The 57,671-nt window shown below is 62.5% G+C and carries 45 protein-coding genes, 1 tRNA gene and 1 rRNA gene (1 of these 47 running past the window's edge); 14 read left to right on the top strand and 33 right to left on the bottom strand.

Going from position 1 to position 57,671, the window contains the following annotated elements; translation table 11 throughout:
- The 6 genes from J7G73_RS04735 to J7G73_RS04760 form a co-directional block, all read right to left on the bottom strand.
- A partial coding sequence (locus J7G73_RS04735; protein WP_291245434.1) for a phosphoribosyltransferase occupies positions 1 to 339 on the bottom strand: 339 nt, incomplete at its 3' end.
- Positions 340 to 345: 6 nt separating this feature from the next.
- Positions 346 to 1,731 carry a tRNA lysidine(34) synthetase TilS gene (gene tilS / locus J7G73_RS04740; protein ID WP_291245435.1) on the bottom strand — a complete coding sequence of 462 codons (1,386 nt, stop codon included), beginning with the start codon at positions 1,729 to 1,731 and terminating at the stop codon, positions 346 to 348.
- The gene (dnaB, locus tag J7G73_RS04745) at positions 1,721 to 3,118 is read right to left on the bottom strand and encodes a replicative DNA helicase (RefSeq protein WP_087181990.1); all 1,398 of its coding nucleotides are present in this window, start codon (positions 3,116 to 3,118) and stop codon (positions 1,721 to 1,723) included. Before dnaB ends, tilS begins: the two co-directional genes overlap by 11 nt.
- Before the next feature lie 153 nt (positions 3,119 to 3,271).
- Complete coding sequence (gene rplI / locus J7G73_RS04750; protein WP_087295048.1) at positions 3,272 to 3,715, bottom strand: 50S ribosomal protein L9; 444 nt, start codon at positions 3,713 to 3,715, stop codon at positions 3,272 to 3,274.
- Positions 3,716 to 3,790: 75 nt separating this feature from the next.
- Complete coding sequence (locus J7G73_RS04755; RefSeq protein WP_291245436.1) at positions 3,791 to 5,776, bottom strand: DHH family phosphoesterase; 1,986 nt, start codon at positions 5,774 to 5,776, stop codon at positions 3,791 to 3,793.
- A gap of 28 nt (positions 5,777 to 5,804) precedes the next feature.
- Entirely contained in the window at positions 5,805 to 7,637 is a 1,833-nt protein-coding gene (locus tag J7G73_RS04760; RefSeq protein WP_291245437.1) for a ribonuclease J, read from the bottom strand.
- Positions 7,638 to 8,089: 452 nt separating this feature from the next.
- Here J7G73_RS04760 and rnhA point away from each other — a divergent pair, with 452 nt between their 5' ends.
- Positions 8,090 to 8,539 carry a ribonuclease HI gene (gene rnhA / locus J7G73_RS04765; RefSeq protein ID WP_087181994.1) on the top strand — a complete coding sequence of 150 codons (450 nt, stop codon included), beginning with the start codon at positions 8,090 to 8,092 and terminating at the stop codon, positions 8,537 to 8,539.
- Between the two features lie 33 nt (positions 8,540 to 8,572).
- Positions 8,573 to 9,643, top strand: a complete 1,071-nt coding sequence (gene mnmA, locus J7G73_RS04770; RefSeq protein WP_291245438.1) for a tRNA 2-thiouridine(34) synthase MnmA — start codon at positions 8,573 to 8,575, stop codon at positions 9,641 to 9,643.
- A 64-nt stretch (positions 9,644 to 9,707) separates the two neighbouring features.
- Here the strand turns inward: mnmA and coaD are convergent, their stop codons facing one another.
- From coaD to J7G73_RS04830, 12 genes are all read right to left on the bottom strand, one after another.
- Entirely contained in the window at positions 9,708 to 10,214 is a 507-nt protein-coding gene (coaD, locus tag J7G73_RS04775) for a pantetheine-phosphate adenylyltransferase (RefSeq protein ID WP_291245439.1), read from the bottom strand.
- A gap of 120 nt (positions 10,215 to 10,334) precedes the next feature.
- Positions 10,335 to 11,618, bottom strand: a complete 1,284-nt coding sequence (locus J7G73_RS04780; protein ID WP_087295059.1) for a diaminopimelate decarboxylase — start codon at positions 11,616 to 11,618, stop codon at positions 10,335 to 10,337.
- Positions 11,619 to 11,998: 380 nt separating this feature from the next.
- Positions 11,999 to 13,951: a DUF4910 domain-containing protein gene (locus tag J7G73_RS04785; RefSeq protein WP_291245440.1), complete on the bottom strand. Its 1,953-nt coding sequence runs from the start codon at positions 13,949 to 13,951 to the stop codon at positions 11,999 to 12,001.
- A gap of 112 nt (positions 13,952 to 14,063) precedes the next feature.
- On the bottom strand, positions 14,064 to 15,080 hold the full coding sequence (locus J7G73_RS04790) for a glycosyltransferase family 2 protein (protein WP_291245441.1): 1,017 nt from the start codon (positions 15,078 to 15,080) through the stop codon (positions 14,064 to 14,066).
- Between the two features lie 258 nt (positions 15,081 to 15,338).
- Entirely contained in the window at positions 15,339 to 17,921 is a 2,583-nt protein-coding gene (locus tag J7G73_RS04795; protein ID WP_291245442.1) for an FAD-dependent oxidoreductase, read from the bottom strand.
- Positions 17,922 to 17,957: 36 nt separating this feature from the next.
- A complete protein-coding gene (locus J7G73_RS04800) occupies positions 17,958 to 18,365 on the bottom strand; it encodes a NifB/NifX family molybdenum-iron cluster-binding protein (RefSeq protein ID WP_291245443.1) in 408 nt (135 codons plus the stop codon).
- Between the two features lie 153 nt (positions 18,366 to 18,518).
- Positions 18,519 to 19,277 carry an ABC transporter ATP-binding protein gene (locus tag J7G73_RS04805; RefSeq protein WP_087295069.1) on the bottom strand — a complete coding sequence of 253 codons (759 nt, stop codon included), beginning with the start codon at positions 19,275 to 19,277 and terminating at the stop codon, positions 18,519 to 18,521.
- The gene (locus J7G73_RS04810) at positions 19,270 to 20,277 is read right to left on the bottom strand and encodes an iron ABC transporter permease (protein WP_291245444.1); all 1,008 of its coding nucleotides are present in this window, start codon (positions 20,275 to 20,277) and stop codon (positions 19,270 to 19,272) included. Before J7G73_RS04810 ends, J7G73_RS04805 begins: the two co-directional genes overlap by 8 nt.
- A complete protein-coding gene (locus tag J7G73_RS04815) occupies positions 20,258 to 21,274 on the bottom strand; it encodes an ABC transporter substrate-binding protein (RefSeq protein WP_291245445.1) in 1,017 nt (338 codons plus the stop codon). Before J7G73_RS04815 ends, J7G73_RS04810 begins: the two co-directional genes overlap by 20 nt.
- A 209-nt stretch (positions 21,275 to 21,483) precedes the next feature.
- Positions 21,484 to 23,853 (bottom strand): homocysteine S-methyltransferase family protein, encoded by a 2,370-nt coding sequence (locus J7G73_RS04820; RefSeq protein WP_291245446.1) that lies wholly within the window; start codon positions 23,851 to 23,853, stop codon positions 21,484 to 21,486.
- Positions 23,843 to 24,502 carry a methionine synthase gene (locus J7G73_RS04825; RefSeq protein WP_291245447.1) on the bottom strand — a complete coding sequence of 220 codons (660 nt, stop codon included), beginning with the start codon at positions 24,500 to 24,502 and terminating at the stop codon, positions 23,843 to 23,845. The genes J7G73_RS04820 and J7G73_RS04825 overlap by 11 nt, the downstream gene beginning before the upstream one ends.
- On the bottom strand, positions 24,499 to 25,377 hold the full coding sequence (locus J7G73_RS04830) for a methylenetetrahydrofolate reductase (RefSeq protein WP_291245448.1): 879 nt from the start codon (positions 25,375 to 25,377) through the stop codon (positions 24,499 to 24,501). Before J7G73_RS04830 ends, J7G73_RS04825 begins: the two co-directional genes overlap by 4 nt.
- Positions 25,378 to 25,790: 413 nt before the next feature.
- Between J7G73_RS04830 and J7G73_RS04835 the strand changes: the two genes are divergently transcribed.
- The 10 genes from J7G73_RS04835 to J7G73_RS04875 all read left to right on the top strand — a co-directional run bounded on the left by J7G73_RS04835 (position 25,791) and on the right by J7G73_RS04875 (position 34,306).
- Positions 25,791 to 26,486: a hypothetical protein gene (locus tag J7G73_RS04835; protein WP_087295079.1), complete on the top strand. Its 696-nt coding sequence runs from the start codon at positions 25,791 to 25,793 to the stop codon at positions 26,484 to 26,486.
- Entirely contained in the window at positions 26,476 to 27,399 is a 924-nt protein-coding gene (locus tag J7G73_RS04840) for a DHHW family protein (protein WP_291245449.1), read from the top strand. Before J7G73_RS04835 ends, J7G73_RS04840 begins: the two co-directional genes overlap by 11 nt.
- Before the next feature lie 134 nt (positions 27,400 to 27,533).
- The gene (locus J7G73_RS04845; protein ID WP_087295082.1) at positions 27,534 to 27,911 is read left to right on the top strand and encodes a metal-dependent transcriptional regulator; all 378 of its coding nucleotides are present in this window, start codon (positions 27,534 to 27,536) and stop codon (positions 27,909 to 27,911) included.
- 89 nt (positions 27,912 to 28,000) lie between these two features.
- A complete protein-coding gene (locus J7G73_RS04850) occupies positions 28,001 to 28,546 on the top strand; it encodes a TIGR01440 family protein (RefSeq protein ID WP_291245450.1) in 546 nt (181 codons plus the stop codon).
- Between the two features lie 14 nt (positions 28,547 to 28,560).
- A complete protein-coding gene (locus tag J7G73_RS04855) occupies positions 28,561 to 29,286 on the top strand; it encodes a YggS family pyridoxal phosphate-dependent enzyme (protein ID WP_291245451.1) in 726 nt (241 codons plus the stop codon).
- 336 nt (positions 29,287 to 29,622) lie between these two features.
- The gene (locus tag J7G73_RS04860) at positions 29,623 to 30,492 is read left to right on the top strand and encodes a YitT family protein (protein ID WP_087295088.1); all 870 of its coding nucleotides are present in this window, start codon (positions 29,623 to 29,625) and stop codon (positions 30,490 to 30,492) included.
- 232 nt (positions 30,493 to 30,724) lie between these two features.
- Complete coding sequence (locus J7G73_RS04865) at positions 30,725 to 32,467, top strand: ABC transporter ATP-binding protein/permease (protein ID WP_291245464.1); 1,743 nt, start codon at positions 30,725 to 30,727, stop codon at positions 32,465 to 32,467.
- Positions 32,464 to 33,765, top strand: coding sequence for an amino acid ABC transporter ATP-binding/permease protein (locus J7G73_RS04870; protein ID WP_367113951.1), 1,302 nt, complete (start codon positions 32,464 to 32,466; stop codon positions 33,763 to 33,765). The genes J7G73_RS04865 and J7G73_RS04870 overlap by 4 nt, the downstream gene beginning before the upstream one ends.
- A complete protein-coding gene (locus J7G73_RS13680; RefSeq protein WP_367113952.1) occupies positions 33,708 to 33,896 on the top strand; it encodes a hypothetical protein in 189 nt (62 codons plus the stop codon). The genes J7G73_RS04870 and J7G73_RS13680 overlap by 58 nt, the downstream gene beginning before the upstream one ends.
- A 41-nt stretch (positions 33,897 to 33,937) precedes the next feature.
- Positions 33,938 to 34,306, top strand: coding sequence for a YbaN family protein (locus J7G73_RS04875; RefSeq protein WP_087184461.1), 369 nt, complete (start codon positions 33,938 to 33,940; stop codon positions 34,304 to 34,306).
- A gap of 60 nt (positions 34,307 to 34,366) precedes the next feature.
- Here the strand turns inward: J7G73_RS04875 and glmM are convergent, their stop codons facing one another.
- From glmM to J7G73_RS04935, 12 genes are all read right to left on the bottom strand, one after another.
- The gene (glmM, locus tag J7G73_RS04880; protein WP_087295094.1) at positions 34,367 to 35,710 is read right to left on the bottom strand and encodes a phosphoglucosamine mutase; all 1,344 of its coding nucleotides are present in this window, start codon (positions 35,708 to 35,710) and stop codon (positions 34,367 to 34,369) included.
- Between the two features lie 24 nt (positions 35,711 to 35,734).
- Positions 35,735 to 36,400, bottom strand: coding sequence for a UDP-N-acetylglucosamine pyrophosphorylase (locus tag J7G73_RS04885; RefSeq protein WP_291245452.1), 666 nt, complete (start codon positions 36,398 to 36,400; stop codon positions 35,735 to 35,737).
- A gap of 255 nt (positions 36,401 to 36,655) precedes the next feature.
- A complete protein-coding gene (locus J7G73_RS04890; RefSeq protein WP_291245453.1) occupies positions 36,656 to 38,035 on the bottom strand; it encodes an MATE family efflux transporter in 1,380 nt (459 codons plus the stop codon).
- Between the two features lie 141 nt (positions 38,036 to 38,176).
- Complete coding sequence (leuB, locus tag J7G73_RS04895) at positions 38,177 to 39,247, bottom strand: 3-isopropylmalate dehydrogenase (protein ID WP_291245454.1); 1,071 nt, start codon at positions 39,245 to 39,247, stop codon at positions 38,177 to 38,179.
- A gap of 25 nt (positions 39,248 to 39,272) precedes the next feature.
- Positions 39,273 to 39,755, bottom strand: a complete 483-nt coding sequence (gene leuD, locus J7G73_RS04900) for a 3-isopropylmalate dehydratase small subunit (RefSeq protein WP_291245455.1) — start codon at positions 39,753 to 39,755, stop codon at positions 39,273 to 39,275.
- A gap of 17 nt (positions 39,756 to 39,772) precedes the next feature.
- Positions 39,773 to 41,038, bottom strand: coding sequence for a 3-isopropylmalate dehydratase large subunit (gene leuC / locus J7G73_RS04905; protein ID WP_291245456.1), 1,266 nt, complete (start codon positions 41,036 to 41,038; stop codon positions 39,773 to 39,775).
- 16 nt (positions 41,039 to 41,054) lie between these two features.
- A complete protein-coding gene (locus J7G73_RS04910) occupies positions 41,055 to 42,710 on the bottom strand; it encodes a 2-isopropylmalate synthase (protein WP_291245457.1) in 1,656 nt (551 codons plus the stop codon).
- A gap of 394 nt (positions 42,711 to 43,104) precedes the next feature.
- Positions 43,105 to 45,723: a cation-translocating P-type ATPase gene (locus J7G73_RS04915; RefSeq protein WP_291245458.1), complete on the bottom strand. Its 2,619-nt coding sequence runs from the start codon at positions 45,721 to 45,723 to the stop codon at positions 43,105 to 43,107.
- A gap of 176 nt (positions 45,724 to 45,899) precedes the next feature.
- The gene (locus tag J7G73_RS04920) at positions 45,900 to 47,264 is read right to left on the bottom strand and encodes a sodium-dependent transporter (protein ID WP_291245459.1); all 1,365 of its coding nucleotides are present in this window, start codon (positions 47,262 to 47,264) and stop codon (positions 45,900 to 45,902) included.
- 200 nt (positions 47,265 to 47,464) lie between these two features.
- Positions 47,465 to 49,276: an ABC transporter ATP-binding protein gene (locus J7G73_RS04925; RefSeq protein ID WP_087295112.1), complete on the bottom strand. Its 1,812-nt coding sequence runs from the start codon at positions 49,274 to 49,276 to the stop codon at positions 47,465 to 47,467.
- Positions 49,273 to 51,006, bottom strand: a complete 1,734-nt coding sequence (locus J7G73_RS04930) for an ABC transporter ATP-binding protein (protein WP_291245460.1) — start codon at positions 51,004 to 51,006, stop codon at positions 49,273 to 49,275. The genes J7G73_RS04925 and J7G73_RS04930 overlap by 4 nt, the downstream gene beginning before the upstream one ends.
- A 100-nt stretch (positions 51,007 to 51,106) precedes the next feature.
- Positions 51,107 to 53,119, bottom strand: a complete 2,013-nt coding sequence (locus J7G73_RS04935; RefSeq protein ID WP_291245461.1) for a GH25 family lysozyme — start codon at positions 53,117 to 53,119, stop codon at positions 51,107 to 51,109.
- A 347-nt stretch (positions 53,120 to 53,466) separates the two neighbouring features.
- Here J7G73_RS04935 and glgB point away from each other — a divergent pair, with 347 nt between their 5' ends.
- Positions 53,467 to 55,284, top strand: a complete 1,818-nt coding sequence (gene glgB / locus J7G73_RS04940; protein WP_291245462.1) for a 1,4-alpha-glucan branching protein GlgB — start codon at positions 53,467 to 53,469, stop codon at positions 55,282 to 55,284.
- Between the two features lie 108 nt (positions 55,285 to 55,392).
- Positions 55,393 to 56,244, top strand: coding sequence for a DegV family protein (locus J7G73_RS04945; protein WP_087295120.1), 852 nt, complete (start codon positions 55,393 to 55,395; stop codon positions 56,242 to 56,244).
- A 69-nt stretch (positions 56,245 to 56,313) separates the two neighbouring features.
- On the opposite strand, the gene J7G73_RS04950 is transcribed toward J7G73_RS04945, so the two are convergent.
- The 3 genes from J7G73_RS04950 to rrf form a co-directional block, all read right to left on the bottom strand.
- Positions 56,314 to 57,168 (bottom strand): metallophosphoesterase, encoded by an 855-nt coding sequence (locus J7G73_RS04950; protein WP_291245463.1) that lies wholly within the window; start codon positions 57,166 to 57,168, stop codon positions 56,314 to 56,316.
- A 367-nt stretch (positions 57,169 to 57,535) separates the two neighbouring features.
- Positions 57,536 to 57,610 (bottom strand) — tRNA-Glu (locus J7G73_RS04955).
- 24 nt (positions 57,611 to 57,634) lie between these two features.
- Positions 57,635 to 57,671: ribosomal RNA gene (gene rrf / locus J7G73_RS04960) — 5S ribosomal RNA — on the bottom strand; it runs 80 nt beyond the window's last position.

Consider the following 57,671-nt stretch of genomic DNA (forward strand, 5'->3'; position numbering starts at 1 on the left):
CTTCAGATAGCTCAGGGTCATGCCGGAGTCCAGAATGTCCTCCACGATCAGGATGTCCTTGCCGGACAGGTCCTGATCCAGGTCCTTCACGATCTTCACCACGCCGCTGGTCTTCACGCCGCTGCCGTAGGAGGAAACGACCATGAAGTCGATGGCGCAGGGCAGATCGATGCAGCGCATCAGGTCGGCCAGGTAGACCACGGCGCCCTTCAGCACGGTGACCAGCAGCAGGTTCTTGCCCTGGTAGTCCTTGGTGATCTGGGCGCCCATCTCGGCGCACTTGGCCTTCAGCTGCTCTTCGGTGAGTAATACCTGCAGGATATCGTTGCTCTGACTCATTGTTATTCACTGCTCCTTGTTGGTTGGTTCCAGCGGGCGGATCACCAGGATACGGCTGGTGGCGCTTGTGGGGGCAAACCCCTGGGCCACTCCGCCGCCCCACAGCCAGATCACCTGACTGCCCTGGGCCAGAAGGGGCACCAGCGCACGCTGTGCACCGGGAATTCCCGCCTCGTTGAAGTATTTTTTCAAACTTTTGCTCCCGCTGCGCCCCTCCGGCCGGAACCAGTCGCCCGGCTGGCGGGTACGCAGAGACAAACTACTCCTTATTCTATCATAATCCACACAATTGGTTAAGCCTTTTTTCCGGCCCCCGGCAAATTTTTTGATTTGTTCACAATCTTCGCCTTCCACCAGCTCCAGCCGCAGCCGGTAGCCGCCGGGCAGCCGGTATTCCCCCGGCTCGGCGGGCTGCGGAGCAGCAGGCTCTTCTTCGCAGCTCTGCGCCCAGCGCAGCACCCCGGCGCACCGCTCAACGCGCACGCCGCCCGCCAGCTGGGCCGCACGGCTTTCCCCCGCGATCAATGCCTCCAGCTTGGGCAGATCCGCCTGGCGCAGGGTCGTTTTCTCCTCCACCAGACAGCGCAGCGCCTCAGCCCGGAGCACCGGGTCCGCCTTTTGCAGCACCGAAACGCTCCAGCCGTCGCCGCAGCGGGCCGTTTGCAGCAAGTGTTCCCCCTCGCGGCGAAAATATTGCAGCCAGCCCTGGGCCCGGCGGCAATATTCCCCCAAAGCCCGCTGGGCCTCCGGGTTGATCTGCTCCAGCTGGGGCAGCACCTGATTGCGCAGCCGGTTGCGGGCGTATTCGTCGCTTTCGTTGGTCTCATCCAGCACGAAGGGGGTGCCGGTGGCCCGGCAATAGGCCTCGGTGGCCTTACGGGGCAGTTCCAGAAGCGGCCGGATGAAGGGCCCCCGCACCGGCGGGATGCCCGCCGCGCCCGCCAGCCCGGTACCCCGTGCCAGCCGGAACAGCAGCGTTTCCGCCTGATCGGTGAGGGTGTGGGCGGTGGCGATCTTCACCGCCGGGTCTTTTTTCCGCAGCTGCTCAAAGAAGTCGTAGCGCAGCTGCCTTGCCCATTCCTCGCTGCGCCGCTCGGTCTGCCGCCCGGCACGGTGGCAGTGCAGCTTCACGCCTTCTTTTGCACAGAATTCCGCCACAAAGGCCTCGTCCGCATCCGCCGCCTCCCGCAGGCCGTGGTTCACATGGGCTGCTTCCAGCGTGATGCCCAGCTCCCGGCCCCGGCGCAGGAAAAAGCGCAGCAGGGCCATGGAATCCGCCCCGCCGGATACCGCCGCAATCACCCGATCGCCGGGCTGCAGCAGGTTCTGGCTTCGGATGCTCTCCAGCGCCTGCTCCTCAAAGGCCGCGGCGCTCATCGGCTCATCCCGCATGGTTGTAGTCCACGTTCACGAAGCGGGTGTGCGCGCCGTCCCAGCCCAGGTCCACCTTGCCGGTCTCACCGTGACGGTTCTTGGCGATGATGCACTCGGCGGTGCTGGAATCGCTCTCCTCCAGACTCTCACCGCTCATGGAGGTGTAGTAGCCCTCGCGGTACAAAAAGAGCACGATGTCGGCGTCCTGCTCGATGGAGCCGGAGTCACGCAGGTCGGACAGCTGGGGCCGGTGGTCGGACCGGCCGCTGCTCTTTTCCGCCGCACGGGACAGCTGGGACAGGGCGATGACCGGCACGTTCAGCTCCTTCGCCATGATCTTCAGGTTTCGGGTGATATCGCTGATCTCCTGCACCCGGTTCTCGGTGCGCTTGCCGCTGGTCATCAGCTGTAAGTAGTCGATGACCACCAGGCCGATGGGGGTCTTCTCCGGGTCCTGGTTGATCTTGCGGATCTTGGCCTTCACCTCGGGTATGGTGATGCCGGAGGTGTCGTCCATGAAGATGGGCACATCGTGCAGCACATCCATGGCGTGGGCCAGGTCATCCCAGTCGTTGCCGCTCAGCGCGCCGGAGCGGAAGGAGTGGCTGTCCACACCGGCCTCGGCGGAGAGGATACGGTTGGTCAGCTGCTCCTTGCTCATCTCCAGACTGAAGATGGCCACCGGGATGTGGCTCTTTTTAGCCACGTTGGTGGCGATGTTCAGCGCGAAGCTGGTCTTGCCCATACCGGGGCGGGCGGCCAGAATGATCAGGTCGGACCGGCCCAGACCGGTGAGGATGGAATCCAGATAGGTAAAGCCGGTGGGAATACCGGCGTATTTGTCCTTGTTGGGGCCCGCGATCTTCTGCAGGGTGGCCATGGTCTCCAGGAACGCGTCGGACAGCTTGGTCAGCTCCTCCCGCTTCTGGTTGGAGCGGATGTCGGTCAGGCGCTGCTCCACGCTCTCCAGCAGCATATCCGCGTCCGGCTGGGCGCTGGACTGCTTGAGGATGTTCTGGGCCAGCTGCATCACCTGGCGGGTGAGGTATTTCTCCTCCACGATGCGGGCGTAGGCGGAGAAGTTGCTGATGGAGGGCACCACCTCGCCCAGGCGGGCAATGTAGACCTTGGCGGCCTCCATGCTCTCGAACACGCCGGTGGAGGCCACCGCGTCGATCAGGGTCACCGCGTCCAGCTGCTCGGTGCCGGAATACAGCTCCACCATCTGGCTGAAGATCTCGGCGTTCTGGCGGGAGTAGAACATCTCCGGCTTGAGGGTATTGATCAGCGCGGGCATCACCCGCTCGCTGTCCAGCAGGGCGGCGCCCAGCACCGACTGCTCCGCCTCCATATTATACGGCTCGGCCAGGTTCATGCTGTCCAGCTCAAAATTTGTATCCTGCATCAGGCATCGTTCCCTTTCGCTACGGTTGGTTTTTGGACAGGCTTTCGCGGGTTTGGGCCGCGGCCTGCCTTTCAGCAAGCAGCGCCCAGCGGGCGCAGCCTTCGGGGCCATTCTTCCCCATGGCCGCCCCACTGGGCGCAGCAGTTCCGTTTTTTACTGCTCCTCGACCTTCACCTTAAAGGTGCTGGTCACGCCGGGGTGCAGCTTCACGGTGGCGTTGGTGGTGCCGAACTCCTTGATGTCCCGCTCCAGCTCCACCTTGCGCTTGTCGATCTCGGTGCCCACCATCTGGCTCAGGTGCTGGGCCACCTCCTTGGAGGTGATCTTACCGAACAGACGGCCGCCGTTGCCCTTGCTCTTGATCACAACGGTCTTGTCCTTGATGGTGGCGGCCAGCTGCTGGGCAGCGGCCAGAGCCTCGGCAGCGTGATGCTCCTTGGCCTCGTTCTTGGTGCGCACCAGGTTCAGCGCGCTGGCGTCCGCCTCGGCGGCCAGGCCCCGGGGGAACAGGAAGTTGCGGGCGTAGCCGTCCGACACTTCGTGGATCTCGTCCTTTTTGCCGATGTTCTTCACATCCTGCTTCAGAATGACCTTCATTGGTATCTCTCTCCTTATGTGCGCGGTCACCTGCATGCAAGCGCCGCGTATTTTGGCCGGCCGCTGGGGCCGGGTTTATCGTTTTTTGCCGGAGCGGGCCTCTTCCTCGGCCTGCTCCTGCCGGTAGCGGGCAATGGCCTGACAGATGCGCTTTTCCGCTTCGTCGATGGTGGTATCCTTCAGCTGCGCGCCCGCCATGGTCAGATGACCGCCGCCGCCCAGCTGCTCCATGATGACCTGCACGTTCACGGCGCCCATACTTCGGGCCGAGATGTTCACCCCGCTGCCCTGCTGCACCGCCACGAAGCTTGCCCCCACCCCCTGGATGGTGAGCAGGTCGTTGGCCGCCTGGGGCACCGCCACCGCCATGTCCGGCGGCAGCTCGCCGGAGACCGAAACCGCGCAGCCCATATAGATATCGGCGTTTTCCACCAGATTGGACTTGGCGGTGTATTCCTGCAGACTGGAATTGAACAGCAGCTTCACCCGCTCGGTCATGGCGCCCATGCGGCGCAGATAGGCCGCCGCCTCAAAGGTGCGCACGCCGGTGTGGATGCCGAAGTTGCGGGTGTCCAGCATAATGCCGGCCAGCAGCGCCTCCGCCTCCAGCTGAGTGGGGCGGAACTGCTGCCCTTCCACATACTGCAAAAGCTCGCTGACCAGCTCACAGGTGGAGGAGGCATAGGGCTCGTGGAAGAACAGCACCGCGTTGTCGATGTGGCCCACCGCCTTGCGGTGATGGTCGATCACCGCCACCTGACGGCATTTGCGGTATACATCGCCGCTTTCCAAAAGGCCCTTGATGTGGGTATCCACCACCAGAAGCAGGGTGTTGCCGGTCATGCCATCCAGCGCAACCTCCGGCGAGATGAAATCCTCGCCCAGGCCCGCTTTCTGGAATTCCTCCAGCACGCTCTGGGCCAGCGTGGCCTCTCGCCGCACCACAATGGCGGCGGGGGCGTCCAGCCCCTTGCAGATGCGAAGCACACCGATGGCTGCGCCCACACAGTCCAGATCGCTCATCCGGTGACCCATGATGAGCACGCTGTCCGCCTGACGGATCAGATCGCACAGGGCCTTGGCCACGATGCGGCTCTTGACCCGGCTGCGCTTTTCCACGCTGCGGGACACACCGCCGTAGAAGGCAAAGCCCTCGGGGGTCTTTACCGCCGCCTGGTCGCCGCCGCGGCCCAGGGCCATGTCCAGCGACTGGCGGGCCATCTCCTCGCACTGGCGCAGGGTGTCGCCGCCCCGGCCCACGCCGATGGACAGCGTCACGTTCACCTCGCCCTCCAGGGCGCGGATCTTGTCCAGCACATCGAATTTTGCCGCCACCATTTCCTTCATGTGGCGTTCCTCCACCACCGCTATGTAGCGGGCGTTGCTTACCCGCTGCAAAAAGCCGGTGGTGCGGCCGATGTAGGTTTCCAGCACCCGGTTGATGCCTTCCAGCACCCGGGCCTTTTCCGAGTCCTTCAGCTCGGCCAGCTGCTCGGCGTAGGCGTCGATCTCGATGATCATATACGCTGGACGGGTGGCGTCGTATTCCGCCGCCCGCTGGCGCAGATCGGTCTCATCCACCAGGTATAGCACGGTGAGTGCCTCCCGCCCGGCGGTGGCCGACGCAAAGATATTATATTTGCGGCCCCCGTGCTCCAGCACCTGGCCCGCAGGCTCGCCGCATTGGTGCAGGTCCAGCCCGCAGAGCACCTTGCCCACCGGAGCAAGCAGCCGGTCCTCATCCGCCAGAATGCGCTGGCGGAAGGGGGTGTTATACCACACCAGAGTCTTGCCGCTGAGCAGCGCCACCGGCAGAGTCAGCGCCCCCAGACTCAGCTGGGTCTGGCTGTTTTCAAATTTCTCGCACTGCAGCACCCGGGCAAGCCCACGGCGCAGCCGCCGTGCCAGCAGCAGAACAGCCAGCGCCACCAGTGCCGCCAGAGGGATCAGCACCCAGAGCAGCCGCGGCTCCAGCAGGCCCACCAGAACGGCCAGCAGCGCGCACAGCACCACCAGCCCGCCGGTGAAGACCTCCATTGTAAAACGGGGTTTCAGATCCATGGCCCAACAGCCTCCTTTGCGTTTGGGGTCAGACCTCCATGAGGATGGGCAGGATCATGGGGCTGCGCTTGGTCTTGCGGTAGATGTAGGAGGACAGCGCCTCCCGCACGCGGGTCTTCACGCTGTTCCAGTCCCGCACGTTCTCGGCGGCGCACCGCTCGAAGCACTGGCTCACCAGGCGGCGTGCCTCGTCCATCAGCTGCTCGCTCTCGCGCACATATACAAAGCCGCGGGAGACCAGATCCGGCCCGGCCATGACCTGACCGGTGCGGGAATTGACGGTGGCCACCACAATGACCAGACCGTCCTCGGACAGATGACGGCGATCCCGCAGGACCACATTGCCCACGTCGCCCACGCCCAGGCCGTCCACCATCACGGCGCCCGCGGGCACCGGCTCACCGGTGGAGAGGCCGTCGGCCGAGAGGATGATGTCCTGGCCGATCTCGGCGATGTGGATGTTCTTCGGGGGAATGCCCAGCTTTTCGGCGGTGATGGCATGCTTTTTCAGCTGCTTGTACTCGCCGTGCACCGGTAGGAAATACTTGGGTGCTGCCAGCGTGAGCACCAGCTTCTGCTCCTCCTGGCAGGCGTGGCCGGACACATGCACATCGTACATGGATTCATAAATGACCTCCGCGCCCAGCAGCAGCAGACCGTTCACCACCTTGGTGACCATCTTTTCATTGCCGGGGATGGGGGTGGCGGAGATGATGATGAAGTCGCCGGGGCCCACCCGCACGTTGCGGTGGCTGGCGCTTGCCATGCGGGACAGAGCGCTCAGCGGCTCGCCCTGGCTGCCGGTGGTGATCAGCACGATCTGCTCCGGCGGATATTTGTTGATCTGCTCCAGGTCGATGAGCACGCCCTCCGGCGCATGCAGGTAGCCCAGCTCCAGGGCCATCTGGGTGTTGTTGGCCATGCTCCGGCCGGACACCGCCACCTTACGGCCGTTTTCCACCGCCAGATCGATGATCTGCTGCACCCGGTAGATATTGGAGGCGAAGGTGGCAATGATGATGCGCTGTTTGTCCGCCCGGCGGAACAGGTTGGCAAAACTGTCGGCCACCTTATGCTCGGTGGCGGTAAAGCCCGGCCGCTCGGCGTTGGTGGAATCGCTCAGCAGGGCCAGCACGCCCTTTTTGCCGTATTCCGCAATGGTCACCAGGTCGGTGGGCCCGGCGGACAGCGGGGTGTAGTCGATCTTGAAGTCGCCGGTCTGGATGATCACACCCGCGGGGCAGTCGATGGCCAGGGCCACTGCGTCCGGGATGGAGTGGTTCACATGGATGGGCTCGATGGTGAAGCAGCCCAGCTTGAACTTGTGGCGGGGATGGATCTCCACCAGCTTGGTGCGGCCCAGCAGATTGTGCTCTTCCAGCTTGTTCTTAATCAGGCCGATGGTCAGCTTGGTGGCGTAAATTGGCAGGTTCACCTGCTTGAGCAGGTAGGGCAGCGCGCCGATGTGGTCCTCATGGCCGTGGGTGATGACCACGCCCTTGATCTTATCCTTGTTCTGCACCACATAGGTGAAGTCCGGGATGACCAGGTCGATGCCGAACATATCGCTGTCCGGGAAAACCAGGCCGCAGTCCACGATCAACATATCGCCCTGGCATTCATACAGGGTAATGTTCTTGCCCACTTCGCCCAGACCGCCCAGGGGGATGATGTGCACCGGCACAGCCTCTTCCTGCTTGGCGTGGTTCCTGGCAGCGGGCTTGCGGCCCCGGGAATAGAAGGGCCGGCGGCGCTGAGCGGGCTGCTGCGCGCCCGCGTTCTCGGCCTTGGGTGCGGCCGGCTTATGGGCGGCACGCGGCTTTCTGGGTTCTTTTTCCTTTGCGTTTTTCTGTTGAGTCATATATCTCCTCCGTAAAATTGCGTACGCCGGAAGAGCCCGTTTTTCGTTCCGATGCAAAAACGGCCGGGCGCACGATTGATTCAGTTTGATAATGCTTGTGGTGTTGGGCACGATGGGTCCATTTGTTCAATGCGACCGGGCCCTGGACGGATCACGCACACAGAGCAGCAGCAACGGGCCGCTGCTCGGCCAAGGCTGGCAAACTTCTCCAACCTAAAGTTAGTTTTATTATACCCTCTTTGTATGCTTTCTGTCAACAAAGTGCCCGGAGCGGGGCAAAATAATCCGGAAGGGGTCTTTCTCCAGTATGGGCGGGCCCGGGCCCGCTTACACTTGCCGCCAACGGGCAAACCCGGTATAATAATGCCATTGGGCGTTGACCGGCTACCTGTTCACAACAGACCGCACCCCGAAACACACAGCCCGCCCTTGTACGCGGGCAGGAGGCAGCAATGAAACAGATCGAAATTTTTACCGACGGCGCCTGCAGCGGCAACCCCGGCCCCGGCGGCTGGGGCGCGGTGCTGCGCTATAAACAATTTGAAAAGGAGCTTTCCGGCGGCGAGGCCGAAACCACCAACAACCGGATGGAGCTCACCGCCTTTATCCGGGCGCTGGAGCAGCTGAAGGAGCCCTGCGAGATCACCCTGTGCAGCGATTCCAAATACGTGATCGACGGGCTGGAAAAGGGCTGGGCCAAGGGCTGGCGGGCCCGGGGCTGGAAAAAGAGCGACAAATCCCCCGCCCTCAACCCGGACCTGTGGGGCCGTTTGCTGGACCTGTGCGAGGGGCATGTGATCCACTACAAATGGATCAAGGGTCACGCCGGCCACCCGGAGAACGAGCGCTGCGACCGGCTGGCGGTGGAGCAGAGCAAAAAATACGGCGGCCGCCAGGCCTGACGGCCGCTCAGAGCACAATAAGGAGCAACGATTATGAGCGATATTTTATTCCCCGGCAACGATTTTTCCACCTACGAAAAGCAGGACAAGGTGCTGGTGGGCGTATCCGGCGGTGTGGATTCCGCGGTGTGCGTGCACATTCTGCGGGAGCAGGGCTTCGCGGTGACCGGCGCGGTGATCCGCTTCTCTCCTGCCCATGATAAAGCAGTTGAGGAGGCCCGCAAGGCGGCCGCCTCGCTGGGCATTCCGCTGGAGGTCATTGAGGCGGGCGAGGAGTTCGAGCGCCAGGTGGTACAGCCCTTCTGCCAGGCCTACTGCGCCGGACGCACCCCCAACCCCTGCGTGCTGTGCAACCCCACCGTGAAGTTCAAGCTGCTGGCCGCCCGTGCCGATGAGCTGGGCATCCCCTTCATCGCCACCGGCCATTACGCCCGGGTGGAGCAGACCGCCGCCGGGCAGTATCACATCGCCCAGCCCGCCAGCGTGGCCCGGGACCAGAGCTACATGCTCTACCGCCTGGGGCAGGACATTCTGACCCGGCTGTGCCTGCCGCTGGGCGAGTTTGAGAAGGAGGACATCCGCCAGATTGCCCGGGACCTGGGCCTGCCCTGCGCCGACAGCCCGGACAGCATGGAGATCTGCTTCATTCCGGACGGCGACTACGCCGCCTTCATCCGAGGCCGTGGTCTCGAGGACAAGCCCGGCCGCTTCATCGCGCCGGACGGGAAGGACCTGGGCCCCCACAAGGGCGTGATGCACTACACCCTGGGCCAGCGCAAGGGCCTGGGCCTGGCGCTGGGCAAGCCCGCCTTCGTGAAGGCCATCCGGGAAAACGGCGACGTGGAGCTGGGCTGGGCCGGTGAGGAGTTCTTCTCCGGCATGACCCTGCGGGACGTATGCTGCGCCGCCGGGGGCGAACTGCCCGCCGGGGATTACCTGGTGAAGATCCGCAGCGCTGCAAAGCCCGTCCCCTGCCACTACGACGGTAACGGCCTGGTGCGTTTCGAGGAGCCCGCCCGTGCTCCCGCACCCGGCCAGAGCGCCGTGTTCTACGGCGGCGGCCTGGTACTGGGCGGCGGCTTCATCGACCGGATTCTGGACTGATTTTTCTTGCGAACAAACAAAAAGCAGCCCCCTGCTGTGCAGGGGGCTGCTTTTTTGTGTCTGTTTACTTATTCTCTTCGGTCTTGGGTCCGAGACGGCGGCGGATGTCGTCGATGATCTCAGGGCAGACAAACTCGGAGATGTCGCCGCCCATGGTGGCCACCTCTCGCACGATGGAGGAGGAAAGATACATGTACTGAATGTCGGTGGTCATGAACATGGTCTCCAGGGTGGGGCAAAGCTTTTTGTTGGTGAGCGCCATCTGGAACTCGTATTCAAAATCGCTCACCGCCCGCAGGCCCTTGATGAGGGTGCAGGCCCCCACATGGGAGGCGTAGTCGGCCAGCAGGCCGCCGAAAAAGTCCACCCGCACGTTGGGCATATCCTTGGTGACCCGGCGGGCCAGCTCCACCCGCTCGGCGGGGGTGAAGGCGGTGTTGCTCTTGGCATAGTTCACCAGAATCAGCACGATCACCTCGTCAAACAGGCTCGAGGCCCGGCGGATGATGTCCAGGTGGCCCTTGGTGATGGGATCAAAGCTGCCGGGGCAGATGGCAATGCGTTTTTCCATAAAGCGTGTTCCTTTCCGCTGGGGGCCGCTGGGCCCGCTGTTGGCCATTGCCGCTGCGCGGCATGTGCTCTTAAGTATACCCCCGGAAAAGCAGCCTTGTCAATTGCCTTTTGCCGCCTGTCAGTCCTGCTCGCACAGCTCGCAGAGCTTCTGGTAGAAGGGGGTGTTGTCCAGTGTGGCGAAGTAATCCATGGGGGTCTCGGCCCGGCGGATCACCTCATGGCTGCCGTCCTCATGCAGCAGCACCTCGGCGCTGCGCAGCTTGCCGTTGTAGTTGTAGCCCATGGAGAAGCCGTGGGCGCCGGTGTCGTGGATGACCAGCACGTCGCCGATGCCGGTCTCGGGCAGGGCCCGGTCGATGGCGAACTTGTCGTTGTTCTCGCACAGACCGCCGGTCACATCGTACACATGGTCGCAGGGCTCGTTTTCCTTGCCCAGCACGGTGATGTGATGGTACGCGCCGTACATGGCCGGGCGCATCAGGTTGGCGGCGCAGGCGTCCAGACCCAGGTAGTCCTTCTGGATGTGCTTTTCGTGGAGCACGGTGGCCACCAGATGGCCGTAGGGGGCCAGCATGAACCGGCCCAGCTCGGTGAAGATGGACACATCGCCCATGCCCGCGGGCACCAGGATCTCCTCGAACTTCTTGCGCACGCCCTCACCGATGGCAGCAATGTCGCTGGCGGGCTCCTCGGGGCGGTAGTCCACGCCCACGCCGCCGGACAGGTTGATGAATTTGATCTTTGCGCCGGTGGCCTGGTTCAGCCGCACCGCCAGACGGAACAAAATCTCGGCCAGGGCCGGATAATAATCGTTGCTGGTGGTGTTGCTGGCCAGAAAAGCGTGGATGCCGAACTGCTTTGCACCCTTCTTCATCAGCTTTTCAAAGGCAGAGGCCATCTGCTCCTCGGTCATGCCATACTTTGCCTCGCCGGGGTTGTCCATGATGTCGTTGCCCATGCTGAACACGCCGCCCGGATTGTAGCGGCAGAACACGGTCTCCGGCACGCCGGCCACCCGGTCCAGGAATTCCACATGGGTGTAGTCGTCCAGGTTGATGTAGGCGCCCATCTGACGGGCCTTTTTCATGTCCTGAGCGGGGGTCACGTTGGAGGAAAACATCACATCCTGGCCGGAAAAGCCGCAGGCCTCGCTGAGCAGCAGTTCGGTGTAGGTGGAGCAGTCCACCCCGCAGCCCTCCTCCTGCAAAATCTTCAGCAGCGCCGGGGTGGGCGTGGCCTTCACCGCGAAATACTCTTTGTAGCCCTTGTTCCAGGCAAAGGCCGCATTCAGGCGGCGGGCATTTTCCCGAATGCCCTTTTCGTCGTAGATATGAAAGGGCGTGGGCACGTCCTCAATGATCGTCTGGGCCTGCTCCAAGCTGATGAACGGATGCTTTTGCATGATGATTTTCTCTCCCTTTCCCGCGGGGCTTGATTCGCCCGGTTTACTCGCGCAGCATTTATTTTAGCACAGTATAACACAAAAGGAACCCACAGCGCAACGACATGTTTTGCAGGCAGCAAAAAAGCCCTTCAAACGAAATGTTTGAAGGGCTTTGACCATGGAGCTGCTAAGCAGATTTGAACTGCTGACCCAACTGAACTACCGGGCCATCTTTGCGTTGCCTTGTGGCGACTCTTAGTATTATACAGACACTTCCCTCAATTGTCAACCACTTTTTCAAAAAATTTTTCAGCTTTTTTTACGCCACTTTTTTGCCCCCCAAAACCGGCGGCGGGCGGGGCGTTTTGCCCATTCGCCCGCCGCCCGGAAAAGGGGTTTTACTGCACCGTTTCCAACAAACCGCACACTTCCAGCAGCCGCTGATACTCCAGCAGCATTTCCCGATTGCCGCCGCCCAGCTCGGCGATCACCTGATCCGCCACCCGGCCGCAGCTGCGCGCCCCGTCGATGTAATAGCCGCACAGCGCCTCCTGCATCTCCTTGTCCGGCTCGGCCTCATGGCGGCGGTTATATTCCCGTACCAGGTCCAGCTTGTCCGGCTCGTCCAGCATCCGCTTTTCCAGCGATTCCAGCGGGTCGCCAAAGAGGCGGCAGTACACCGGGCCCTCCTCGGCCCACTGCACCCGGCCGGGCAGCAGAGCGTTCAGTCTCGCCAGCGGCTTTGCCGGGTCCAGCCCCGCCTGTTCACACAGCCGCCGGGCGGCTTCGGTATAAAACTCCTTCAGCGCCCCCAGCTGGGCCGCCATCTCCCTGGGGCCACTGTGGGCCAGCATGGCCCGCCGGGTGATGGCCTCCATCCGGGCCATGAGCCGGGTGCACTGGTGGTTCAGGATCAGCCGGGCATCCCCTTTTTGCAGATCGCACAGGGTATACACATACACCGCCGCCAGCAGGGTGGAGAATTTCAGCACGTTCATATCCAGCCGCTCGATGGTGTCGGCGCTGGTGTGGTAGTATTTGTCCGGCCACTGGCCCAGCATGATGCTGGGGATGCCCACCTGCGGATCGCTGAGGATGAAGTGGTCGCTGCCCAGACCGAAGGGCACCGCATCGGTGTGCACATTCTGCAGCAGCAGGTCCTCCCGGCTGTTTGTCTCCTGCTTGAGCTCCTGCAGCAGCAGGGTGGCCAGGTCTCCCTCAAAGCCCGGCATGGCAAAGGGCAGGCCGGTCACGGTGATGGGGCCGGTGGTGTCCTCCTGTTTTGCGCCGATCATATCCAGATTGATGCCTGCGGTGTAGAGGGACTTGTCCCGCCCGTCGTTCAGATAATTATAAGTGCCAGTGAACTCGGGCACCAGAATCATCCGGATGGTCTTTTTCAGCGGCGGCAGCTGGCCCGCCTCCACCGCGTCACGGATGACTGCCATCAGGGTCATGGCTCCGGCCACGCCGGAGGCGTTGTCGTTGGCGCTGGCGCAGGGGTGGCACAGATGGGCGCATACCAGCACGCTCTCCTCGCTCTCGCCGGGCAGCACCGCCTCCACCACCTCACTGGTGCCGTTTTCCAGCGTGGCCTCCACATAGGCATTCACCGAAAGATAGGGGCTTTCGCACTCCCCTTTTTCAAAGGCCTGCCGCCGCTGGCGGCACAGCTTCTGCAGCCGCAGCGAGGTGCGGGGCGACACTACAAACCCGAAGGCCTGCCGCTCGCCGGGGGTGTGCTCCCACCAGTAGGAGGTGTAGTTCAGCGCGTCCAGCAGCTCCTCCGGGATGCGCACGTGGGGCGTCTCGTTCAGATAGTCCGACACAAGGCCCAGCGCGCCCCGCTTCTGGATGGCCCAGCTGAATTTGTTGATGTGCTGGTGGGTGAACAGCACCTTGCCCTCCAGGTCCCAGCCCTCGTAGGCTTCTTCCCCGCAGCCCTCGGTCATCTCCACCAGGTCCAGCGTTTTATCCCGCCAGTCGCAGGCGCAGCTTTTCTGGATCAGCGAGATGGGCTCCACCGAATAATCCGCCAGCACAAAGCCCTCCGGCCCGGCCAGACGGCACCAGCCCGCGGTGCAGTTCCATTCCTGGAACAGCCGGTAGCTGCCCGCGTAGCCCCCCGCCGGGGCCGAATAGGAAATCACCCGGGCCTGCACGTCCCGGCGGTTCAGCCAGTCGCAGCACCAGTTGGCCGCGGCCCGGAAGCCGCCGCTTGCCTGGATGCGGTGGAAGCTGCTCACCTCTTTCACGATCTGATACAGCCCCCGGGTCTGTATCCGTTCCTTCATTGTTTTTATGGTCTGCTGCATCATCTGCCGCGCACCCCGTTTCGTTTTTTGTTCCATTATACCACCCTGCCGAACCGATTTCATCCGCTAGCGCAAAAAAGTATATGGACAAAAACCAATCCCCCGAAGCACCGCTTCGGGGGATTGCTACAAGGCTTATGAAATTGGCTCAGTTGAAGCCGAAGATCTTCTGGCTGATTTTGTAGGCGGTCACTGCGAAGGCACGGCCCACCGGATTGTTCCAGTTCATGGCCTGGCCCATCACGCCCCGGCGCAGCCGGTAATAGGCCCAGGGATCATTGGCCTTGATGTGGTCCCACAGCTCCTGCTTTTTGGCCAGGTTCTCAGCGGTGCCGCTGCGGATCATCAGGATGGAGGAAACCACGGTGATGATCTCCAGATAATTGTATAGGTACTGGCGCAGGCGGGTGTTCTTGATGCCCTGCAGGCGTACCTGCTGCAGCATCAGCTTGTTCACCTTGATCTGCTGGTCGATGCGTTTGATCATCACGCTCTCGTTCACCGACTGATCGCCCCGGCCGATGAAGTAGTGGTAGAAATCCACATTGATGTAGTAGATGCTCTTCACATACTGCATGGGCACGTACACGAACAGGTTATCCACATAGAAGGTGTGGCGGGGCAGATCCAGGCCGCTGTCGATCAGCAGCTGGGTGCGGTAGATCACCGAGTGCATCAGGATGTACTGGCCCTTGTGGAAGCGGCCCACCTGATCCCAGCCGATCACCTGCTCTTCGGGCAGGGCGTTGCCGTAGCTCATCACCTTTTTATGGCGGGCGCCCACCTTGTCGTACACAAAGTTGCTCACCACCAGGTCCACCTCCTGGTCGCCGTGCACGAAGCCGCGCAAAGCGCACAGGATCTTGGCAAAGGCCTCTTCATCCACCCAGTCGTCGCTGTCCACCACCTTGAAGTAGCGGCCCCGGGCGTTTTTCAAGCCGGCCATCACCGCCGCGCCGTGGCCGCCGTTCTCCTGATGCACCGCACGCACGATGCCGGGGTACAGCCGTTCATATTCATCCGCAATGGCAGCGGTATCGTCCTTGGAGCCGTCGTTCACGATCAGGATCTCCACCTCGTCGCCGCCAGTGAGCAGGGTATCCACACAATGGCGCATGTAGTCCTGCGAGTTGAAGCAGGGCACTGCGATCGATAACAGTTTCATGTTTCACACACCTTTATATTGATTTGCCGCCCGCCGCCCCTCAACGGAGAGAACGAACCGGCCCGCAAGCTGTTTTGGTCATAATTTTGACACAATGTTACTTGTATATCATCGCGCGAACCTCGTTCAAAGTCAAGTGAATCCCACAAATTCATGCGACTTTTCTCCATTTTTTACAACTTTTACACCAAAAACGGCGCATCCCGCCAAGGGATACGCCGTTTTTTGATGATTTAATCAGGAAGCTTCCCTGCCCGGTCAGCAGGTGGCGCCGCCCTTCATATGCTTCTGGGCAGCCAGGTTCTCCTGCTTGCGGGCCAGCAGCTCATCGCTCAGCAGCTGGCGCTGCACCTCCTCGAAGCCGATGCGGGCCACGGTGTCGGCAAAGCGCTCGCCGGTGATGCCCTGCTCGCGGAACAGCAGAATGGCCTTTTCGATCACATCCATCACCTCCTGGCGGTCGGTGAAGACCTTATCCAGGTAACGGCCCTGGGCAACCTTCTTGCCCCAGCGGCCGCCGATGTAGATGCGGTAACCGTCGATGTGGTCCTCCACAGCCTTGAAGGGGCACTTGCCCACGCAGCGGCCGCAGTGGTTGCAGGCCTCGGGATCGATGTGGATTTTGCCGTCCTCCATCTTGGCCACGTGGATAGGGCAGGTCTCCTCAATCTGGCAGACCTTGCAGCCGCGGCACTTGTCCAGCTGGATCTGGGGAATGCGCTGGCCGATCACGCCCAGGTCATTCAGGTCCGGCTTGACGCAGTTGTTGGGGCAGCCGCCCACGGCGATCTTGAACTTGTGGGGCAGCTTGACCTCATGGTAGCCCTTGTAGAACCGCTCGTGGATCTCCTGAGAAAGATCAAAGGTGTCGATCAGGCCGTACTGGCAGGTGGTGCCCTTGCAGGAAACCACCGGGCGCACCTTGCTGCCGGTGCCGCCCATTTCCAGGCCGGCGTTCAGCAGGTACTCCCGCAGGGGCTCGATGTTGGCAAAGGGCACGCCCTGAATCTCCAGAGTCAGGCGGCTGGTCATGGTCACCTCGCCGCTGCCGAACTTCTCGGCGGCCTGGGCCACTGCCATCTGCTCAGCGGCGGTGAGCTTGCCGTTTCGGGTGATCACCCGGCCGTTGAACTTGTCCGGGGTGCGCTTGTCCCACAGGAAGCCCAGGGCCTTCACCCGGGTGACCTCAGCAGGGGACACCTTCGCGCCCACAGACTCCACACGCACGTCGTTAAAGAAGCTGGCGCCCTCCAGCACCAGAGTATTGGTGTAGCCGTAGCTGCGCAGCCGGTTCTGCATGAAGTAGGCCCGCTTGCCCTTGTTGCACACGATCAGCAGCTTGTCGTCCTTGTCCAGACCCTCCACCGGGCCGTTCAGGGTCTCCAGCTGCACGAAGGTGGCGCCGTGGATGCTGGGGGCGGGGGTGGCATCCACCACCCGGTAGCCCTTGGCCGCGCCCGCCTGATACTCGGCGGGGGTGATGCTGGCGATCTTGCCCTCCAGCTTGTTCTCCAACAGATACACCGCCTGCACAAAGGGATGGATGGCGGTGGAGAAGGGCGGCGCATAGGCCAGGTCCAGATTGTCGAAGTCCTCCAGGGCCGCGCCCATGGAGATGCCGGTTACCGCGATGTCCACCATCTTGTCCACCGCGCCGGGGCCCAGCACCTGCACGCCCAGCAGCTTGTGAGTGGCCTTGTCGGCGATGAGCTTGGTGGCAAACCAGGCGGAATCCGGATAGTAGTGGGCCTTGTCGTCGCTCACCAGCAGGGCGGTGGCCACGTCATAGCCTGCCTGACGGGCGGCAGCCTCGGTCAGACCGGTGCGGCCGCAATTCAAACCGGGCAGCTTGACCACGCCGGTGCCCAGCACACCGGGATAACGCTTGTTCTCGCCGGTCAGCGCCAGGGCCAGAGTGCGGGCCTCCATGTTGGCGGAGGAGCCCATGGGCGACCACTGGGCCGCGCCGGTGAGCCGGTTGGTCACCAGAGCACAGTCGCCCGCGGCGTACACATCCGGCAGGTTGGTGCGCAGCTGGCCGTCCACCGGGATGGTTCCCTTGACCATCTCCAGGCCGCTGCCCTCCAGAAAAGCGGTGTTGGGACGGATGCCCGCGCTCACCACCACCACATCGGCAGGCAGAGTGCCCGCCTCGGTCTTCACGGCGGTGACCCGGCCGTCGCCCAGAATGACCTGGGCCGCGGTGCCGGTCATCACCCGGATGCCGGCCGCCTGCAGCTTCTTGCGGGCAAAGCCGGCCATTTCCTCATCCAGCACGCCGGGCATGATCTGGCCCGCCACGTCGAGTACCGTCACATTCAGCCCTTGAGTCAGCAGGTTCTCCGCCGCCTCCAGGCCGATGAAGCCGCCGCCGATGACCACTGCGTTCTTGGCGGCGTTCTGCTCCAGATAGCCGCGCAGAGCGATGGCGTCGTCCGGGGTGCGCAGCTTGAACACGCCCTGCTGGGCCGCGCCCTCGATGGGCGGGATCACGCTGGACGCGCCGGTGGCAATGATCAGGGAATCGTATTCATAGGTCTCGGTCTCACCGCTGGTCAGGTTCTTGGCGGTCACGGTCTTGGCCGCCGCGTTCAGGCCCACGGCCTCCCGGCCGGTGAGCACCTTGGCGCCGGTGAGGGCGGTGTACTTTTGCGGGGTATTCACGATCAGCTCGTCACGGGTCTCAATCAGGCCGCCCACATAATAGGGCAGGCCGCAGCCCGCGTAGGAGATGTCCCGGTCCTTGACCAGAATGGTCACATCCGCGGACCGGTCCTGCCGTTTAATTTTGGCAGCAGCCTTGGTGCCGGCGGCAACGCCGCCCAGGATCAACACCTTCATTGCTCTTCCTCCTGTTCTCTCAAATCGCCTGTGCTCTTAACCGTGGCAGTGACCGCCGCAGCTGTGGGAAGCGCCGTGGCTGCCGCAGTCGTGGCCCTCGCCCTCCTCGTGGTGATGATTGCAGGTCACATCGCCGTTCATGGGCAGAGCGCCCTGCAGCAGCTGCTCCACCACTGCGTCGGTGCTGCCGGCCGCGCCTGCGTATACCGCGATGCCCGCCTGGGCCAGCGCCTGGCGCGCGCCGCCGCCGATGCCGCCGCAGATCAGCACCTGCACACCCTGGGCCTGCAGAAAGCCCGCCAGCGCACCGTGGCCCTGGCCGTTGGTGTCCACCACCTGGCTGCCGGTGATCTGCTTGCCCTCGGCCCCATACAGCTTGAACTGTTCGGTGTGGCCAAAGTGCTGGAATACGTTGCCATTTTCGTAAGTAACCGCGATTTTCATTCTTCTTCAACCTCTTTTACGCAAAGAAACGGCCGCCCACGGGCAGGCAATGGCCCCGGTCCGACCGCACTTTGATGATTTTATACCTCTATATTACGCCTTTCGGGGCAGCTTTTGCAATTGACAAAGTCACAAAAGCTGCCCCGAATCACTTTATTTGTGCGCAGGCGTAAAATAATATTCCCCCGCTTGGTCCCGGTGGCCCCGCACGCCGAACACCCGGTCGATGCGGCCGGAGGCGAACATCTGCTCCGGCGTTTCAAAGGCTACCAGCTGCCCGGCCTCCATCAAAGCGATGTGATGGCTCACCCGCAGCGCCTGGGCCAGGTCGTGCAGCACCATTACGATGGTCTTTCCCTGCTCGTTCAGCCGCTGGAGAAGGCTCAGAATCTCGAACTGGACCCCCAGGTCCAGATAGGTGGTGGGCTCGTCCAGCAGGATGATCCGGGTGTCCTGCGCCAGAGCCATGGCGATGTAGGCCCGCTGGCGCTCGCCGCCGGAAAGCTCCCGCAAATCCCGCCCGCGCCATTGCTCTACTCCGGCGGCCTGCATGGCCCGGGCCACCTGCTGCCGGTCCTCCGGGCGCATGCGGCGGGAAAGGCCCAGGTAGGGGAACCGCCCGTGGGCCACCAGTCTTTCCACCGTGATGGCGGGCACGTCCCGCACCTGGGGCATCAGCGAGGCAAACCGGGCAAACTCCCGGCGGTCGTAGCCCTCAACCGGGCGGCCTGCCGCCAGCACCTGGCCCGCGGAAGGGGTCAGCTGCCGGGCCGCTACCCGCAAAAGGGTGGTCTTGCCGCAGCCGTTGGGGCCGATCAAAGTGGTGATGCGCCCGGCGGGAATGGTGAGCGACACGTCCCGCAGAACCACGCCGCCCTGATACCCGGCGGTGATGTGCTTCAATTCAATCATAGACCCGGCTCCTTTTCTGACGCAGCAGCAAAAACAGGAAAAACGGCCCGCCCAAAAAGGACATGAGGATGCCCACCGGCAGCTCGAAGGGGGCAAACAGCACCCGACCCAGACTGTCGCACCCCAGCACAAAGGCCATGCCCAGCAGCGCCGAGGCGGGCAGCAGAAAGCGGTTTTCGTCGCCCACCAGCCGCCGGGCCGCATGGGGCACCAGCAGGCCCACAAAGCCCAGCAGGCCCGCAAAGCTCACCGCCGCGCCCGCCAGCAGGCTGGAGGCCAGAATGCACAGAAAGCGCACCAGACCCACCCGCATGCCCAGCGAGGAGGCGGTCTCCTCCCCCAGCTGCAAAAGGTCCAGGTCCGCCGCCAGAAACAGCGCCAGCACAAAACCCACGCCGATGTAGGCCGCCGCGGGCCACAACGAGCTGAGGGCCACGCCGGAAAAGCTGCCGGTCATGAAGCCGGTGGCTCCCACCACCTGGTCCGGATAGAGCAGGGTGATGGTGTCGATTCCGGCGGAGAGGATGCCGCTCACCGCGATGCCCGCCAGCACCAGCGTCACCCGGGAAAGCCCCGCCTTTGACGCCAGGCCGTAGATGAACAGGGTGGTAAGCAGTGCGCCCAGAAAGGCAGCCGCCGCCATGATTCCCGGCACGCCGGGCAGCAGCGTGGCCGCCGCGATGGCGAAAAAGCCCGCGCCGGAGTTCACGCCGATCACGTTGGGGCTGGCCATGGCGTTGTTCAGCACGCCCTGAATGAGGGCGCCCGCCACCGCCAGCGCAAGGCCCGCCAGCATGCAGGCCAGGGTGCGGGGCAGGCGCACATACACAAAGATGCGCCAGGTGGTGGAGCCGGTGTCGCCGGTGCGCAGCACCTGCCACAGCTGGCCCAGCGAAAGGGCCTGGCTGCCGCTGCACAGGCTGATGGCCGCGGCAAGGACCGCCGCCACCGCCAGCACGGCCAGCACCGTCAGCTTGCCTTTAGCCGATCTGGCCGGCAAGCTCCGGGTAAAGGATCTTGGCAAGATACGCATAGCTCTCCCCCCAGCGTGCATTGGGCTTGTAGTGGAACAGGTCCTTGGGCAGGGTCAGGCAGCGGTCGCTTTGCACCGCGGTCAGTTGCTGCCAGGCCGGGTTGTTCTCCACATTCTGGGCCATGTAGTCCATGGCCTGCTGCTCCGAGCCCATGGTGGTGATGAAGATGTAGTCCGGGTCCTCGGCAATGATCTCCTCCAGGTTGATGTCCTCCAGAAGCGCCTCATGCCGGGCAACCATGTTGTCCGCGCCCAGGTCCTCCAGCATATAGCCCACCATGTTGTCGGCCCCCTTGGCCTTCACGCCGGTGGAGTAGGCCCGCAGCAGCAGAACCGTGGGGCTCTCCTCGTCCTGCACCAGCTGGCGGATTCCGTCGATCTGTTCTTTCACCGCCAGGCCGTTCTGCTCGTACAGGTCCTGACGGCCGGTGAATTGGCACAGCTGGGCCAGCATGTCCAGATAGTCCTCGAAGGAATCCACCCGGTAGTAGGCATGGGTAATACCCGCCTGGGTGAGCGCCCGGTCCATGTCCACCTGGCTGGAGGTGTCCGCATTCATAATGACAAAATCCGGATTGGCGGCGATGATCTCCTCCAGATTGGGCTCCTTCACGGTGCCGATGATGGCAACCTCCTCGCCCAGGTCCATGCCCCGCTCCTCGATGGCGTCCTGGGTGGCGCCCACCAGAGTGCCGCCCGCCAGGGTCCAGGTCTCGGCGTAGCTGCCGTAGGTGGCCACCACCCGGTCGGTGCTCTCCACCGTGACCGTGTTGCCCACCGCGTCGGTGAAGGTGTAGGCCCCTTCGCCCTGGCTGGTGCTGCCCGGCTGGGCCTGCTGGGAGGCCGCACTGGCCGCCGTGCTGCTGCCGCTGCCGGCACTCTGGGCCGCGCCGCAGCCCGTGAGCAGGGCGGCGGAAAGAGCCGCGGCCAGCACAGCCGCGCCGATCTGTCTGCCTGTTTTCATGTTTAAATTCTCCTTTGTGCGTGGCAAAAAGCTTAGGGCAATGCCGCATAATTCCGGGTGGTGGAGCACGCCGGAAAAATTTTTGTGAGATGAACCCAAAAGCGCAGCCAATCCTTGGTGGATTGGCGAGCATTTGGGGAAAATATCACGGAAATTTTCGGCGTGATACGCCGCCTGAGGCGTCAGCCATGAATTGTGCGGTATTGCTTTTAGCCAAAAATCTCGCGGGCCACGTCCGCCGAGCATTTGGCATCCTTCACGTAGTAATCCGCGCCGATCATTTTGGCGTAGTCCGGCGTGAGCACCGCGCCGCCCACCATGATCTTGCAGTCCACACCGGCCGCGCGCAGCGCCTCGATGGTCTGCTGCATGGCGGGCAGGGTGGTGGTCATCAGGGCGCTCAGGCCCACCAGCTTTGCGCCGTGACGGCTGGCCGCCTCCACCACCGTTTCCGGCGGCACATCCCGGCCCAGGTCGATCACCCGGTAGCCGTAGTTTTCCAGAATCACCTTTACGATGTTCTTGCCGATGTCGTGGATGTCGCCCTTCACGGTGGCCACCACGATGGGGCCCTTCTTCTCGCCGGAAACGCCCTGCTTTTCGATGGCGGTCTTCACCTCGTCGAAGGCTGCCTGGGCCGCTGCCGCGCTCTGCAGCAGCTGGGGCAGGAAGCAGGTGCCCTTTTCAAAGGAGTCGCCCACCTGGTCCAGCGCCGGGATCAGCACCCCGTTCACCAGCTCCTGGGGGTCGGTGGTCTCCAGCGCCAGCCGGGCCGCCTCGCCCGCCTGGGCCTTCAGGCCCAGAATCACCGCGTCCTTCAGATCCACCGGCGCGCCGGGCTGGGCCGCAGTCTGCACCGGGGCGGCGGTCTGACCGCCGTAGGCCGCGATGTACTCCGCCGCGCCCTCGTCCTGGGCGGTGAACACCCGGAAGGAGCGCACCGCTGCCATCATGGAGGGCTCGTTGGGGTTCATGATGGGCAGGTCCAGCCCATGGGCCAGGGCCATGCCCAGGAATGCCGTGTTCAGCTGAGGCCGCATCGGCAGGCCGAAGGACACGTTGGAAACGCCCAGTACGGTCTTCAGGCCCAGCTCTTCCTTAACGGTGCGCACCGCCCGCAGGGTGTCCCACACATCCTGCTGCTGGGCGCTGGCGGTCAGAGTCAGGCAGTCGACGTACACATCCTCCTTGGGGATGCCCGCCTCCAGCGCCGCGTCCAGAATGCGGCGGGCCATCTCCACCCGGTCCTCCGCTTTGGCGGGGATGCCGCTGTCGTTGAGGGTCAGGCCAACCACCGCCGCGCCGTACTTTTTGCACAGGGGCAGCACCGCCGCCAGCACCGCGGGCTCGGCGTTCACCGAGTTCACGATGGGCTTGCCGTTGTAGACCCGCAGGCCCGCCTCCAGCACATCAGGACGGGTGGAGTCCAGCTGCAGGGGCAGCTCAGTCACGCCCTGAATGGCGGTCACCGCCCGGCGCATCATCTCCGCCTCGTCGATCTCGGGCAGACCCACGTTCACATCCAGAATCTGCGCGCCCGCCTGGGCCTGCTCCACCGCCTGGCCCAGCAGGTAATCCATGTCACCGGCCCGCAGAGCTTCCTTCATCTTCTTTTTACCGGTGGGGTTGATGCGCTCGCCGATCACGGTGCCGGGGCGCACCTTCACCGCCTGCATGGCCGAGCAGACCCAGCTTTCCGGCTGGTAAGCCGCCCGTTTGGGTGCACAGCCCGCGAAGCATTCCGCCAGCTCCTTCAAATAGGCCGGGCTGGTGCCGCAGCAGCCGCCCACCGCGGCCACGCCAAGGCGCTTGTACCGGTCCATCTGGTCCCGGAAATCCGTCGGGTGCAGGTCGTACAGGCCGGTGGCCGGGTCGGGCAGGCCCGCGTTGGGCTTTGCAAACACCGGCAGACGGCAGGCGGCGCAGAGCCGCTCCACCAGAGGCATGATCTCGGCGGGGCCCAGCGAGCAGTTGATGCCTACCGCGTCCGCACCCAGGCCCTGGGCGGTCACCGCGAAGCTTTCCACCTGACATCCGGTGAAGGTCCGGCCGGTGGACTCAAAGGTCATGGAGGCCATCACCGGCAGATTGCAGGTTTCTTTTGCGGCCAGGATACCCGCCTTCACCTCCAGCAGATCGGTCATGGTCTCGAAGTACACCGCGTCCGCACCGGCGGCAGCGCCCGCCGCCACCACCTCCTTGAACAGGTCACAGGCCTGCTCAAAGGGCAGCGTGCCCATGGGCTGGAGCATCTCGCCCAGAGGGCCGATATCCAGCAGGATCTTCGCATCGGTGCCCTCGGCGGCTTTTTTCGCGCACTGCACCGCAGCGGTGACCACCTGGGCCACCGTGTAGCCGCAGCCCGCCAGCTTTTTGCCGTTGGCGCCGAAGGTATTGGTGCTGATATAGTTGGAGCCAGCCTCCAGATAGGCCTTATGGATGCCGGTCACCACCTCCGGATGGGTCACGCTCCACACATCCGGAATCTCGCCGGGAACCAGACCCGCCTGCTGCAGCATGGTTCCCATGGCCCCGTCCAGAATCCAGACACGGCTCTCGTCAAACAATCTATTGGGCACAGGGTTTGCCCTCCTTTCGTTTTGTACAGATCTCCCGCAAGGCGCAGGTGGCGCAGCCCGCCAGCTTTCCCTTTACCGGGTGGTCCGCCGCGCCGCACAGGGCGGTGATGCTTTTGCCCGGGGTGAGCACACAGCTGGCAGTGGAGCAGATGCCCGCCTGACGGCCCGCGTCCAGCCACTGCACAAAGGCAGGCTGCACCGTGATGGGCCAGTCGCCGTAGCCGGGGGAAAACCGCCCGGTCAGGTAGCGTCCCTCAGACTCCAGCAGCGCCCGCTGCTCCGCCTCCAGGGCATCGGCCAGCTGCTCCACCAGGGTGCTTGCGGCAGCGTCCAGCACCACGCCGTAGGCCATATCGGTGGCCATGGCCCGGCGCAGGGCGCTGTCCACCCCGGCGCCCAGGGTCACCGCCAGCAAAAGGCCTTCGTCGCATCCCTTCAGATGGGCGGCAATGTCCCGCCCGGCCAGCAGGGGAGAAAGCTTGTCCGCGCTCATGCGGCGCACGGCAGCCCGGGGCGCAGCAGTTCGCCACAGCTCGGCGGCGGCTTTGTCCAGCAGAGCGTCCACCGCCGGAGGGACCTCCTTGCCCGCGCCGCCCAGATACCGCAGCGCCTCGGCCCGGTCCAGCGCCGGGGGCAGCGGCCGGATCACGCCTTGGCCTCCGGCAGCAGGTCCCGGATGCCCTCATACACCCGGCGTGCCACCTCGGGGTTGTTCATGGCGTACAGGTGCACGCCGTCCGCGCCGCCCTCGATCAGATCCCGCAGCTGCTCGATGGCATAGTCGATGCCCGCGTCGAACAGAGCGGCGTCGTCGCCGTCGTACCGGCTGATCATCTTGGTGAACCGGGGCGGCAGGCTGGCGCTGCTCAGGGCCACGGTGCGCTGCACCTGCCGGGCGGACACAATGGGCATGACGCCCGCCTGCACCGGGGCCTGGATGCCTGCCTTGCGCACCAGATTCATAAAGCGGTAGTAGCGGGCGTTGTCGAAGAACAGCTGGGTAACCAGATGCTCCACACCCGCATCCAGCTTGTATTTCAGATTCTCCACATCCTGGCGCAGGGTCTCACTCTCCACATGGCCCTCCGGGTAGCAGGCGCCCGCCAGATAGAAATCCCCCTTGCCCTTTACAAAGGTGGCCAGATCACTGGCATGGAAAAAGTCCTTGCTGCGGGGAGCATCGGGGCAGATGTCGCCCCGCAGGGTGAGCACGTTCTCAATGCCCGCATCCTGCAGCGCCTGCACGGTTTCGGCCACCTGCTCCCGGGTGGAGTTGATGCCGGTCAGATGGGCCAGCGGCTCCACCCCCAGCTTCTGCTTCAGGTGCCGGGCAATCTGCACGGTGGACAGGCCCGCCTTGCCGCCGCCCGCGCCGTAGGTCACGCTGATGTAATCCGGCGAGAGGCCGGCCAGCTTCTCCAGCGTGGGATAGAGACTTTCGGGTGTGGCCCCGTTCTTCTTGGGCGGAAACACCTCGATGGAAAACACACATTCTTTTTGCCGGAACACCTGCGACAGACGCATAGCGCTAGCCCTCCCCTTCTATTTGCTTTGGTTTGGGCAATACCGCACAATTCCAGGTGGTGGAGCGCGTCAGAAATTTTTTGTGATATGAACCCAAAAGCGCAGGCAATCCTTGGTGGATTGGCGAGCATTTTGGGAAAATAGCACGGAAAATTCTGGCGCGACACGCCGCCTGAGCCGTTAGGCGTGAATTGTGCGGTGTTGCCTCTTTATTGCATTAGCAGTAACAATTGTTCTATTATAGCATAGATGCCGGGCTTGAAAAAGTTTTTTCTTTTTGTCTGCAATAATCCGGCCTGCCCAGGCGTATTCCGTGCAGCAGGCGCAACAAACCGCCCCCGCCCGGGCATACTAGGCAGTGCGGCGGCCCGGCGGCCTGCATTGGTTTAACACAAGAAAAAGGAGTTATTTTTATGAAAAAGCTTGCAATCACCCTCACCGCCCTGACCCTGGCCCTGGCTCTGGCCGCCTGCGGTTCCACCGCCGGCAGCTCCTCCAGCACCGCCACCTCCGGCGCGGCTTCCTCCTCCGCTTCTTCCTCCGCTTCCTCCTCCACCTCTTCCGAGAGCAGCTCCACTGCCGCTGTGGACACCAGCGACCTGACGAGCCTGATGGACGCTCTGTTCAGCGGCATCGCCGAGGACCAGATGCCTATGCTCATGCCCCAGGAGGACGGCAGCAAGTACGCCCCCATCACCGAGGAGAACTCCGAGTACAACACCGGCGTTGCCCTGAGTGCTTATAAGGAGGGCATCTGCGCCGAGGCCGCCATCAGCGCCCAGGCCCATTCCGTCTGCCTGCTGAAGGCCAACAGCGCCGACGAGGCCGCTCAGCTGGCCGAGGATGTGGCTGCCAATGCCAACCCCAACAAGTGGATCTGCGTGGGCGCCGAGCGCACCATCGTTGCCTACTCCGGCGATACCGTGCTGCTGGCCATGAGCTTCAACGATCTGGCCCAGACTGTTCTGGACAACTTCACCGCCCAGTTCGGCGCTGAGAACGTGACCGTTGTGAAGGACGAGGCCAGCGCCGACATGGCCATGCCCGAGGGCGACATGACCTCCGACCCGGTGGCCGCTATGCCTGAGGACGCTTCCGGTGCGCTGTAAGCCGGTTGCGATCAGCTGCGCGGCGGCCGCCCTGCTGCTGGCCGCCGCGCTGGCCCTTCCGCTGGCCGCCCAGCGCCGCCAGCCGGACGAAAACGGAATGTATCAGCAGGAGGGCTACTGGGTGCAGTATCTGGGTGAGCGCAACGAAAAGAGCGCCGATTCCTTTGTAAAAAAGATAAACGGCCTGTGCGACACCCTGCTCACCGAAGAGAACAGCGTCTTTTGCGCCATCATTCCCGATAAATCCCATTACCTGCCGGACGAGGGCTGGCCGGTGCTGGACTACGACGCACTGGCCCGACAGGTGCAGGCCGGGCTGGATGACTCCATCACCTGGATCGGCCTTGCGGACCGCCTTACCCTGACGGACTACTATAAAACCGACGCCCACTGGCGACAGGAAACGCTGCAGCCGGTGGTGGACGCACTGGGCGAGGCCATGGGCTTTTCCCAGGACCTGTCCGGCTGGGAGGAGAATGTGTTCGAGGGCTTTGTGGGCAGCTACGGCAAGTACATCTCCGATCAGGCCGAGCCGGAAACGCTGGTCTGGCTGACCAGCCCGGCCACCGAGGCCGCCCGGGTGGACAACTTCCAGTACCCGGACGCCACCGCGGTTTACGATGTCTCCAAGCTCAGCGGTGCGGGCAGCTACGATGTGTTTCTGAATGGGGCCACCCCCTTGCAGACCATCGAAAACCCGAATGCCGCCACCGACCGGGAGCTGGTGATTTTTCGGGATTCCTTCGCCAGCAGTCTGGCCCCGCTTTTATGCGAACAGTACCGCACCATCACCCTGATCGACCTGCGCTACATGGTCAGTGGTCTGGTGCCCCAATACGTGACCTTCACCGACCAGGACGTGCTGTTTCTGTTCAGCAGCTGGGTGGTGAACGAGAGCGCCATGCTGCGCTGAAACAAGGCCGCTTTTCCGCCCCGGGAAGCCTCGGAACGGAAGGCGGCCTTTTTGTGCGCCCGGTTTGCAAAAGCGGGTGGAGTATGGTAGGATATTTGCAAGAGAATTTTCGCCCGGAAAGGGGGCTTTTAGACATGAAGATCATGGAATCCGCCGAGGATTATCTGGAGACCATCCTGGTGCTTCTGCACCGGAAGGGCCACGTGCGCTCCATCGACATCGCCAACGAGATGTCCTATTCCAAGCCCAGCGTTTCCACCGCCATGAAAAAGCTGCGGGAAAACGGCTACATCCATGTGGACGAGATCGGCCTGATCACCTTGACCGACGAGGGCCGCGCCATCGCCGAGAGCGTGTACGAGCGGCACACCCTGCTCAGCCAGGTGCTCATCGACCTGGGTGTTCCCGAGGACATTGCCCGCGAGGACGCCTGCCGTCTGGAGCACGACCTGCATCCGGTCAGTTTTGAGCGGATCAAGGAATGCTATCATCGCCACAAAAAGGAGGCCTGAACAGGACCATGCCGCGGGCAGCCCATCACTCACCGGGCTGCCCGCCTTCTGCTTTAATATAAACCAAACAGATACGAGGTGTTGTTTGCATGAATTACGAAGAAATCCGTGCCCAGAGCGCACAGGCCGTGCGGGAGCTGCTGGCCGCCGCCAATCTGCGGCCGGGCAGCATTCTGGTGGTGGGCTGTTCCTCCAGCGAGATCGTGGGCAGTCAGATCGGTCACGGCTCCAGTCTGGAGGCCGCACAGGCCGTGTATGAGGGCATTGCCCCGGTGCTGCGCGAGGCCGGGGTCTTCCTGGCCGCTCAGTGCTGCGAGCATCTGAACCGGGCCATCATTCTGGAGGAGGAGGCCCTGCCCGCCGGGGCTGAACCGGTGAATGTGATTCCCCAGCCCAAGGCGGGCGGCAGCTTTGCCACCACCTGCTGGCAGCGGTTTGCCCATCCGGTGGCGCTGGAGACCATCCGGGCGGATGCGGGCATGGACATCGGCGACACCCTGATCGGCATGCATCTGAAGGCAGTGGCCGTGCCGGTGCGTCTGAGCCTGCGCCGCATCGGCGAGGCCAATCTGGTGTGCGCCCGCACCCGCCCCAAATACATCGGCGGCAGCCGGGCTGCCTACGCCGAAGCGTAAAGGAGGCCGCCGCAATGAACGAACTGCATGAACAGCTGGCCCAGCGCACCGCCCAGGTGCGCCGCCGCATGGAGGAAGCCTGCCGCGCCGCCGGGCGTGCGCCCGAATCGGTGCAGCTGTGCGCCGCCAGCAAGACCCAGACCGCCGACACCGTGCACGCCGCCTGGGACGCAGGCATCGATGTATTCGGCGAAAACCGGGTGCAGGAGCTGGTGGAAAAGCGGGCCGCCGGGGCCTACGGCTCCACCCCGCTGCATTTCATCGGCCATCTGCAAACCAACAAGGTGCGCCAGGTGGTGGGCGCGGCAGACCTGATCGAGTCGGTGGATTCCGAGCATCTGCTGCTGGCCGTCCAGAAGGAGGCCGCCCGCCAGGGCATCGTGCAGCCGGTGCTGCTGCAGGTGAACATCGGCGCTGAGGCCAGCAAGGGCGGCGTTGCCCCCGAGGGGCTGACCGCACTTTTAAACCAGGCGGACGGAATGGAGAACCTTCTGGTCAAGGGCCTGATGTGCATTCCCCCGAAGGAGACCGACCCCGCCGCCCAGCGCCGCTGGTTCGCCGCCATGCGTGCCCTCTTCGACGAGGCCGCCGCCCGCAGCTGGACCCGCACCCGCATGGAGATTCTGTCCATGGGCATGAGCGGCGATTTTGAGGCCGCCATTCAGGAGGGCGCCACCCTGGTTCGGGTGGGCACTGCCATCTTCGGACCCAGAGCCTACCCCCTGCCCGCCGAGCCCTGAGCCCCTGTATCTTCTGCCCAAAACAACTTGCTGCCCCGGCCATCCGCCGGGGCTTTTTTGCGCCCGTCTCCCCCGCTGCAATCTGGCAATATACCACAATAAAGTGGTAGCAAAACGCACTGTTCTTCCGCTTTTTCCACAAAACAGGGGCAATTTTCTGCATCTTTTCACCAAGCTTTTTGCCATGGATTTGCCCCCACCGCACACAATTGCCGAACCTTGCCCCAAACCCTTGCAATGCAGCCAAAGCGTTGTATACTTTTATTTATATTGCAAAATCGTTCTGTCCTTTTGAACAAAGGCGTTTGGGAGCGATGGGAAAGGCGGTCGTTTTGGATGAAACAGTTTAAGGTGCCGCGCAGGCTGAGGAACCTGCTGCTGGTGCTGGCGGGCAACGCCCTTTATGCCCTGGCGGTGGACATGTTCGTGCTTCCCTGCGGGCTGATTACCGGCGGTACCACCGGCCTGGCCCTGATTGGCCAGCACTGGCTGGGCATCTCCATCTCCACCTTCGTGATGATCTCCAACGTAATCATGTTCATTCTGGGCGCGGCGGTCATGGGCCGCTGGTTTGCCTTCAACACGGCGGTGTCCACCTTCTGCTACCCCATTTTCCTGGAGCTGTTCAGCTGGATTCCCGGCATTGGCGACATGACCCGCGACCCCATGCTGGCCACCGTGTTCGCCGGTGTGATGATCGGCGCGGCCATCGGCCTGGTGATCGGCGCGGGCGCTTCCAGCGGCGGTATGGACATTCCACCCATTGTGGCCAACAAGTTCTGGGGTGTGCCCATCTCGGTGGTCATGTACGGGCTGGACTTTGCCATCCTCATCGGGCAGATGTTCTTCGCCGAGAACCGGGAGCAGATTCTCTACGGCATCCTGCTGGTGCTGCTCTACACCATCGTGCTGGACAAGGTGGTGCTGATGGGCCACTCCAAGATTCAGGTGAAGATCCTCAGCGAAAAGAGCGACGAGATCCGCCAGCTGATTCTGAAGGTTCTGGACCGGGGCTGCACCCTGCTGCACGCCCAGACCGGCTACGCCCGCAACGAGTGGGACATGGTGCTTACCGTCATCACCAACCGGGAGCTGGCCAAGCTGAACCACCTGGTGCAGGAGGTGGACCCCCAGGCCTTCATCATCATCGACTCGGTGAATGAGGTGCACGGCCGCGGCTTCACCCTGCGCAAACAATACAAGTAAATCTTTGCTTTCTGATGCGTCTCATCTGAGACGCATCTTTTTTTGCTCTTTTGAGGGCATGCCTTCAGTTTTTTGCATTTTTTTGCTTGTTATCTTGACATTTTGCTTCGGGTGTGGTAAAAAGAATCAGGCATTTGTTAGTCAGAGCTAACTAAATGCAGTTTAAACTAACCAATTACAGTCGCGGCTAACCGCCGCGTGACCACTATCACCAGGAGGACACACTGCCTTGATGATTAACAAACGGCTGATCGGGATGGTCAGCGATTCCAAACAGCACATTGCAAAAAACGTGGCGTTCCAGTGGGCGGCGCTGGCGGCGAACATCGCCATGCTGCTCACCATCGCCCGGTATCTTTCCCGGCTGATGGCCGGGCAGCCCGCCTCGCTGGCGGCCACCCTGCTGGTGGCGGCTGCCGCCGCGGCGGTCCGCTTTGTCTGCGCAAGGCAGGCGGCGGTCTGCTCCTACCGGGCCAGCCGCAGCGCCAAGCAGGCGCTGCGCCGCACCATTCTGGAAAAGCTTTTGCGGCTGGGGCCGGGCTATTCCAGCCGGGTCTCCACCTCCGAGGTGGTACAGGTGACGGTGGAGGGCGCCGAGCAGCTGGAAAGCTACTTCGGCGCGTATCTGCCCCAGTTCTTCTACAGCCTGCTGGCCCCGCTGACCCTGTTCTGCGTGCTGGCCCCCATCAGCCTTTCGGCGGCGGTGGTGCTGCTGATCTGCGTGCCGCTGATCCCGGTTTCCATCGCGCTGGTGCAGACCTTCGCCAAAAAGCTGCTGGCCCGCTACTGGGGCCAGTACACCGCATTGGGCGACAGCTTTCTGGAAAACCTGCAGGGCCTGACCACCCTGAAAATCTATCAGGCGGACGAGGAACGCCACCGGCGGATGAACGAGGAGGCCGAGCGCTTCCGGCGCATCACCATGAAGGTGCTCACCATGCAGCTGAACTCCATCACCATCATGGATCTGGTGGCCTACGGCGGCGCGGCGCTGGGCATCATCGTGGCCGCCCGGCAGTTCGCCGCCGGGCAGATCGGTCTGTTCGGCTGCTTTGCAATCATCATGCTCTCGGCGGATTTCTTCCTGCCCATGCGTCTGCTGGGCTCCTACTTCCACATTGCCATGAACGGCATGGCCGCCTCCGAGAAGATCTTCAAGCTGCTGGATCTGCCGGAGCCCCAGGCCAAGACCGGCGTGATCGACCCCGCCGACTGCACCCTGCGCTGTGAGGATGTGCGCTTTGCCTACGATGCCGAGCGCCCCATTCTGAAGGGCGTGGATCTGGAGCTGCCCCGCACCGGTCTGGTGGCCCTGGTGGGCGAATCCGGCTGCGGCAAATCCACCCTGGCGGGCCTGCTGGCCGGTCGTCTGGAGGGCTATGCGGGCAGCATCACAGTAGGTGGTCAGCCCCTGAGCGAGATCAGCCTGGAAAGCCGGATGAAGCAGATCACCACCGTGGGCTTTGCCGCCCGGCTGTTCAAGGGCACCGTGGCCGAGAACCTGCGCATGGCGAAGCCCGATGCCAGCGACGAAGCCCTGTGGCAGGCGCTGGAGCAGGTAAAGCTGGCGGATTTCCTGCGCAGCGAACAGGGGCTGGAGACCCCGGTGGCCGAAAAGGGCGCCAACTTCTCCGGCGGTCAGTGCCAGCGGCTTGCCCTGGCCCGTGCCCTTCTGCACGACAGCCCCATCTATCTTCTGGACGAAGCCACCTCCAACATCGACGTGGAGAGTGAAAATCAAATCATGGCCCTGGTGCACCGGCTGGCCGAGACCAAGGCGGTGCTGCTCATCTCCCACCGGCTGGCCAACGTGACCGGCGCGAAACGCATCTACGCGCTGGAGGAGGGCCGGGTGGCAGGCTGCGGCACCCATGCCCAGCTGCTGGCCGCCTGCCCCTGCTATCAGCGGCTGTGGAACAGCCAGCAGGCGCTGGAACACTACACCCCCGACACCCAACAGGAGGCTCTTGCATGAAAAAACGTTCTGATCTGGCGGTAATGCTCCGGCTCGTGGGACTGGTCAAGCCGCTGATGGGCTTCATGGCCCTTGCCATCGCCATGGGCGTGGCGGGCTTTCTGTGCGCCCAGTTCATTCCTATCTTCGGCGGCTTCGCCATTGTGAAGGCACGGGGCGGCGCGGGCTTGCCCGCTCTGGGCGTGCTGTTCGCCTGCATGGGCGTGTTTGCTCTGGCCCGCGGCGTGCTGCGCTACGCCGAGCAGGCCTGCAACCACTACATCGCCTTCAAGCTGCTGGCCCTCATCCGTGACAAGGTCTTCGGTGCGCTGCGCCGCTTGGCCCCCGCCAAGCTGGACGGCCGGGACAAGGGCGACCTGATCGCGGTCATCACCTCGGACATCGAGCTTCTGGAGGTCTTTTACGCCCACACCCTCTCCCCCATTGCCATCGCGGCCATCATGTCGGTGATCATGACCATCTTCATCGGCAGCTACCACTGGCTGCTGGGCCTGATTGCCGCCCTGGGCTTTTTCGCCGTGGGCGTGGTGGTGCCGGTACTGGCCGCCCGCTTCGGCGGCAGCCGGGGTCTGGAATACCGCACCCAGGCCGGCGCGCTGAGCGCCTTTGTGCTGGACAGCCTGCGCGGCCTGGGCGAGCTGCTGCAGTACGACGCGGGCCAGCGCCGTCTGGACGAGCTGGATGCACGCACCGGCAGCCTGCTGGCCACCGAGAAGAAGATGAAAACCGCGCTGGGCACTGCCACCGCCTGCACCGGCGCGCTGATCTGGCTGTTCTCCCTCTCCATGCTGGCGGCGGGCAGCCTGCTATACACCAATGGTCTGATCGGCTTTGACGGGGTGCTGATTCCCCTGATCGCCATTCTCAGCTCCTTCGGGCCGGTGGTGGCGCTGGCCAATCTGGGCAGCACCCTGCAGCAGACCTTCGCCGCCGCCAACCGGGTGCTGGACATTCTGGACGAGGAGCCGGTGGTGGCGGAAAACACCACCGGGCGCACCATTCCCTTCACCGGCGCGGCCTGCGACAATGTGAGCTTCACCTACCAGGCCGAGCCCATTCTGAAAAACGTGAGCCTGACCCTGCCGGAGAACAAAATCATCGGCATCACCGGCCGCAGCGGCAGCGGCAAGTCCACCCTGCTCAAGCTGCTCATGCGCTTCTGGGACGTGGGCAGCGGCCAGGTGGCCATTTCCGGCGAGGATGTGAAAAACATCCGCACCGCGGCATTGCCCGGGCCTTTTTGCACGACGCGCCCCTCATCCTGCTGGATGAGCCCACCAGCAACCTGGACAGCCTGAACGAGGCGGTGATCCTGCAAAGCCTGCACCGCCAGCGCAAGGGCAAGACGGTGGTGCTGGTCAGCCACCGGGCCTCCACCATGCGCATTGCCGACACCACCTACAGCGTGGAGCACGGGCGGCTCAGCTGAACCGCCCCACTCCGGCGCCACACAGAAAGGATTGTTTGTTTATGAAATACCTCTACATTGCATTGGGTCTTGTCTGCCTGGCGCTGGGCGCCGTGGGTGCGGTGCTCCCTCTTCTGCCCGCCACTCCCTTTTTGCTGGGCACCTGCTTCTTCTTCGCCAAGGGCAGCGACCGGCTGAACCGGTGGTTTCTGTCCACCAAGCTGTACCAGAAGAACTTCAAGAGCTTCCGGGAGCAGCGGGCCATGACCTGGCGCACCAAGATCGGTATCATGGTCACCGTGACCCTGACCATGAGCATCGGCTTCATTATGATGCACGAGGTGCTCATCGGCCGCATCGTGCTGGGCTGCGTGTGGCTGTTCCATGTGTACTACTTCATCTTCCGCATCCGCACTCTGGACGCGGAGTAAACAAAAAACGAGTGAGTTCCCGCGGGAACTCACTCGTTTTTCTGTATCCAAAGGCTGCAATCAGCCCAGCTCTTTTTTCACCAGCTCGGCCAGATGGTCGGCGATGGCCTGGATCTCGCTCTCGTCCTGGCCCTCCACCATCACGCGGATCAGCGGCTCGGTGCCGCTCACACGAACCAGTACCCGGCCGGTATCGCCCAGGGCCTCCTTCTGCTGGCGGATGGCCTCCTTGATCACGTCGTTGTTGTAGAATTCCAGCTTGCCCTCGGCGCTCACGGTCACGTTCACCATCACCTGAGGCAGACGGGTCATCACCTTCGCCAGCTCAGACAGGGGCTTTTGGCACCGCTTGAGCAGGCACAGCAGCTGGATGGCGGTGAGCTGACCGTCGCCGGTGGTGGCGAAATCCCGGAAGATGATGTGGCCGCTCTGCTCGCCGCCCAGGGTGTAGCCCTCCAGCTCCATCTCCTCCAGCACGTAGCGGTCGCCCACCTTGGTGGCGGCGAACTTCATGCCGTTGGCCTCGCAGAACCGGGCAAAGCCCAGATTGGTGAGCACGGTGCCCACAATGGTGGACCGGCGCAGCTTGCCCCGCTGCTGCATATCCAGGCCGCAGATGGCCATGATGTAGTCGCCGTCCACCACTTCGCCGGTCTCATCCACAAACAGGCAGCGGTCCGCGTCGCCGTCAAAGGCAACACCCGCGTCCACCTTATGGGTGCGCACGTAGTCCTGCAGCTGCTCCAGATGGGTGGAGCCGCAGCCCTCGTTGATGTTCACGCCGTCCGGCGCGTCGTGCAGGATCACCGCATTGGCGCCCAGCTCCTCGAACAGGGTGCGGGCGGTGGCGCTGGCGGAACCGTTGGCGCAGTCCACCACGATGTTCATCCCCTCCAGCGAGTAGGGGATGGTGCTTTTCAGATGCTCGATGTAATCCCGTGCGCCGGTGGTGCAGTGGCTGATCTGGCCCAGGTTCTCGCCCTTGGCGTAGGTGAAGTCGTTTTTCTCGATCAGCCGCTCGATCTGTTCCTCCAGCTCATCCGGCAGCTTAAAGCCGTCGCCGTTGAAGATCTTGATGCCGTTGAAGGCGTAGGGGTTATGGCTGGCGGAGATCATCACGCCCGCGTCCGCCTTGTACTTGCCCACCAGGTAGGCCACCGCCGGGGTGGAAAGCACGCCCAGGTCGATCACATCCGCACCCACCGAGCACAGGCCCGCGGCCAGTGCAGCGCCCAGCATATCGCTGGAGATGCGGGTGTCCTTTCCCATCACCACCAAAGGACGGCGGCGGCGGCCATAGGCCAGCACGGTAGCGGCGGCACGGCCGATGGCCATTGCCAGCTCACAGGTCATATCCTCGCCGGCAATGCCGCGCACGCCGTCGGTTCCAAACAGTCTGCCCATATTCCAAACACTCCTCTGATTTTCTCAAGTACGGGGTACGATGTGCTGCGCGTCCTTGTAGATATGGCCCGGGGCCACCACGCCCCGCACGCAGCTGGTGGGATAGATCTGGCAGCGGCGGCCCAGCACCGAGCCGGGGCACAGCACACTGTTGCAACCCACCTCGGCCTCGTCGCCCACCAGAGCGCCCAGCTTTTTGCGGCCGGTCACCAGGATCTCGCCCTCCTGGCGGATGCACACCAGGGATTTGTCGCTCTTCAGGTTGCTGGTCACAGCGCCCGCGCCCATGTGGGCCTTGTAGCCCAGAATGGAATCGCCCACATAATTGAAATGGGGCACCTGCGCGCCGTCGAACAGGATGCAGTTCTTCAGCTCCACGCTGTTGCCCACCACGGCGCCCGCGCCCACCAGAGCGCTGCCCCGGATGAAGGCGCAGTGACGCACCTCGGCCTCCGGGCCGATGATGCAGGGCCCGGCCAGCGATGCACTGGGAGCCACCTTCGCGGTTTTCGCCACCCACACGCCGGGGGCGGGCTGGTCATATTCCTCACTGGGCAGGCTTTTGCCCAGCTGCTCGATAAAGCCCTTCAGTTCGTCCAGCACTTCCCAGGGGCGCTCCTTGCCTTCAAACAGCGGAGCGGCCAGGGTGTGGGAAAGATCGAACAACGCTTCGGTACGGCAGACATCCATACAGCAGATGCTCCTTTCAAAAAATCACTTGAATAAATTATAATCATCGTATTTTTAAAATACAACTTGAAAATATAAAAAACGCGGACGAAAAAACAAATTCAGTGGAAGTTACGAATTTTTCATCAAAGAAGCACCCAAAATTGTCACAAAAATCCTCGAAATTTTAATAATTAGCCTCTTTATTCGCAAAAGAGCCCCATACATCTTACTCAGATGCAGGGGCTCTTTTTGTATGAAATCGGGCCGACCGGCTTATTTCTGCTGTGCCTTGGCTCCGGCGGCCAGCCAGCGCATCCGGCTGAGATAGACCACCAGACTGGCCAGAGGGCCCAGAATATCCGAGATGGGCTCGGCGTAAAAGGCCGCCATACCGCCGAACAGGGCGGGCAAAATGAACAGCGGCACAAAGTAGGCCAGCTTGCGGAAAAAGGAAAGAGGCAGCGAATAGCGCATCATGCCCATGCCGGTGAAGCCGTCGATGATGGTGTACTGCAGCCCCAGCGGAATCACCGCCAGCGTGCAGATGCGGATGGCCCGCACCGCCAGAGGCAGCACCTGGGCATCCTGAGTGAAGATGGAGGCAAAGGCCCCGGGCAGCAGCTGACCCGCCGCGCAGAGCAGCGCCGTATACCCAAGGCTCAACGCCAGGATGAACTTCTGCGCCTGGAGGATGCGGTCCGGCCGGCCCGCGCCGTAGTTGAAGCCCAGAATGGAGCCGGTGCCGCCGGTGATGCCGCCCAGCGGCATGGTGACCACCAGCATGAAGCTCTGGGAGATGGTGGCCGCCGCCACCAGCAGATCGCCCTCGGTGGGGCCGCCGTACTTCTGCAGCAGGGCGTTCAGGGCGATGATCATCACATTATCAAAGGCGATGATGGCAAAGGGGGTGAAGCCGGTGGCCAGCACACGGCCCATCACCCGCAGATCATAGCCGCCGAAGGTGATGTGGATGGGCGGAGTTTTGCTAAACAGAAAACGCAGCACGAACAAACAGCTGCCCAACTGGCTGAGAATGGTGGCCAGCGCCGCGCCGGTCACGCCCATGTCCAGCACAAAGATGAACACCGGGTCCAGCAGAATGTTCAGCACCGCGCCCAGCATCACCGACTGCATGCCTTTTTTGGCAAAGCCCTGACAGATGATAAACTGGTTCATACCGGTGGAAAGCAGAGCGAAGGGAGTGCCCAGCAGATACACGGTATAATACGCCATGGCGTATGGCAGGGTGGAACCGCTTGCGCCAAACAGCAGCAGCGTCTGCTCCCGGGTGGCAAGAGCCAGCGCCATGAGCACCACCGAAAGGCCGCAGAGCATCAGAAAGCAGTTGGCCAGAATCTTCTGGGCGGCTTTCTGATCGCCCGCACCCATGCGGATGCTCATTAAGGGCGAACCGCCCACGCCCACAAGGAAGGCCACCGAGCCGATCATGGTCACAATGGGCCCGCAGACACCCGCGCCCGCCAGAGCCAGCTTGCCCACCTCGGCAATGTTGCCGATGTACATCCGGTCCACCACGCTGTACAATACGCTCACAAACTGCGCCAGCATACTGGGGATGGCAATGCGCAGCACCAGCTGCGGAATGGGGTCCCGCCCCAGATCGTTTTCCAGTTTTGCAGCCTGTTTCGCCATGGATTTTTCCACTCCTGTTTGGTGTGATGGTTTTGCAGCGCAAGCGCCGCCCGGCTATTATAGCATTCCCCAATGGGAAAGTAAAGCGGTCCGCCGCCGGGAAAATCCGGCAGCGGCCCGCTTAGCTTTTTCTCTTCTCAATCACAGGTTTTTCAGGATGGCGTCGCCCATTTCCGAGCAGCTCACCGGGGTGCAGCCCTCGGCCATCATATCGCCGGTGCGCAGGCCCGCGTCCAGCGCCTTATTGACCGCGGCCTCGATGGCAGCGGCCTCCTCGTCCAGATCGAAACTGTATTTCAGCATCATGGCGGCGGAGAGGATGGTGCCGATGGGGTTGGCCTTGTTCTGGCCCGCGATGTCCGGCGCGGAGCCGTGGATGGGCTCATACAGGCCCCGGCTGCCCTCGCCCAGGCTGGAGGAGGGGATCATGCCAATGGAGCCGGTGATCATGCTGGCCTCGTCGGACAGAATGTCGCCGAACATGTTCTCGGTGACCACCACATCAAACTGGCTGGGGTCCTTCACGATCTGCATGGCGGTGTTGTCCACCAGCATGTCGGCATACTCCACATCCGGGTACTCCTCCGCCAGCCGGTGCATCACCTTGCGCCACAGGCGGCTGGTGTCCAGCACGTTGGCCTTGTCCACGCTGGTGACCTTGCTGCGGCGCTTGCGGGCGGTCTCGAAGGCAATGCGGCCGATGCGCTCGATCTCGTGCTCGGCGTAGCTCATCACATCGGTGGCCTTCTGCTCGCCGCCGCATTCCGCGGTGGTGTGGCTGCCGAAGTACACGCCGCCGATCAGCTCCCGCACCACAATGAAGTCGATGCCCTTTTCCACGATCTCCGGCTTCAGGGGGCTGGCAGCCGCCAGCTGGGGCCAGAGCTTGGCCGGGCGGTTGTTGGCATAAAGGCCCATGCCCGCCCGCAGGGCCAGCAGGCCCTTCTCCGGGCGCTTGTCGCCGGGCAGGCCGTCCCACTTGGGGCCGCCCACCGCGCCCAGCAGCACGCTGTCCGCCGCGAGGCACTTGTCCAGCATGGCGGCGGGCAGCGGCTCGCCCCATTTGTCGATGGCGATGCCGCCCATGTCCACATCGGTATAGGTAAAGGTGTGGCCGTATTTTGCAGCCACCGCGTCCAGCACCCGCAGGGCCTGGTCCACAATCTCAGGGCCGATGCCGTCGCCCCGGATCACTGCGATTTGCTTTTCCATGGGAATCTCCCTCTCTTTTCTGTATTTACTGCCTGATGCTGTTCATCAGCCCGCCTGCCTTGATGATCTCCTGAATGAAGGGCGGGAAGGGCTGGGCCTGGAAGGTCTGGCCGGTGGTCTCGTCGGTGATGACGCCGGTGTCGAAATCCACATGGACCTTGTCCCCCGCCCGGATGGCCTCGCTTGCCGCCGGGCATTCCAGAATGGGCAGGCCGATGTTGATGGCGTTGCGGTAGAAGATGCGGGCGAAGGTGGCCGCGATCACGCAGGAGACCCCCGCCGTTTTGATGGCCAGGGGCGCATGCTCCCGGCTGGAGCCGCAGCCGAAGTTGGCGCCGCCCACCATGATATCGCCGGGCTGGACCTTCTTCACAAAATCGGGGTCGATGTCCTCCATGCAGTGAGCCGCCAGCTCCTTTGCGTCGGGGGTGTTCAGGTACCGGGCCGGGATGATCACGTCGGTGTCCACATTGTCCGGATATTTATGTACAAAACCGTTTGCCTGCATTGGTGATTCCGCCTTTCTTATTCCGCAATGGTGCGGGGGTCGGTGATAAAGCCGGTAATAGCACTGGCCGCCGCGGTGGCGGGGCTGGCCAGATAGACCTCGCTCTCCACATGACCCATGCGGCCCACGAAGTTCCGGTTGGTGGTGGAGATGCAGCGCTCGCCCTGGGCCAGAATGCCCATGTAGCCGCCCAGGCAGGGCCCGCAGGTGGGAGTGGAAACCACGCAGCCCGCGTCGATGAAATCGGTGGTCCAGCCCCGCAGGATGCACTCCTTGTAAATGGCCATGGTGGCGGGGATGATGATGGCCCGCACGCCGGGGGCGATGTGCTTGCCCTTCAATACCTTCCAGGCGGCCTCCATATCCTCCAGACGGCCGTTGGTGCAGCTGCCGATGACCACCTGGTCGATCTTCATGTCCTTGCCGTCGGCGGCGGGCTTGGTGTTCTCGGGCAGATGTGGCCAGGCCACGGTGGGCTCCAGCGCGGAGAGGTCGATCTCGATGGTCTGCTCGTATTCCGCGTCCTCGTCCGCCTCGTACACGGTCCAGGGGCGCTGGCTGCGGCCGGTGAGATACTGGGTGGTCACCTCGTCCACCGGGAAGATGCCGTTCTTCGCGCCCGCCTCAATGGCCATGTTGCAGATGCAGAGCCGGTCGTCCATGGTCAAGCTGGCCACACCGGGGCCGGTGAACTCCATGCTCTTGTACAAAGCGCCGTCCACGCCGATCATGCCGATGATGTGCAAAATCAGGTCCTTGCCGCTCACCGGGGGCTGCAGCTGGCCTTTGAGCACAAAACGGATGGCGGCGGGGACTTTAAACCAGCATTTGCCGGTGGCCATGCCCGCGGCCATGTCGGTGCTGCCCACACCGGTGGAGAAGGCGCCCACCGCACCGTAGGTGCAGGTGTGGCTGTCCGCACCGATGATGCAGTCACCGGCGGTCACGATGCCTTTTTCCGGCAGCAGGGCATGCTCGATGCCCATCTGGCCCACATCGTAGAAGTTCAGGATGTCGTATTTGTTGGCAAAGTCCCGGCACTGCTTGGACTGCTGGGCGGCCTTGATGTCCTTGTTGGGCACAAAGTGGTCCAGCACGATGTTGATGCGGGTCTTGTCGAACACGCTGGTGAAGCCCGCCTTGTTGAACTCGTTGATGGCCACCGGGGTGGTGATATCGTTGCCCAGCACCTCGTCCAGCCGGGCGCTGATCAGCTGGCCCGCCTCCACCTTGTCCAGCCCGGCGTGGGCGGCCAGAATCTTCTGCGTCATTGTCATTCCCATGATCGTTTCTTCCCCTTTATTTGTTGTTGGCCGCGCTGACCATTGCCTTGATGCCCGCGCGGATGATGTCGGTGTCGGTTCCGGCGCCCCAGGTCACGGTGCCGTCGCCCCAGCGCAGGCCCACATAGGCCGCCGCCTCACTGGTGGAGCCGTGCTGCAGGCTGTGCTCGGAATAGGTCTCGATGGTGAAATCCTGGCCGGTGGCCGCCTTCAATGCGTTGCACACCGCGTCCAGACGGCCGTTGCCCTGGGCGCTGCTCTCTTTGGTGGAGCCTTCCGGCATGGCGACTGTGATGGCCGCGAAGATGCCGTTTTTCTGAATGAAGTGGGCATCCGGAATGTCCACCGGAGTGCATTTGTTCAAATAGGTATCGTAGAACACCTGGGCCACCTCGTCGGGCGAAAGCTCCTTGTGGGCGTGGTCCGAGATGGATTTGACCGTGTAGCCGAAATGCTCCCGCATCTTGGGGGGCAGATCGTAGCCGAACTTCTGCTGCAGCAAAAATCCGATGCCGCCCTTACCGCTCTGGCTGTTGATGCGGATCACATCGCCGTCATACGTACGGCCGATGTCGGTGGGGTCGATGGGGATGTAAGGCACGTTCCACTGGTGCAGCCCCTTTTCCTTGCGCCAGTTCATGCCCTTGGCGATGGCGTCCTGATGGCTGCCGCTGAAGGCCGCGAACACCAGTGCGCCCGCGTAGGGGGTGCGCTCGTACACATGCATCCGGGTCACACGCTCATACAGCTCCACGATGGAGGGCATATCGCTGAAATCCAGCTTCGGGTCCACGCCATGGGTGTACAGGTTCATGGCCAGGGTGATCAGGTCCACATTGCCGGTGCGCTCACCGTTGCCGAACAGGGTGCCCTCCACCCGGTCCGCGCCGGCCAGCAGGGCCAGCTCGGTGTCGGCCACACCGCAGCCCCGGTCATTGTGGGGGTGCAGGCTGAGCACCACGCTGTCGCGGTATTTCAGGTTGTCGCTCATGTATTCGATCTGGTTGGCGTAGATGTGGCTCATGCTCATGGCCACGGTCACCGGCAGGTTGATGATCATGGGCTTTTCCGGGGTGGGCTGCATGATGTCCAGCACCGCGTTGCAGACCTCCAGCGCATATTCCGGCTCGGTGCCGGTGAAGCTTTCCGGGCTGTATTCAAACCGGAAGTTGCCCGGGTACTCGGCGGCCAGCTGCTTGACCAGGGCCGCGCCGTCGGTGGCGATCTTCTTGATCTCCTCCTTGCTCTTCTTGAACACCTGCTCCCGCTGAGCCACGCTGGTGGAATTGTAGAAATGGATCACTGCGCTGGGCGCGCCCTGCACCGCCTCGAAGGTCTTGCGGATGATGTGGTCCCGGCACTGGGTGAGCACCTGCACGGTCACGTCCTCGGGGATCATGTTCTGCTCGATCAGGGTGCGCAGGAACTCGTACTCGGTCTCGCTGGCGGCGGGGAAGCCCACCTCGATCTCCTTGAAGCCGATCTTCACCAGCAGCTGGAAGAACTCCAGCTTTTCCTCCAGGCTCATGGGCACGATCAGGCTCTGGTTGCCGTCCCGCAGGTCCACGCTGCACCAGGCTGGGGCCTTTTCGATGTGGTCCTTGTGCACCCAGCGGTACTCGGTCTTGGGCGGGTTGTAGTAGCCGATCTGATACTTGCTGACATCCATCATAAAACAATCGCTCCTTATTTTGTTTTGCCTGCGGGGCGGATGCAGACAAAAAGGCCCTCGTCTCTCAAGGGTCTTTGCCCCTGAGAGACGAGGGCCACATCGTTCATGTAAGCTCCCGCGGTACCACTCTCATTGCTGTGTGTCAGCCGCTCTGTACGGTCGGCGGACAATGCCGCGAACCGCGCCCCGGATAACGGTGGGGTTCCGCCCTGACCTACTGACCGCCTTTCACAAAGCAGAGTTCCGCCGGGTGCTCAGGGGCCAGTATACAGATTCCGCGCCGCTGCCTCGCACCGACCGGCAGCTCTCTGAAGGCGTATGGGCTCTGCTTTTTCCCCGTCCACGCATTTGGATTTTTATCTTGGTAGTAGTTTAACGCATTAAATCCAGTTTGTCAACCCTGTTTTTCGCCGCCCAGCATCCATTTTACCAGTTCCACCGCCGGGATCACCGCTGCCGCCAGCGCCAGACTCAGGCCGTACTGGGCCGGACGCAGGGCTGCAAAGCCGAAGGCAGCTGCGGCCGGGGGCCAGAGCAGCACCCCGGTGGTGAGGGCCAGACTACCCGCCAGCGCCGCCCAGAGGTAGGGGTTTTCTCCCTGCTGGGCAAAGATGCTTCCCCGGCGGCTGCGCAGGTTAAAGCTGTGGAACAGCTCGGCCATGCTCATGGTGAGGAAGGCCATGGTCACCCCCAGCTGGCTTTGCGCCACCTGCCAGAGGCCGGTCTCCAGCCGCACCCCCGCAAAGTATGCCCCCAGTGTGAGCGCCGTGACCAGTGCCCCCTGCCACAGCCCATCCACACCCAGCCCCCCGGCGAAGATGCCCTGCCCCCGGGGGCGGGGCGGCCGGTGCATGCTGCCCGGCTCCGCCTGCTCCATGCCCAGCGCCAGCGCGGGGAAGCAATCGGTGATCAGATTGATCCAGAGCAGATGCACCGGCTCCAGCAGGCGAATGCCCAGCAGGGTTGCCAGAAAGATGCTGGCCACCTCGCTCATGTTGGAGGCCAGCAGAAACTGGATGGCCTTGCGAATGTTCTCGTAAATGCGCCGCCCCTCGGCCACCGCTGCGGCGATGGTGGCGAAGTTGTCATCCGCCAGCACCATATCCGCCACGTTCTTGGTCACATCGGTGCCGGTGACGCCCATGCCCACGCCGATGTCCGCCGCCTTCACCGCCGGGGCGTCGTTCACCCCGTCGCCGGTCATGGCGGTCACGCAACCCCGCTGCTGCCAGGCCCGCACAATGCGTGCCTTGTGCTGGGGCTGCACCCGGGCGTACACCGAAAACTCCGGGGCTCTGCGCCGCAGCTCCTCGTCGCTCATGGCGTCCAGCGCCGCGCCGGTGACCACCTGCCCCGCGCTGCTCACCAGCCCCAGCGTGCGGCCGATGGCGGCGGCGGTGTCCGGGTGGTCGCCGGTGATCATCACGGTGCGGATGCCCGCCGACCGACAGACCCGCACCGCCCCCGGCACCTGGGGCCGCACCGGGTCCAGCATGCCCACCAGCCCCAGAAACACCAGCTGATTTTCCGCCGCGGCGGGCGTTAAGGGGGCGGGCAGCTTTTCCCACCGGCGGCAGGCCGCCGCCAACACCCGCAGCGCCTGAGCCGCCATCCGCCGGTTCTCGGCCAGAATGCGGCTGCGGTCCGCCTGGGTCAGGGGTCGGGGCTGGCCGTCCTGCATCCAGTGGGTGCATTTTTGCAGCAGCACATCCGGCGCGCCCTTGGTGTACTGGACGATGCCTCCCCCCTGCTTATGAAAGGTGCTCATGCACTTGCGTTCACTGTCGAAGGGCAGCTCGGCCACCCGGGGCTGAGCCGCCGCCAGCGCCGCCTTGCGCAGTCCCAGGCGGGCGGCGTATTCCACCAGCGCGCATTCGGTGGCCTCGCCCTGCGCCGTGCCGTCCGGCTCCAGCTCCGCGTCGGTGCAGAGGGCCAGGGCGGTGGCCAGCGGCTTCTGCGGACCGTGGCAGCTCTGCACCTCCATCCGGTTCTGGGTGAGGGTGCCGGTCTTATCGGTGCAGATCACCTGAGCACAGCCCAGCGCCTCCACCGCGGTCAACCGCCGGATCACCGCCCCCTGGCGGCTCATGCGGGTCACCCCCACCGAGAGCACGATGGTCACCACCGCCGCCAGACCCTCCGGCACCGCGGCCACCGCCAGACTTACCGCCACCAGAAAAGTGTCCAGCACGGTGGGCAGATCCACACTGCCATTTCGCCACAGACTGAACCCGAACAAAAACACACAGATGGCCAGCACCAGCGCGCTCAGGGCCCGGCTCAGGCCCGCCAGCGTCTGCTGCAGGGGCGTTTTGCCCTGGGCGGTCTCAGCCAGCGCCCCGGCGATGCGGCCCATCTCGGTGTTCATGCCGGTGGCGGTGACCAGCAGCTTGCCCCGGCCATACCGCACTGTGCTGCCCAGATAGGCCATGCACCGACGCTCGGCCAGCGGGGTGTTTGCCGCCGCCGGGCGGGTGTTCTTTTCCACCGGCAGGCTCTCGCCGGTGAGAGCCGCCTCCTCGGTGCGCAGGCTCACGCATTCCAGCAGCCGCCCGTCCGCCGGAACTGCGTCCCCGGCCTCCAGCAATACCACATCCCCCGGCACCAGCTCTTCACTGGCCACCTCCAGCGGACGGCCGCCCCGCAGCACCCGGCTGTGGGCCGCCGTGAGCTTCTGCAGCGCCTGGATGGCCTGCTCGGCCTTGTGCTCCTGATAAACGCCCAACACCCCGTTGATGACCACCACCGCCAGGATGATGAATACATCCGCGAAGCTCTCCCCTGCCACGGCCGCCGCCCCGCCGGACACCGCCGCCGCGGCCAGCAGCACCACGATCATGGGGTCGGCCATCTGCTGCAAAAAACGCTGGAACAGCCCGGCCTGCTTTTGTTCCTTCAGTCGGTTGGGGCCGCACTCGGTCAGGCGGCGGGCGGCCTCTGCTCCGCTCAGCCCCTGACAGCTGCTTTTTGCCCGCCCCAGCGCGGCCTCGGTCTCCAGCTGATACCATTCCATTCCCTCGTCCTCCTTTTTCCGCAACCGGTTCTTTTCAGTGTATGCGGCAGAAAAGCGGGGCATGAATGGGAAAAGCCGCCCGTTTTTGATATATTTCAATCAATTTATACAATTCGTATATCAAATGAACAAAAGAAAACCGCCCCGGCCAGAACCGGGGCGGCGAAATGCAAAGCTTATTTGATGCGCAGGATGCTCTGGATGAGCAGCACGCCCACCAGGATGGGCAGCACAAAGGTCACATAGCCGCGCACCCAATTGGGTACCTTGGGACCAACGCCCTGGTTGGCCTCCTCCTGGTAGTTCTTGAAGCCCCAGCCCACGCGGCTGACGCAGAACAGCAGGTAGACCAGCGAGCCGCCGGGCAACAGGATGTTGCTGACCAGGTAGTCCTCCAGATCCAGCACCGCGGTGCCGGCCTCAAAGGGCACGAAGCCGCTCCACACATTGTAGCCCAGAATGCAGGGCATGGAGATGATGGCCACGATGATGCCGTTCACCAGCGCGGCCTTTTTGCGGCTCCAGCCGGAAAGGTCGATGGTGCAGGCCAGAATGTTCTCGAACACCGCCACGATGGTGGAGAAGGAGGCAAAGCTCATGAACAAAAAGAACAGGGTGCCCCACACACGGCCCGCCGCCATGGAGTTGAACACGTTGGGCAGGGTCATGAAGATCAGCGGAGGGCCGCTGTCCACGGGAACATCGTAGGCAAAGCAGGCCGGGAAGATGATCAGACCGGACACAAAGGCCACGAAGGTGTCCAGAATGGCAATGTTAATGGACTCGCCCAGCAGCCGCCGCTCCCGGCCCAGATAGCTGCCGAAGATCAGCATGGCGCCGATGCCCAGGCTCAACGTAAAGAAGCTCTGGTTCATGGCAGCGGTGATGGTGCCCAGAATACCGGTCTCCTGCACCTTGCTCAGATCCGGCACCAGATAAAAGCGGATGCCCTCGGAGGCACCGGGCAGAAACAGACTGTTCACCGCCAGCACCACCATGATGACCAGCAGGGCCACCATCATCCATTTGGTGATGCGCTCCACGCCCTTCTGCAGGCCGAAGGAGCAGATCACAAAGCCCAGCACCACAATAATGAGCATCCACACGGTCATGGTCACCGGCTGGGTGAGCATACCGGAGAAGGCGCTGTCGATGCCAGCCTTATCCAGCCCGCTCATCTCACCGGTGAGGAACCGGTAGAAGTAATAGAGCATCCAGCCCGCCACGGTGGTGTAAAAGGCCATGAGCACATAGTTGCCCAGCATGGCAAAGATGCCGTGCCAGTGCCACTTGGACCCCTTTGGCTCCAGCTCCTGATAGGCCTTGATGCAGCTTTTGCGGCTGGCCCGGCCGATGGCAAACTCCATGGTCAGCACGGGAATGCCCACCACTGCCAGAAAAAACACATACAGCAGCACAAACAGGCCGCCGCCATTCTGGCCGACCACATAGGGGAAGCGCCACACGTTGCCGATGCCAATGGCGCACCCGGCACTGAGCAGCAGAAAGCCCAGCCGGGAACCGAATTTTTCACGTTGCATAATTCTCTTCCTCTCGCCGTTCGTTGATCCGCACCGGGCGTCGCGCTCCGCAAGCACTTTGCTGCAGTACCTCTTTATTATACATTCACAGTACAGTGACTACAAGCCATAAGCCGCATTTTGTGACTTTTTGTGACAAACAAAAATCGCCGTGCCCGCCCGGGCAAACTGCCCAAGGCAGGCACGGCGCGCGGTTCCTCTCAGCTCAGCTCGAACATGCCGTGATACAGCTGATAATATTCGCCCTTCTGGTCCAGCAGCTCCTGGTGGCTGCCCCGCTCCACGATCTGCCCCTGCTCCAGCACGATGATGGCATCCGCGTTGCGCACGGTGGACAGGCGGTGGGCGATCACAAACACGGTGCGGCCCTCCATCAGCCGGTCCATGCCCTTTTCGATCAGGGCCTCGGTGCGGGTGTCGATGCTGCTGGTAGCTTCATCCAGAATCAGCACCGGCGGGTCCGCGATGGCCGCCCGGGCGATGGCCAGCAGCTGGCGCTGCCCCTGGGAAAGGTTCTTGCCGTCGCCGGTGACCGGGGTGTCGTAGCCCTTGGGCAGGCGGCGGATGAAGGAATGGGCGTTGGCCAGCTTGGCCGCTGCCACCACCTCCTCGTCGGTGGCGTCCAGCTTGCCGAAGCGGATGTTGTCCGCAATGGTGCCGGTGAACAGGTGGGTATCCTGCAGCACCACCGCCAGCGACCGGCGCAGGTCCGGCTTCCGGATGCGGCGCACATCAATGCCGTCGTAGGTGATGCGCCCGTCAGTCACATCGTAGAACCGGTTGATCAGGTTGGTCACGGTGGTCTTGCCCGCGCCAGTGGAGCCCACAAAGGCGATCTTCTGGCCGGGCTTTGCATAGAGGCTGATGTCCTTCAGAATCAGGCGGGAGCTGTCATACCCGAAGCTCACATGCTCAAAGCGCACATCGCCCCGCAGCGGGGTCTGCTGGCCGTTTGCCCGGTCCTTCCAGACCCAGGCGTCCTGGGTGCCGGTCAGCTCCACGCTGCCCTTGTCCACCTCCGGAGCCTCCTCCATGGCGTTGAAGATGCGTTCCGCGCCCGCCAGCGCCGCCAGCAGGAAGTTGGACTGCTGGGTGAACTGGTTGATGGGCATGGCCGCCTGACGCACGAACACCAGATAGCTGGTCAGGCTGCCCACGTCGGTCATGCCGTGAATGGCCATCAGACCGCCCAGCACCGCCACAATGGCATAGTTCACGTAGGAGATGCTCACCACGGTGGGCACCATGGTGGCCGCGTAGCTCTGGGCACTGGTGGCCGCCTGGCGCAGCGCCTCGTTCTGGGCACAAAAGGCCTCCACGTTCTGGCGCTCGTGGTTGAACACCTTGATCACCTTCTGGCCGCTGATCATCTCCTCGATGGTGCCGTTCAGTTTGCCCAGCACCTGCTGCTGGCTCTGGAAATACCGCTTGCTGCGCTGGCCGCTGTAGCGCACGGTGGCGAACATGGCAACGTAGCCCAGCACCACCACCAGCGAGAGCTGCCAGTTCAGCACGAACAGCAACGTCAGGGTGCCCACAATCTGAATAAAGCTCTGGATCACCATGGCGAAGCTGTTGTTCAGCGCGTCGGCGATGGTGTCCACATCGTTGGTGAAGCGGCTCATGATGTCGCCGTGGCTGCGGGTATCGAAGTAGCGCAGCGGCAGGGTCTGCACATGGCCGAACAGGTCCCGCCGGATCTCATACACGATCTTCTGGGCGGCCTTCACCATCAGCTGGGTATAGCCGAAGGCGGACACCACGCCCACCGCGTAGATGGCCGCCACAATGCCCACCGCCGCCAGCAGTCCGTTTGTATTGGCGGGCAGGATGTAGCGGTTCACCAGAGGCTTGAGCATGAAGGTTCCCAGCAGATTGGCGGCGGCGCTCAGGCTCACCAGCACCGCCACCAGCGCCATGATCAGCTTATGGTGACCCATGTAGGCCAGCAGCACCTTCAGGGTGTGGCCCAGGTCGTTGGGCCGTCGGGCCGTAAACTGCCGTCTGCTCATTCTTCGCCGCCTCCTTTCATCTGGGATTCATAGATTTCCCGGTAGATGGCGTTTTCCGCCAGCAGCTGGGCGTGGGTGCCGATGCCGTTCACCCGGCCATCCTCCAGCACCAGAATCTGGTCCGCCTCCATCACCGAGGTCACCCGCTGGGCAATGATGATCTTGGTGGTATCCTTCAGCGCCGTCAGGCCCGCCCGGATGCGGGCCTCGGTGGCGGTGTCCACTGCGCTGGTGGAATCATCGAAGATCAGCACCTTGGGCCGCTTGAGCAGGGTGCGGGCAATGCAGAGGCGCTGCTTCTGGCCGCCGGACACGTTCACGCCGCCCTGACCCAGCTCGGTGTCCAACCCTTTGGGCATCCGGCTCAAAAATTCATCGGCGCAGGCGGTGCGGCAGGCCCAGTCCAGCTCTTCGTCGCTGGCCTGCTCGTTGCCCCAAAGCAGGTTTTCCCGGATGGTGCCGCTGAACAGCACGTTCTTCTGCAGCACGATGCCCACCGCATCCCGCAAGGCCTCCAGCCGGTACTCCCGCACATCCCGGCCGCCCACCTTCACGCAGCCGCCGGTCACATCATACAGGCGGGGGATCAGCTGCACCAGCGAGGTCTTGGCCGAGCCGGTGCCGCCCAGAATGCCCAGTGTCTGCCCCGCCGGGATGCGCAGACAGATGTCCTCCAGCACATTTTCCCGGGCTGTGGCGCTGTATTTAAAGTCCACATGGCAGAATTCCACGCTGCCGTCCGCGATTTCCTCCCGCTCCTCAGCCCCGTCGGTCAGGCTGGGGGAATGGTCCAGCACCTCCATCACACGGGCCGCGCTGGCCAGCGAACGGGTGAGCATCAGAAACACGTTGGAGATCATCATCAGCGAGTTCATGATCTGCAGCACATAACTCAGAAAGCCGGTGAGTTTGCCCACCTGCATACTACCCACAATGACCATGTTACCGCCGAACCAGAGCAGCAGCGTCACCGCCGCATACATGGTGAACTGGAATGCGGGCAGGTTCATCACCGCATAATGGAAGGTGCGCTGGCTGGTCTGCATCAGGCCGCTGTTTACCCGCTCGAACTTCTCCTCCTCATACTCGCCCCGCACGAAGGCCTTCACCGCACGGATGGCGGTCAGGTTTTCCTCCACGATCACGTTCACCCGGTCCACAGCCACCTGCAAACGGCTGTACATGGGCGCCACCTTATACACGATAAAGGCCAGCACCGCCGCCAGCACCGGCACGCAGCACAGGAAGATCAGGCTCAGCCGGGCGTTCATGAAAAAGGCCAGCCCCACGCCCATGATCAACATGGAGGGACCGCGTACCATGGGCCGCAGCCCGCCGCTCACCGCATTCTGCAGCACCGTGATGTCGGTGGTCATTCGGGTGATCAGCGACGAGGTCTCAAACCGATCCAGATCCGAGAAGGAATACTCCTGAATCTTCTCATACTGCTCCCGGCGCAGGATCGCGCCGAAACCGCAGGCCGCCCGGGCCATATAGCGGGCATAGAGCATGCCGGTCACCAGCGAGAGCAGGGCGCACACGCCCATCTGCACGCCCTTCACCAGAATGTAATTCACGTCCCGGTTGGCCACACCCACGTCGATGGTATCGGCCATGATCACCGGAATGAACATTTCCAGGCCGGTTTCCAGCACCACAAACAGCACCGCCAGGATGAACTCTTTTTTATAACGGCCCAGATGCGCGAAAACACGCTTCAGCTGTTCCATACGCAGCTCCTCCTTTTTCAACTTGATTGGGAACAAAACGGCCCCCCGGGCAGATTCCGGTCAGGCCGGAACCGCCCAGGGGGATTTTGTCTTTGGGCGATCAGCCCAGCTTGCTCACATTCATATCGGTGGGTTTGGGGATACCGGGCACCGAGCCGGTGCTGCTGTACTGCCAGATATCGTAGTTGTAATCGAAGGACAGCTCGTCCCGATACTGAGCGATCCAGATGCTGTAGGGCGAGAGGCTGGCCATGTTCAGCTGATTGTAGAACCAGCTGGCGTAGCTGTAAACGCCCGCCTTGTAGCCGGAGTTGCGGATGGTCTCGCAGAAGGCCACCGCATTGGCAGTGCGCTGGGCACGGCTGATGTTGTCGGCCCGGCCGGTGTCGCCTGCCACCTTCTCGGTATCAAAGTAGATGGGGTAGCTGATGTTGTAGCCCTGGCACAGGCTGATCACCATGCTGGCCTCCTCCACGGCTTCGGTCTCATTGATGGCCTGGCTGTAGAAGTACAGACCCACCTTCAGACCCGCCGCGGTGGCGCCCTTAATGTTCTGGCGGAAGGTGGAGTCCTCAACCAGAACGCCGGTGCCGTAGCCACGGTAGCCCACGCGAATGATGGCAAACTCGATGCCGGAGGCCTTTACCTTGTTCCAGTCGATGTTGCCCTGATACTTGGACACATCCACGCCCTTTACCCAGGTGGTACCGCCGCCATTGCCGCTCGAGCTGCCCTCGCTGTTCGAACCACTATTCGAACCGCTGTTGCTCTCTTCCTTGACCAGCGTGCCGTTCTCATCGAACTTGTATGTAGTGCCGGCGATCACCTTGGTGCCGGTCACCTTCTGGTGGGTGCTGGGATCGTAGTAAGCCTGCTTGTCCGAGGTGCTGGGGTACCAGCCGGAATACAGGGTCACGATCACCTTTTCCACCGCCGTCATGGCAAAGCCGTCATGGGCGATGCCCTGCATGGCTCCCTCGTCATAGAAGCGCAGTGTGGGCTCCAGCGACAGGGTGCTCACGCCATCGGCCGCACCGGCTGCCAGCAGGCCACCTCGGGCCCATACGCCCAGATCCAGCCCGAAGATACCGCCCGCCGCAGTCTGCACCGAGGTTGAAGCGGAAGCAGGCACGGAATTGGAGGTGCTGTCCGCCGGGGCCTGGGTAGGCTCCGGAACAGCAGTGGGTTCCGGTGTAGGCACCTCAGTGGGTGCAGGGGTAGGCGTGGGAACCATGCCCGCGTCCAGCGTGGCTTCCACCAGGAACTCGGTGCCATCCTGCGCGGTGGCCGTCTTGCCTACATAGTAAGGACTGATGCTGCCGTCCGCATATTTCAGATATCTGCGGCCGTTCTGATCCACCACATCGGGAATGTAAACCGTGGTCTTACGCTCTTCCGCAGAGGATTCGTTGTAATCGTAGTCGTTGCCGGAGGGGGTGGCTGTGGGGGCCGCAGTGGGCTCAGGCAGAGTGGGGTCCTTGCCGCTTCCGGTGCCGGCACCCGCATGGCTGGCGTTGCCGTTATCCTCCGTGGCCTCGTTGACCTCGCTGGACTGCTTGATCTGGTCCTTGACCGCTTCCACATCAGCCTTGTACTGGACCTTTTCCTTCACCGCCAGGGTCACCGGTTCGGGGGTCACAAAGCCCTCCCGCTCGGTCACCGAGACCGTGTATTCGCCAATGTTCACCTGCTTGATGAGCAGCGTACCGGTCTCCGGGTCCACTGTATAAGTGCTTGCCTTGCCGGATTTCGGGGTCAGCTGTACCTCAAAATCCTGGCCCAGCACCGGCAGACCGCTGTCAGCGTCCATCACGGTAACGCCTACGCTCTGCTGCACGGCAGTGGCCTCGATCTCCAAACGGACCGGGGCCTGGGTGGGCTCCGGCGTTGCGGTTGCCTCCGGCTCGCTCTGGGCTTCACTGGATACCGGCTGCACCACGCTCACCGATACCGACGAGCTGTTGTTGGCCGCATTCACAGCGGTGAAGGCAATGCCAGCGCCGCAGCTCACAGTAACCGCCAGCGCACAGCTCAGCGCAACCAGCGCCTTGCCCAGGGGCATACGGGAAAATTTGCTGCCCGAAAAATAGCGGGAAAGATCCCGTTTGTTCATAGGACGAGCTTCCTTTCTCTTTCTATAATCGATTAACTTTTCCGCTTTGCGGCGAAAAAGGCTGTAATCATGTATAAGTATATCATATTTTCCCCATGGGGAAACAGTCTTTCCGAATTCTTGCTCTTTTTCAGAACTTTGCACGAATCCCATTCCCGCTTCTTGTTATCTTTTTTCTCTTTGCTCTACCAATCACCGTTCTCTTTAACCCTCCACTGGAATTTTTCCCGTTCTTGTTGTAAGATGTAAGGGAAATAAAGGCAATGCCGCCTGCGCTTTGCCGCGTAAGTTCTGCGGCGGTGCTGAACGATCTGCATTTTCCTCATTGAAACAAAGGAGTTTTCCCCATGGATTTTCCCATGCTACCCACCGAATTCCACACCGGTCTGTGCTTCGATGCACACCATATGCTGGGCGCGCACCCGGCCCCGGACCAGGGCCCCGAGGCCTGGTGGTTTCGCATCTGGGCGCCCGGTGCACAGCGGGTCCAGGTCTGCGGCGACTTTAACGGCTGGTCCGGCCAGGACCTGACCCGGGATGCCGCCGGTGTGTGGAGCGGCTATGTGCCAAAAGCACATCAGGGCCAGTTTTATAAATACAACATTCAAAAGCAGGACGGTGGCTGGGCGCTGCACACCGACCCCTACGGCTTTTATACCGAGCTGCGCCCCGGCAGCGCCAGCGTGCTGTGGGGTATGCCCGCCCACAAGTTCAAGGACGAGGCCTGGATTGCCGGCCGCAGTGCCCGCTACGACCAGCCCCTGAACATCTACGAGCTGCACGCAGGCAGCTGGAAGCGCCATCCGGACGGTCGGTGGTACACCTATCGCCAGCTGGCCGGGGCGTTGATCCCCTGGCTGCGGGAGCAGGGGTATAATTTCATCGAGCTGCTGCCGCTGGCGGAGCACCCCTTCGACGGCAGCTGGGGCTACCAGTGCACCGGCTATTTCAGCGTGACCAGCCGCTACGGCACACCGGAGGAATTTGCCGCCTTTGTGGATGCCTGCCACCAGGCTGGCATCGGCGTATTGATGGATTTTGTGCCGGTGCATTTCGCCTGCAACGGAGACGCACTGGCCCGGCTGGACGGCGGGCACCTTTACGAATACGACAGCGATGTGGGCCTGAGTGAGTGGGGCAGCTACAACTTTAACCTGTACCGGGGCGAGGTGCGCAGCTTTTTGAACAGCGCCGCCGCCTTCTGGCTGGAGGCCTACCATTGCGACGGCCTGCGCATGGACGCAGTGAGCCGGGCACTCTACTGGCAGGGCGACGACGCCCGGGGTGTGAACCAGGGCGCGGTAAACTTTTTGCAGACCATGAACCAGGGCCTGCACCAGCGCTTCCCCGGGGTGATCCTGGCTGCGGAGGACAGCACCAACTATCTGAAGGTCACCGCCCCGGTACAGTACGAAGGCCTTGGCTTCGACTACAAATGGGATATGGGCTGGATGAACGACACTCTGCGCTACTTCTCCGCCCCCTTCGACCAGCGCCCCGGCCTCTATCACACCATTACATTCTCCATGGAGTATTTTTACAACGAATTATACCTTTTGGCATTATCTCACGACGAGGTGGTGCACGGCAAACGCACTCTGATTGACAAGATGTGGGGCAGCTACGAGGAGAAATTTGCCCAGGCCCGGCTGCTGCAGTTTTATTTCATGCTGCATCCCGGCAAAAAGCTCAGCTTTATGGGCACCGAGCTGGCCCACTTCCGGGAATGGGACCAGGATCGTGCCATGGACTGGTGTCTGCTGGAATATCCCATGCACCAGGCCTTTCTTCGGCTGGCCAGGGATCTGAACAAGTTGTATCTGCAGGAGCCCGCACTATACAGCGGTGAATACCACAGCGGACGGTTCCAATGGGTCACCTGCGAAGCGGTGGAGGACGGCGTGTTCGCTTTCACCCGCACCAGTGCGGACGGCTCCACCTTCCTGATCGTGCTCAACACCAAGGATAAATCTCACGATCAATACCCGCTGTATTTCGACAATGCCTGCCACGCCCGGCTGGTTCTCTGCACCAATGCCCCGCAGTATGGCGGAGACGGCTGCCCTGCTGCCGAATGCTGGGCAACGCCGGGCGGTGTACTGGGCAAGAGCCACACCCTTCGTCTGGACCTGCCCGCTTTGAGCGGCAGCCTGTACCGGCTGTAAGATACCTGCCGTCAGATTGACAGTATTTCTCTTTCCCGTTACAATGAAGGCAACAGAAATCTTTGGGCAGCCCGGCTGCCCCCATTACAATTTAGGAGGTACGTTTCTATGCTGCGTATCCTGACTGACTCCACCGCTGATTTGCCCGCGGCGCTGGCCCAGCGCATGCAGGTGGAGATCGTCCCCCTGCAGGTAACCTTTGAAAACGGCGACACCTATCGGGATGGACTGGATCTTCCCCCCGAAGAATTCTATCAGCGGCTCAGCGAATGCCACAAGCTGCCCAGCACCAGCCAGCCCAGCCCGGAGGCCTTTGAGAAGGCCTTCAACGACGCCCGGGACGCAGGCGACGAGCTGATTGCCATCCTGCTTTCCGGCAAGATCTCCGGTACCTACCAGTCCGCGCAGATCGCTGCTTCCCTGGTGGATTACGACAAGATCTATCTGATCGACGGTCTCAGCGCCACACTGGGCAACCAGCTGCTGGTTCGTCTTGCGGTGGAGCTGCGGGATGAAGGCCGTTCCGCAGGCGAGATTGTAAGCATTCTGGAAGAGGAAAAACACAAGGTCCGGCTGCTGGCTGTGGTGGATGACCTGAAATATTTCCGCAAGGGCGGGCGGCTTACCGGTGCGGAGGCCTTTGCCGGTGCCGTGCTTGGCATCAAGCCGGTGGTCGGCATGAAGGACGGTCATGTGGCTCTGGTGGGCAAAGCACGCGGTCTGCCCGGTGCTTATGTGGCCCTCTTCAAGCAGCTGGATCAGGACGGCGGTCTGGACCCGGACAAGCGGTATCTGGTGGGCTATACTGCTCATCACCGTGCCATGGAGCCCATTCAGAAATATCTGATCGGCAATCTGCATCTCCCGGCTGCCGAAGTGTTCCACATCGGACCGGTCATCGGCACCCACGCCGGCCCCGGTGCGGCAGGTATCGCCTATTTTGCCAAGGACGAGGATTAACTGTTTTGCAACGCAAAAAGCTCTGTGCTGAAAAATCAGCACAGAGCTTTTTCTATTATGATTCTGCTTTTATTCAGGCTGCAGATCAATACACACAATTTCCGGCGGCGACAGCAGCCGCAGCGGAAGCCGCGTGGTTCCGATGCCGCTGCTCACATAAATCTGAGCGGAATGCTCCGCGTCATCCAGTGCATACAATCCGCGTACAAAGCCACCGGAGCCTGGCGGCAGAATCCGGCGGGCGATCCAGGGGATTCCAACCTGTCCGCCATGGGTATGACCGGACAGCATCAGCGCACGCTCCGGTATGCCCGAAAGCAATTGCGCCGTATATGGCTCATGGGCAACCAGCAAAGGGAATACACCTTCTGCAAAGGCGGGCAATTGACCTCCCAGCTCGCCGGTCAGATAGTCGTCATAACCCAGCAGCTGGAGCTGATACTCCTCCAAAAGCAGGCTTTCATTTTTCAGCACCCGGAAGCCGCAGGATTCCATAAACTTCTGATAGATGCGCGCTGCACCGCCGCCCCAGTCGTGATTGCCCCAAACCGCGTATTTTCCGCCCGGGGCTTCGATATTGCTCAGCTGCTGCCGCAGCAGCTCCAGATCAAGCTGTTCCCGGTCGCGGGCGTAGTTGTCCAGCAGGTCACCTCCGAAAATCACCAGATCCGGTTCCAGCCGATTGATATGGTCTGCCAGCTGTTTTGCGGAATCAACGGATTTGTCTTCCCCAAAATGCGTGTCGGTAAAGAAGACAACACGGCAGTCGGCTGCGATTCCCTGTGCCTGAAAGGAAAGTCTGCGCACTACCAGCAGATTCGGTTCCACGAAACGGGCATACAGCCCTGCCAGCAGAGCGGCAAGCACGATCCAGAACAGCACCCAAATCCAGCGCCGTTTTCTTTTTGTTTGTTTGTATTTCATGGATTTATTTCTCTATATAAAAAGCCCTATGCCGCAGTCCATGCAGCTTTTAAGCCAAAGATGATAGAAAAAATTTATGAGTTTCAAGCCGTTCCAGCAGTGGGACTCCCGCAAAAGTTTGCCTTGCAAAGTTTTGTGGGGATAAGGAGGAATGACGAAATGGTATGAGAAAAGCCCAGCCGAATGGCCGACTTTTTGAATGGAATGAAGTCCATTCTGCCGGGGTGCCCGTCTGCCCCGGCAGCGGGCACCCCGCAAAAGTTTGCCTCGCAAAATTTTGTGGGGTTAAGGAGGAATGACGAAATGGTATGAGAAAAGCCCAGCCATTCGGCTGGGCTTTTTGAATGGAATGGAGTCCATTCCGACGTGGTGACCCGTGGGAGAATCGAACTCCCGTTTGCGGCGTGAGAGGCCGCCGTCTTGACCGCTTGACCAACGGGCCATATGAAAATAAAGAGAAGAGAAAAGCCGGCGCCTACCTATTTTTCCAGGTCGTCTCCAAC

The sequence above is a fragment of the Allofournierella sp. genome (genome assembly GCF_017889395.1).
Lineage (GTDB): Bacteria > Bacillota > Clostridia > Oscillospirales > Ruminococcaceae > Allofournierella.

What these genes read in the sequence shown, in the direction of transcription:
- tilS (WP_291245435.1), bottom strand. Translation starts at nt 1,731, where the DNA reads ATGCGGGATGAGCCGATGAGCGCCGCGGCCTTTGAGGAGCAGGCGCTG.
- dnaB (WP_087181990.1), bottom strand. Translation starts at nt 3,118, where the DNA reads ATGCAGGATACAAATTTTGAGCTGGACAGCATGAACCTGGCCGAGCCG.
- rplI (WP_087295048.1), bottom strand. Translation starts at nt 3,715, where the DNA reads ATGAAGGTCATTCTGAAGCAGGATGTGAAGAACATCGGCAAAAAGGAC.
- J7G73_RS04755 (WP_291245436.1), bottom strand. Translation starts at nt 5,776, where the DNA reads ATGGATCTGAAACCCCGTTTTACAATGGAGGTCTTCACCGGCGGGCTG.
- J7G73_RS04760 (WP_291245437.1), bottom strand. Translation starts at nt 7,637, where the DNA reads ATGACTCAACAGAAAAACGCAAAGGAAAAAGAACCCAGAAAGCCGCGT.
- rnhA (WP_087181994.1), top strand. Translation starts at nt 8,090, where the DNA reads ATGAAACAGATCGAAATTTTTACCGACGGCGCCTGCAGCGGCAACCCC.
- mnmA (WP_291245438.1), top strand. Translation starts at nt 8,573, where the DNA reads ATGAGCGATATTTTATTCCCCGGCAACGATTTTTCCACCTACGAAAAG.
- coaD (WP_291245439.1), bottom strand. Translation starts at nt 10,214, where the DNA reads ATGGAAAAACGCATTGCCATCTGCCCCGGCAGCTTTGATCCCATCACC.
- J7G73_RS04780 (WP_087295059.1), bottom strand. Translation starts at nt 11,618, where the DNA reads ATGCAAAAGCATCCGTTCATCAGCTTGGAGCAGGCCCAGACGATCATT.
- J7G73_RS04785 (WP_291245440.1), bottom strand. Translation starts at nt 13,951, where the DNA reads ATGGAACAAAAAACGAAACGGGGTGCGCGGCAGATGATGCAGCAGACC.
- J7G73_RS04790 (WP_291245441.1), bottom strand. Translation starts at nt 15,080, where the DNA reads ATGAAACTGTTATCGATCGCAGTGCCCTGCTTCAACTCGCAGGACTAC.
- J7G73_RS04795 (WP_291245442.1), bottom strand. Translation starts at nt 17,921, where the DNA reads ATGAAGGTGTTGATCCTGGGCGGCGTTGCCGCCGGCACCAAGGCTGCT.
- J7G73_RS04800 (WP_291245443.1), bottom strand. Translation starts at nt 18,365, where the DNA reads ATGAAAATCGCGGTTACTTACGAAAATGGCAACGTATTCCAGCACTTT.
- J7G73_RS04805 (WP_087295069.1), bottom strand. Translation starts at nt 19,277, where the DNA reads ATGATTGAATTGAAGCACATCACCGCCGGGTATCAGGGCGGCGTGGTT.
- J7G73_RS04815 (WP_291245445.1), bottom strand. Translation starts at nt 21,274, where the DNA reads ATGAAAACAGGCAGACAGATCGGCGCGGCTGTGCTGGCCGCGGCTCTT.
- J7G73_RS04830 (WP_291245448.1), bottom strand. Translation starts at nt 25,377, where the DNA reads ATGCGTCTGTCGCAGGTGTTCCGGCAAAAAGAATGTGTGTTTTCCATC.
- J7G73_RS04835 (WP_087295079.1), top strand. Translation starts at nt 25,791, where the DNA reads ATGAAAAAGCTTGCAATCACCCTCACCGCCCTGACCCTGGCCCTGGCT.
- J7G73_RS04845 (WP_087295082.1), top strand. Translation starts at nt 27,534, where the DNA reads ATGAAGATCATGGAATCCGCCGAGGATTATCTGGAGACCATCCTGGTG.
- J7G73_RS04850 (WP_291245450.1), top strand. Translation starts at nt 28,001, where the DNA reads ATGAATTACGAAGAAATCCGTGCCCAGAGCGCACAGGCCGTGCGGGAG.
- J7G73_RS04855 (WP_291245451.1), top strand. Translation starts at nt 28,561, where the DNA reads ATGAACGAACTGCATGAACAGCTGGCCCAGCGCACCGCCCAGGTGCGC.
- J7G73_RS04860 (WP_087295088.1), top strand. Translation starts at nt 29,623, where the DNA reads ATGAAACAGTTTAAGGTGCCGCGCAGGCTGAGGAACCTGCTGCTGGTG.
- J7G73_RS04865 (WP_291245464.1), top strand. Translation starts at nt 30,725, where the DNA reads ATGATTAACAAACGGCTGATCGGGATGGTCAGCGATTCCAAACAGCAC.
- J7G73_RS04870 (WP_367113951.1), top strand. Translation starts at nt 32,464, where the DNA reads ATGAAAAAACGTTCTGATCTGGCGGTAATGCTCCGGCTCGTGGGACTG.
- J7G73_RS04875 (WP_087184461.1), top strand. Translation starts at nt 33,938, where the DNA reads ATGAAATACCTCTACATTGCATTGGGTCTTGTCTGCCTGGCGCTGGGC.
- glmM (WP_087295094.1), bottom strand. Translation starts at nt 35,710, where the DNA reads ATGGGCAGACTGTTTGGAACCGACGGCGTGCGCGGCATTGCCGGCGAG.
- J7G73_RS04885 (WP_291245452.1), bottom strand. Translation starts at nt 36,400, where the DNA reads ATGGATGTCTGCCGTACCGAAGCGTTGTTCGATCTTTCCCACACCCTG.
- J7G73_RS04890 (WP_291245453.1), bottom strand. Translation starts at nt 38,035, where the DNA reads ATGGCGAAACAGGCTGCAAAACTGGAAAACGATCTGGGGCGGGACCCC.
- leuB (WP_291245454.1), bottom strand. Translation starts at nt 39,247, where the DNA reads ATGGAAAAGCAAATCGCAGTGATCCGGGGCGACGGCATCGGCCCTGAG.
- leuD (WP_291245455.1), bottom strand. Translation starts at nt 39,755, where the DNA reads ATGCAGGCAAACGGTTTTGTACATAAATATCCGGACAATGTGGACACC.
- leuC (WP_291245456.1), bottom strand. Translation starts at nt 41,038, where the DNA reads ATGGGAATGACAATGACGCAGAAGATTCTGGCCGCCCACGCCGGGCTG.
- J7G73_RS04910 (WP_291245457.1), bottom strand. Translation starts at nt 42,710, where the DNA reads ATGATGGATGTCAGCAAGTATCAGATCGGCTACTACAACCCGCCCAAG.
- J7G73_RS04915 (WP_291245458.1), bottom strand. Translation starts at nt 45,723, where the DNA reads ATGGAATGGTATCAGCTGGAGACCGAGGCCGCGCTGGGGCGGGCAAAA.
- J7G73_RS04920 (WP_291245459.1), bottom strand. Translation starts at nt 47,264, where the DNA reads ATGCAACGTGAAAAATTCGGTTCCCGGCTGGGCTTTCTGCTGCTCAGT.
- J7G73_RS04925 (WP_087295112.1), bottom strand. Translation starts at nt 49,276, where the DNA reads ATGAGCAGACGGCAGTTTACGGCCCGACGGCCCAACGACCTGGGCCAC.
- J7G73_RS04930 (WP_291245460.1), bottom strand. Translation starts at nt 51,006, where the DNA reads ATGGAACAGCTGAAGCGTGTTTTCGCGCATCTGGGCCGTTATAAAAAA.
- J7G73_RS04935 (WP_291245461.1), bottom strand. Translation starts at nt 53,119, where the DNA reads ATGAACAAACGGGATCTTTCCCGCTATTTTTCGGGCAGCAAATTTTCC.
- glgB (WP_291245462.1), top strand. Translation starts at nt 53,467, where the DNA reads ATGGATTTTCCCATGCTACCCACCGAATTCCACACCGGTCTGTGCTTC.
- J7G73_RS04945 (WP_087295120.1), top strand. Translation starts at nt 55,393, where the DNA reads ATGCTGCGTATCCTGACTGACTCCACCGCTGATTTGCCCGCGGCGCTG.
- J7G73_RS04950 (WP_291245463.1), bottom strand. Translation starts at nt 57,168, where the DNA reads ATGAAATACAAACAAACAAAAAGAAAACGGCGCTGGATTTGGGTGCTG.